Annotated in this window: 57 protein-coding genes and 1 tRNA gene (1 of these 58 running past the window's edge); 24 read left to right on the forward strand and 34 right to left on the reverse strand. The window is 64.2% G+C overall.

Features of this window, described 5'->3' with window-relative positions; genetic code table 11:
• Nucleotides 1-1,188 carry the 3' portion of a penicillin acylase family protein gene (locus GEV01_RS09810; protein ID WP_152803771.1) on the forward strand. Its footprint begins 1,227 nt before the window's first position, so the window shows 1,188 of its 2,415 coding nt (coding positions 1,228-2,415); its start codon lies off the left edge, out of view; the stop codon is at nt 1,186-1,188.
• Here the strand turns inward: GEV01_RS09810 and GEV01_RS09815 are convergent.
• From GEV01_RS09815 to GEV01_RS09835, 5 genes are all read right to left on the reverse strand, one after another.
• A complete protein-coding gene (locus tag GEV01_RS09815) occupies nt 1,124-2,344 on the reverse strand; it encodes an acyltransferase family protein (RefSeq protein WP_152803773.1) in 1,221 nt (406 codons plus the stop codon). The genes GEV01_RS09810 and GEV01_RS09815 overlap by 65 nt on opposite strands.
• 109 nt (nt 2,345-2,453) lie before the next feature.
• Complete coding sequence (locus tag GEV01_RS09820; RefSeq protein ID WP_152803774.1) at nt 2,454-2,954, reverse strand: VOC family protein; 501 nt, start codon at nt 2,952-2,954, stop codon at nt 2,454-2,456.
• Between the two features lie 70 nt (nt 2,955-3,024).
• Nucleotides 3,025-3,837, reverse strand: a complete 813-nt coding sequence (locus tag GEV01_RS09825) for a LytR/AlgR family response regulator transcription factor (protein WP_152803776.1) — start codon at nt 3,835-3,837, stop codon at nt 3,025-3,027.
• On the reverse strand, nt 3,825-4,838 hold the full coding sequence (locus GEV01_RS09830; RefSeq protein WP_235914293.1) for a sensor histidine kinase: 1,014 nt from the start codon (nt 4,836-4,838) through the stop codon (nt 3,825-3,827). Before GEV01_RS09830 ends, GEV01_RS09825 begins: the two co-directional genes overlap by 13 nt.
• A 155-nt stretch (nt 4,839-4,993) precedes the next feature.
• On the reverse strand, nt 4,994-6,628 hold the full coding sequence (locus GEV01_RS09835; protein WP_152803779.1) for a Na+/H+ antiporter: 1,635 nt from the start codon (nt 6,626-6,628) through the stop codon (nt 4,994-4,996).
• Between the two features lie 130 nt (nt 6,629-6,758).
• Here GEV01_RS09835 and GEV01_RS09840 point away from each other — a divergent pair.
• The 3 genes from GEV01_RS09840 (at nt 6,759) to GEV01_RS09850 (ending at nt 8,641) form a co-directional block, all read left to right on the forward strand.
• Nucleotides 6,759-6,834: transfer RNA gene (locus GEV01_RS09840), tRNA-Gly, on the forward strand.
• A 172-nt stretch (nt 6,835-7,006) separates the two neighbouring features.
• Nucleotides 7,007-7,969, forward strand: a complete 963-nt coding sequence (locus GEV01_RS09845) for a chemotaxis protein (RefSeq protein ID WP_008449653.1) — start codon at nt 7,007-7,009, stop codon at nt 7,967-7,969.
• A 90-nt stretch (nt 7,970-8,059) separates the two neighbouring features.
• Nucleotides 8,060-8,641 carry a DJ-1/PfpI family protein gene (locus GEV01_RS09850; protein ID WP_328595472.1) on the forward strand — a complete coding sequence of 194 codons (582 nt, stop codon included), beginning with the start codon at nt 8,060-8,062 and terminating at the stop codon, nt 8,639-8,641.
• A gap of 18 nt (nt 8,642-8,659) precedes the next feature.
• On the opposite strand, the gene fghA is transcribed toward GEV01_RS09850, so the two are convergent.
• On the reverse strand, nt 8,660-9,505 hold the full coding sequence (gene fghA, locus GEV01_RS09855; RefSeq protein ID WP_152803781.1) for an S-formylglutathione hydrolase: 846 nt from the start codon (nt 9,503-9,505) through the stop codon (nt 8,660-8,662).
• An 85-nt stretch (nt 9,506-9,590) separates the two neighbouring features.
• Here fghA and GEV01_RS09860 point away from each other — a divergent pair, with 85 nt between their 5' ends.
• A complete protein-coding gene (locus GEV01_RS09860; RefSeq protein ID WP_152803783.1) occupies nt 9,591-10,778 on the forward strand; it encodes a cation:proton antiporter in 1,188 nt (395 codons plus the stop codon).
• 1 nt (nt 10,779) lies between these two features.
• Nucleotides 10,780-11,898, forward strand: a complete 1,119-nt coding sequence (locus GEV01_RS09865) for a YbdK family carboxylate-amine ligase (RefSeq protein ID WP_152803785.1) — start codon at nt 10,780-10,782, stop codon at nt 11,896-11,898.
• Between the two features lie 16 nt (nt 11,899-11,914).
• Here GEV01_RS09865 and GEV01_RS09870 read toward each other — a convergent pair whose 3' ends face one another.
• The 4 genes from GEV01_RS09870 to GEV01_RS09885 form a co-directional block, all read right to left on the reverse strand.
• Nucleotides 11,915-12,505: an ORF6N domain-containing protein gene (locus GEV01_RS09870; protein WP_235914294.1), complete on the reverse strand. Its 591-nt coding sequence runs from the start codon at nt 12,503-12,505 to the stop codon at nt 11,915-11,917.
• 102 nt (nt 12,506-12,607) lie between these two features.
• On the reverse strand, nt 12,608-13,342 hold the full coding sequence (locus GEV01_RS09875; RefSeq protein WP_152803787.1) for a transporter substrate-binding domain-containing protein: 735 nt from the start codon (nt 13,340-13,342) through the stop codon (nt 12,608-12,610).
• A gap of 71 nt (nt 13,343-13,413) precedes the next feature.
• The gene (locus GEV01_RS09880; protein ID WP_152803789.1) at nt 13,414-14,391 is read right to left on the reverse strand and encodes a gamma-glutamyl-gamma-aminobutyrate hydrolase family protein; all 978 of its coding nucleotides are present in this window, start codon (nt 14,389-14,391) and stop codon (nt 13,414-13,416) included.
• Between the two features lie 63 nt (nt 14,392-14,454).
• Complete coding sequence (locus GEV01_RS09885) at nt 14,455-15,354, reverse strand: LysR family transcriptional regulator (RefSeq protein WP_328595473.1); 900 nt, start codon at nt 15,352-15,354, stop codon at nt 14,455-14,457.
• 223 nt (nt 15,355-15,577) lie between these two features.
• On the opposite strand from GEV01_RS09885, the gene GEV01_RS09890 reads away from it, so the two are divergent.
• The 4 genes from GEV01_RS09890 to GEV01_RS30745 all read left to right on the forward strand — a co-directional run bounded on the left by GEV01_RS09890 (nt 15,578) and on the right by GEV01_RS30745 (nt 17,880).
• Complete coding sequence (locus GEV01_RS09890; RefSeq protein ID WP_152803791.1) at nt 15,578-16,549, forward strand: Lnb N-terminal periplasmic domain-containing protein; 972 nt, start codon at nt 15,578-15,580, stop codon at nt 16,547-16,549.
• Between the two features lie 99 nt (nt 16,550-16,648).
• Nucleotides 16,649-17,005, forward strand: a complete 357-nt coding sequence (locus GEV01_RS09895) for a transcriptional repressor (RefSeq protein ID WP_152803793.1) — start codon at nt 16,649-16,651, stop codon at nt 17,003-17,005.
• Between the two features lie 186 nt (nt 17,006-17,191).
• Nucleotides 17,192-17,740, forward strand: a complete 549-nt coding sequence (locus GEV01_RS09900) for a TIGR01244 family sulfur transferase (RefSeq protein ID WP_152803795.1) — start codon at nt 17,192-17,194, stop codon at nt 17,738-17,740.
• Nucleotides 17,737-17,880 (forward strand): hypothetical protein, encoded by a 144-nt coding sequence (locus tag GEV01_RS30745; protein WP_175023001.1) that lies wholly within the window; start codon nt 17,737-17,739, stop codon nt 17,878-17,880. Before GEV01_RS09900 ends, GEV01_RS30745 begins: the two co-directional genes overlap by 4 nt.
• Nucleotides 17,881-17,899: 19 nt before the next feature.
• Here GEV01_RS30745 and GEV01_RS09905 read toward each other — a convergent pair whose 3' ends face one another.
• Genes GEV01_RS09905 through GEV01_RS09940 form a run of 8 tightly spaced genes read right to left on the reverse strand, consistent with a single transcriptional unit; the run spans nt 17,900 to nt 25,363 of the window.
• Complete coding sequence (locus tag GEV01_RS09905) at nt 17,900-18,601, reverse strand: ABC transporter ATP-binding protein (RefSeq protein WP_152803797.1); 702 nt, start codon at nt 18,599-18,601, stop codon at nt 17,900-17,902.
• Nucleotides 18,594-19,307, reverse strand: a complete 714-nt coding sequence (locus GEV01_RS09910) for an ABC transporter ATP-binding protein (RefSeq protein WP_152803799.1) — start codon at nt 19,305-19,307, stop codon at nt 18,594-18,596. Before GEV01_RS09910 ends, GEV01_RS09905 begins: the two co-directional genes overlap by 8 nt.
• Nucleotides 19,300-20,235, reverse strand: a complete 936-nt coding sequence (locus tag GEV01_RS09915) for a branched-chain amino acid ABC transporter permease (RefSeq protein WP_152803801.1) — start codon at nt 20,233-20,235, stop codon at nt 19,300-19,302. The genes GEV01_RS09910 and GEV01_RS09915 overlap by 8 nt, the downstream gene beginning before the upstream one ends.
• The gene (locus tag GEV01_RS09920; protein WP_328595474.1) at nt 20,232-21,104 is read right to left on the reverse strand and encodes a branched-chain amino acid ABC transporter permease; all 873 of its coding nucleotides are present in this window, start codon (nt 21,102-21,104) and stop codon (nt 20,232-20,234) included. Before GEV01_RS09920 ends, GEV01_RS09915 begins: the two co-directional genes overlap by 4 nt.
• Nucleotides 21,105-21,110: 6 nt before the next feature.
• Nucleotides 21,111-22,265, reverse strand: a complete 1,155-nt coding sequence (locus GEV01_RS09925; RefSeq protein ID WP_152803804.1) for an ABC transporter substrate-binding protein — start codon at nt 22,263-22,265, stop codon at nt 21,111-21,113.
• 21 nt (nt 22,266-22,286) lie between these two features.
• Nucleotides 22,287-23,834 carry a class I adenylate-forming enzyme family protein gene (locus tag GEV01_RS09930; RefSeq protein ID WP_152803805.1) on the reverse strand — a complete coding sequence of 516 codons (1,548 nt, stop codon included), beginning with the start codon at nt 23,832-23,834 and terminating at the stop codon, nt 22,287-22,289.
• Nucleotides 23,834-24,988 carry an acyl-CoA dehydrogenase family protein gene (locus GEV01_RS09935; RefSeq protein WP_152803807.1) on the reverse strand — a complete coding sequence of 385 codons (1,155 nt, stop codon included), beginning with the start codon at nt 24,986-24,988 and terminating at the stop codon, nt 23,834-23,836. Before GEV01_RS09935 ends, GEV01_RS09930 begins: the two co-directional genes overlap by 1 nt.
• A gap of 48 nt (nt 24,989-25,036) precedes the next feature.
• Entirely contained in the window at nt 25,037-25,363 is a 327-nt protein-coding gene (locus GEV01_RS09940; RefSeq protein WP_152803809.1) for a flagellar basal body rod C-terminal domain-containing protein, read from the reverse strand.
• Between the two features lie 139 nt (nt 25,364-25,502).
• Here GEV01_RS09940 and GEV01_RS09945 point away from each other — a divergent pair, with 139 nt between their 5' ends.
• The 7 genes from GEV01_RS09945 to trxC all read left to right on the forward strand — a co-directional run bounded on the left by GEV01_RS09945 (nt 25,503) and on the right by trxC (nt 31,994).
• Nucleotides 25,503-26,375, forward strand: coding sequence for a substrate-binding periplasmic protein (locus GEV01_RS09945; protein ID WP_152803811.1), 873 nt, complete (start codon nt 25,503-25,505; stop codon nt 26,373-26,375).
• Nucleotides 26,376-26,464: 89 nt separating this feature from the next.
• Nucleotides 26,465-28,099, forward strand: a complete 1,635-nt coding sequence (locus GEV01_RS09950; RefSeq protein ID WP_152803813.1) for an OFA family MFS transporter — start codon at nt 26,465-26,467, stop codon at nt 28,097-28,099.
• An 87-nt stretch (nt 28,100-28,186) separates the two neighbouring features.
• Nucleotides 28,187-29,056 (forward strand): ABC transporter ATP-binding protein, encoded by an 870-nt coding sequence (locus GEV01_RS09955; protein WP_152803815.1) that lies wholly within the window; start codon nt 28,187-28,189, stop codon nt 29,054-29,056.
• A complete protein-coding gene (locus GEV01_RS31100; RefSeq protein WP_235914295.1) occupies nt 29,053-29,316 on the forward strand; it encodes a hypothetical protein in 264 nt (87 codons plus the stop codon). Before GEV01_RS09955 ends, GEV01_RS31100 begins: the two co-directional genes overlap by 4 nt.
• A complete protein-coding gene (locus GEV01_RS09960; RefSeq protein WP_235914296.1) occupies nt 29,313-30,632 on the forward strand; it encodes a hypothetical protein in 1,320 nt (439 codons plus the stop codon). Before GEV01_RS31100 ends, GEV01_RS09960 begins: the two co-directional genes overlap by 4 nt.
• Nucleotides 30,633-30,818: 186 nt before the next feature.
• Nucleotides 30,819-31,412 carry a phasin family protein gene (locus GEV01_RS09965; protein WP_235914297.1) on the forward strand — a complete coding sequence of 198 codons (594 nt, stop codon included), beginning with the start codon at nt 30,819-30,821 and terminating at the stop codon, nt 31,410-31,412.
• Between the two features lie 120 nt (nt 31,413-31,532).
• A complete protein-coding gene (gene trxC, locus GEV01_RS09970; protein ID WP_152803818.1) occupies nt 31,533-31,994 on the forward strand; it encodes a thioredoxin TrxC in 462 nt (153 codons plus the stop codon).
• Between the two features lie 15 nt (nt 31,995-32,009).
• Here the strand turns inward: trxC and GEV01_RS09975 are convergent, their stop codons facing one another.
• From GEV01_RS09975 to GEV01_RS10020, 10 genes are read right to left on the reverse strand one after another with little or no spacing between them, the layout of a single operon-like run.
• Complete coding sequence (locus tag GEV01_RS09975) at nt 32,010-32,945, reverse strand: ACP S-malonyltransferase (RefSeq protein ID WP_152803820.1); 936 nt, start codon at nt 32,943-32,945, stop codon at nt 32,010-32,012.
• Nucleotides 32,942-33,895 carry a triphosphoribosyl-dephospho-CoA synthase MdcB gene (mdcB, locus tag GEV01_RS09980; protein WP_152803822.1) on the reverse strand — a complete coding sequence of 318 codons (954 nt, stop codon included), beginning with the start codon at nt 33,893-33,895 and terminating at the stop codon, nt 32,942-32,944. The genes GEV01_RS09975 and mdcB overlap by 4 nt, the downstream gene beginning before the upstream one ends.
• The gene (mdcG, locus tag GEV01_RS09985) at nt 33,892-34,599 is read right to left on the reverse strand and encodes a malonate decarboxylase holo-[acyl-carrier-protein] synthase (protein WP_235914298.1); all 708 of its coding nucleotides are present in this window, start codon (nt 34,597-34,599) and stop codon (nt 33,892-33,894) included. The genes mdcB and mdcG overlap by 4 nt, the downstream gene beginning before the upstream one ends.
• A complete protein-coding gene (gene mdcE, locus GEV01_RS09990; protein WP_152803824.1) occupies nt 34,583-35,299 on the reverse strand; it encodes a biotin-independent malonate decarboxylase subunit gamma in 717 nt (238 codons plus the stop codon). Before mdcE ends, mdcG begins: the two co-directional genes overlap by 17 nt.
• A gap of 16 nt (nt 35,300-35,315) precedes the next feature.
• Entirely contained in the window at nt 35,316-36,218 is a 903-nt protein-coding gene (locus tag GEV01_RS09995; RefSeq protein WP_152803826.1) for a biotin-independent malonate decarboxylase subunit beta, read from the reverse strand.
• Entirely contained in the window at nt 36,215-36,529 is a 315-nt protein-coding gene (gene mdcC, locus GEV01_RS10000) for a malonate decarboxylase acyl carrier protein (protein WP_070271277.1), read from the reverse strand. The genes GEV01_RS09995 and mdcC overlap by 4 nt, the downstream gene beginning before the upstream one ends.
• Before the next feature lie 10 nt (nt 36,530-36,539).
• The gene (mdcA, locus tag GEV01_RS10005) at nt 36,540-38,192 is read right to left on the reverse strand and encodes a malonate decarboxylase subunit alpha (protein WP_152803828.1); all 1,653 of its coding nucleotides are present in this window, start codon (nt 38,190-38,192) and stop codon (nt 36,540-36,542) included.
• Complete coding sequence (locus tag GEV01_RS10010; RefSeq protein WP_152803829.1) at nt 38,193-39,542, reverse strand: TRAP transporter large permease; 1,350 nt, start codon at nt 39,540-39,542, stop codon at nt 38,193-38,195.
• Complete coding sequence (locus tag GEV01_RS10015; protein WP_328595475.1) at nt 39,539-40,102, reverse strand: TRAP transporter small permease; 564 nt, start codon at nt 40,100-40,102, stop codon at nt 39,539-39,541. The genes GEV01_RS10010 and GEV01_RS10015 overlap by 4 nt, the downstream gene beginning before the upstream one ends.
• The gene (locus GEV01_RS10020; protein WP_152803831.1) at nt 40,099-41,115 is read right to left on the reverse strand and encodes a TRAP transporter substrate-binding protein; all 1,017 of its coding nucleotides are present in this window, start codon (nt 41,113-41,115) and stop codon (nt 40,099-40,101) included. Before GEV01_RS10020 ends, GEV01_RS10015 begins: the two co-directional genes overlap by 4 nt.
• Before the next feature lie 143 nt (nt 41,116-41,258).
• On the opposite strand from GEV01_RS10020, the gene GEV01_RS10025 reads away from it, so the two are divergent.
• Complete coding sequence (locus GEV01_RS10025) at nt 41,259-41,921, forward strand: GntR family transcriptional regulator (RefSeq protein ID WP_008449589.1); 663 nt, start codon at nt 41,259-41,261, stop codon at nt 41,919-41,921.
• Between the two features lie 10 nt (nt 41,922-41,931).
• Here the strand turns inward: GEV01_RS10025 and GEV01_RS10030 are convergent, their stop codons facing one another.
• Genes GEV01_RS10030 through GEV01_RS10040 form a run of 3 tightly spaced genes read right to left on the reverse strand, consistent with a single transcriptional unit; the run spans nt 41,932 to nt 45,089 of the window.
• The gene (locus GEV01_RS10030; protein ID WP_152803833.1) at nt 41,932-42,387 is read right to left on the reverse strand and encodes an RrF2 family transcriptional regulator; all 456 of its coding nucleotides are present in this window, start codon (nt 42,385-42,387) and stop codon (nt 41,932-41,934) included.
• 52 nt (nt 42,388-42,439) lie between these two features.
• Nucleotides 42,440-43,873, reverse strand: a complete 1,434-nt coding sequence (pdxR, locus tag GEV01_RS10035; RefSeq protein ID WP_152803835.1) for a MocR-like pyridoxine biosynthesis transcription factor PdxR — start codon at nt 43,871-43,873, stop codon at nt 42,440-42,442.
• Nucleotides 43,874-43,907: 34 nt separating this feature from the next.
• A complete protein-coding gene (locus GEV01_RS10040; protein WP_152803837.1) occupies nt 43,908-45,089 on the reverse strand; it encodes a multidrug effflux MFS transporter in 1,182 nt (393 codons plus the stop codon).
• A 151-nt stretch (nt 45,090-45,240) separates the two neighbouring features.
• Between GEV01_RS10040 and epsC the strand changes: the two genes are divergently transcribed.
• The 6 genes from epsC to GEV01_RS10070 all read left to right on the forward strand — a co-directional run bounded on the left by epsC (nt 45,241) and on the right by GEV01_RS10070 (nt 52,510).
• Complete coding sequence (epsC, locus tag GEV01_RS10045) at nt 45,241-46,164, forward strand: serine O-acetyltransferase EpsC (RefSeq protein WP_152803839.1); 924 nt, start codon at nt 45,241-45,243, stop codon at nt 46,162-46,164.
• A gap of 225 nt (nt 46,165-46,389) precedes the next feature.
• On the forward strand, nt 46,390-47,190 hold the full coding sequence (locus tag GEV01_RS10050; RefSeq protein WP_152803841.1) for a class I SAM-dependent methyltransferase: 801 nt from the start codon (nt 46,390-46,392) through the stop codon (nt 47,188-47,190).
• A gap of 82 nt (nt 47,191-47,272) precedes the next feature.
• Complete coding sequence (yghU, locus tag GEV01_RS10055; RefSeq protein ID WP_152803843.1) at nt 47,273-48,115, forward strand: glutathione-dependent disulfide-bond oxidoreductase; 843 nt, start codon at nt 47,273-47,275, stop codon at nt 48,113-48,115.
• Nucleotides 48,116-48,408: 293 nt separating this feature from the next.
• Nucleotides 48,409-49,980 (forward strand): hypothetical protein, encoded by a 1,572-nt coding sequence (locus GEV01_RS10060; RefSeq protein ID WP_152803845.1) that lies wholly within the window; start codon nt 48,409-48,411, stop codon nt 49,978-49,980.
• A 9-nt stretch (nt 49,981-49,989) separates the two neighbouring features.
• Nucleotides 49,990-50,544 carry a hypothetical protein gene (locus tag GEV01_RS10065; protein ID WP_152803847.1) on the forward strand — a complete coding sequence of 185 codons (555 nt, stop codon included), beginning with the start codon at nt 49,990-49,992 and terminating at the stop codon, nt 50,542-50,544.
• Entirely contained in the window at nt 50,537-52,510 is a 1,974-nt protein-coding gene (locus GEV01_RS10070) for a hypothetical protein (protein ID WP_152803849.1), read from the forward strand. Before GEV01_RS10065 ends, GEV01_RS10070 begins: the two co-directional genes overlap by 8 nt.
• Before the next feature lie 101 nt (nt 52,511-52,611).
• Here the strand turns inward: GEV01_RS10070 and GEV01_RS10075 are convergent, their stop codons facing one another.
• The 3 genes from GEV01_RS10075 to GEV01_RS10085 are packed head-to-tail and all read right to left on the reverse strand — an operon-like array spanning nt 52,612 to nt 54,969.
• Nucleotides 52,612-53,457 carry a MetQ/NlpA family ABC transporter substrate-binding protein gene (locus GEV01_RS10075; protein WP_152803851.1) on the reverse strand — a complete coding sequence of 282 codons (846 nt, stop codon included), beginning with the start codon at nt 53,455-53,457 and terminating at the stop codon, nt 52,612-52,614.
• A 14-nt stretch (nt 53,458-53,471) separates the two neighbouring features.
• Nucleotides 53,472-54,152, reverse strand: coding sequence for a methionine ABC transporter permease (locus GEV01_RS10080; RefSeq protein WP_008449578.1), 681 nt, complete (start codon nt 54,150-54,152; stop codon nt 53,472-53,474).
• Nucleotides 54,145-54,969, reverse strand: a complete 825-nt coding sequence (locus tag GEV01_RS10085) for a methionine ABC transporter ATP-binding protein (RefSeq protein ID WP_152803853.1) — start codon at nt 54,967-54,969, stop codon at nt 54,145-54,147. The genes GEV01_RS10080 and GEV01_RS10085 overlap by 8 nt, the downstream gene beginning before the upstream one ends.
• Nucleotides 54,970-54,998: the final 29 nt, after the last annotated feature.

Raw genomic sequence — 54,998 nt, forward strand, 5'->3', positions numbered from 1 at the left:
CACTGGGTTGCGCACACGGCGGCGGCGGTCAACGTCAACGCCAAAAACCTGGAGTTCGCCGACACGCTGGAGCAAGCGATGGCGATCGCGCCGACGATGGGCATCCCGGCGCAGAATTTTGTCGGCGGTGACGACAAGGGCAACATCGGCTGGACCATCGCCGGGGCGCTGCCGCGCCGCGCGCCGGCCGGCGTTGCGGCCACCTATCCGCTGGCGCCGGACGACCAGGCCGGCGTGTGGACCGGCTGGCTGAAGCCGGAGGAATATCCGAAAGTGGTCAACCCGGCGGGCGGCCAGCTGGCCACCGCCAACAGCCGCCAACTGGCCAACGCCGGCTCGGAGCTGCTGGGCGACGGCGGCTTCGACCTCGGCGCGCGTACGCATCAGGTGCGAGACGATCTGACCGCGCTGGGCGCGAAGACCGATGTGAAGAAAGTCTACGCCATCACGCTCGACGACCGCGCCGTGTTCCTGGCCCCATGGCGCGAGCGCGCCATCGCCGCGCTGGACGCCAAGGCGCTGGAAGGCCATCCGCAACGCGCCGAGGCGCTCAAGCTGCTGAAGGACAGCTGGACCGGCAAGGCCAGCGTGGACTCGGTGGGCTACCGCATCGCGCGCGCCTATATGTACGCGCTGTACGACATCCTCTTCGAAAGCGCCAACGAGGAGATGGCGAAGGTCGACTCCAAGGCCAATATGGCGGCCGTGACGTCGCGCTGGCCGGTGGTGGTGGCGCGCGTGCTGGATCAGCAGCCGGCCGGCTGGCTGCCGTCGCAGTACGCCAGCTGGCAGGCCTTGCAGCTGGCGGCGCTGGACCGCGTGGTCGCGGACCTGACCAAGGATGGCAAGCCGCTGGCCGCCGCCACCTGGGGCCAGCGCAACACGGCGGCCAGCGCGCATCCGTTTGCGTCCGTGATTCCGGTGCTGGGCAAGTACCTGAAAGTGGCGCCGGACATGCTGCCCGGCGACCAGCACATGCCGCGCGTGTCGGGACCGGGCTTCGGCCAGTCGGAACGCTTGACGGTGTCGCCGGGCCATGAGGAGCAGGGTGTCTTCAACATGCCGGGCGGGCAAAGCGGCCATCCCTTGTCGCCGTACTTCCTCGATGGCCGCAACGATTGGGTTACTGGGCGTGAGACGCCGCTGCTGCCTGGCGCTGCGGTACATACGCTGGCTTTTGTGAAGTAGCGCGACCGAGTCCGAACAGTGGGCGCAGCACGGCGACGCGGCGCACCACTTCAAAGATGCCGAAGCTGAGGGCGAAGGTCAGCACGACCAGCACCGCGCCTTCGGTACCCGGTGCCATCTTCACCGGCTTGAGCCAGTGCGCCATGCAGACGATCAGCGTCTGGTGCAGGATGTAGACCGGGAACACGGCCTCCGTCAGGTAGCGGCGCTTGGCGCTGTCGAAGTTCAGGTGGCGGTGGCCGAAGCCGCAGATGGCGGCGATGGGCGCCCATTGGCCGACGCAGAAGATCAGGCGCAGCAGCGGTTTCAGTTGCGTGATGACGGGCAGGTCGCCCATCGGCTCGGGCATCGTGTGCAGGCACACCATCACGGCCCAGCTGAACAGCCACAGTCCCAGGCTGGTCCAGCGCAGCTGGTCCACATTGGCCCAGAAGCCGCTTTGCAAAGCCAGCATCACGCCCAGGCCGAACAGGATCAGGTAGTGGGCGTGGTTGTACCAGTCGTTGACCAGCGCGTGGGTCTCGGGGAAGTATTCGACCAGCGCGTAGCGGGCAGCGTACAGCGCCAGCACCGGCAGCGCGATGATCTTCCAGCCGGTCAGGCGGCGGCCCAGCGCATCGGACCACGACTTCAAACGCGCGGCGCCGGCCAGTGCGGCGACGGCGCCGATCAGCAGCGTGTAGGCCCACAGGTAGACCACGAACCACAGATGGTTCCAGGTCGGCAGGTCGAGGCAGCTGCCTTCCTTGCAGAAGCCGTGGTAGCCGCTGACATACAGGCGCATGAAGTCTGCGTAGCTGCCGGCGTAGTTGAGCTTTTCGATCACTTCAAAATACGACTGCGGCGGCACGATCACCAGCATGCCGAACACCAGCGGCACCAGCAGGCGCCAGCTGCGCTGCTTGAGCAGGGCGCCGACGCGGATTTTCTTCAGCATGAAGGCGGTGGCGACGCCGGAGATCATGAACAGCAGGCCAAGGCGCCACGGCGACGACAGCAGCATCAGCGGCTCGATGGCGGTGCTGGCATCGGGACTCTTGACGTGCCAGCCCCAGCTCACGTAGTACATGCCGGTGTGGTAGAAGATCAGGACGAAGAAGGCGAAGATGCGTATCCAGTCGAGAAAGTACAGGCGCTGATGGTCGTTCTGTGGCATGGCTGGCTCCTTGTTTTAATGGAGCCAGTCTAGATTCGCCCCATGGCCCGCGTCCAGCGCGATGGGGCGAAACGGGATGCCGGAGGGGCGGGCCGGTTGGCCACACAAGCTATTGGCCGGCGTAGGCCTTTTTTAGCTCGCCGAGGTCGATCTTTTTCATGCCCATCAGGGCCGACATGACGCGGCCGGCCTTTTCGGCGTCGGCGTCCTGCAGCATCGTCGGCAGCGCCGTCGGCACGATTTGCCACGACAGGCCGAATTTGTCGGCCAGCCAGCCGCATTGCCGCGCCTCCGGCGCGCCGCCTGCGGACAGACGCTCCCAGAAGTAATCGATTTCTTCCTGGCTCTCGCAGTTGACCACGAAGGAGATCGCCGGCGTGAACTGGAAGATCGGCCCGCCGTTCAGCAGCGTGAAGTCCTGGCCGTCCAGTTTCAGGGCGACGGTCATGGCGCTGCCTGGCGGCTGCCGGTGCTGCTCCTGGCCTGCCTCGGTATAGCGTATGACCTGGCAGATGCGGGAGTTGCGGAAAATGCCGACGTAGTACTCGGCGGCCTCCTCGGCGCGGCCCGAGAACCACAGGAAGGGGGTGATCTTCTGGATGCTGTGCATGGTGGTCTCCTGATCTTGGTTGACGACGACGCCTGCTGTCCGGGCGCAGGCTGGCCCTTGCTGAAAGAGGCTAGCAGGATGGCGGCTGTTCCGGCGCACGGCTAGCCGTGGCTTGCAGGCGGTCCATCACTTCGGCGCGGTACTGGCGCGAGCAGGGCACGCGGGCGCCGCTGCGCAGCACCAGTTCGCCGTCGCCCTTGTCGAGGTGCTGCACGCTGGCGACCCAGTCCAGCTGCACGGCGGCGCGGCGGTGGCAGCGCTGGAAGCGTGGGCCCAGCTTGTCCACCAGGCCGGCCAGCGTCTGGCGCATCAGCGGCTGGCCGTCGTCGGTGTGCAGCACGACGTAGTTGTCGGCGGTTTCTATCCATTGGATCTGCTCGACCCGGACGATGCGGGTGCCGCCGCGTTCGGGGATCAGCAACTGGCGGATGGCGGGCAGCGCGGGCTGCGGAGCGGGTGGTGCGGAGATGGTTTCTTCGTTGAGGTTCAATGGCATGGATGGAACGGTCAGGGCGGCTGCGCGCTGCTGCGCGAGACGTTCGCGCACGCGCTGGAGGGCGCGTTGCAGACGCTGCTGGTCGTAAGGTTTAAGCAGGTAATCGATGGCGTTGGCGTCGAAGGCGCGGATCGCGTATTCGTCGTAGGCGGTGACGAACACCACCAGCGGCGCCGGCGCGGGCAGCGAGGCGGCGACGTCCAGGCCGGTGATCTCGGGCATCTGGATATCGAGCAGCAGCAGGTCGGGCGCGAAGGCGGGCAGGCGCTCCAGCGCGTCGATGCCGTCGCGAGCTTCGTCGATGGCGGTGATGTCGGCCTCCTGCTCCAGCAGGCGGCGCATCTTGTCGCGGGCAGGGCGCTCGTCGTCGACGATCAGGACGCGCATGGCAATCGCATTTCTGCCCGCACACCGGCGGGCGATAGCTGGATCAGGTCGAAGGAGGCGCCGGCGCCATACAGCGCCGCCAGCCGTTCGCGCAGATTGCGCACGCCGATGCCGTTGCCGCTTGTGGGGCTTGGTGTGGCGCTGTTTGTCAGCGTGCCGCCGTCGTCCTCCAGCCGCAGCAGCATGACGCCCCGGTCGCGGCTGACCGAGATGGTGATGGCGGTGGCCTGGCGGCGGCGTTCGACGGTGTGCTTGAAAATGTTCTCCAGCAGCGGCTGCATGCTCATCACCGGCACCTGGCAGTCGAGCAGGGCGTCGTCGATGTGCCAGTCGATGCGCACGCGGTCGGAGAAGCGTTCGCTCATCAGGGCTGCATAGCCGCGCAGCAGGCGCAGCTCCATCTCCAGCGTGACTTGGTGCTGCTCGCTGACGTCCAGCGTTGCGCGCAGCACGTCGGCCAGTTGGATCAGCATTGCGTCGGCGCGCGCGACGTCGCTGTGCATCAGCGAGGAGATGGTGTTCAGGGCGTTGAACAGGAAGTGTGGCTGCATCTGCTGGGTGAGCCGCAGCAGTTGCGCTTCGCGCAGCGAATTGTTCATGCGTTCGGCGCGCAGCTTCTCGTCCTGCATGGCGTGGTATGACAACACGCCGAAGGTGATGGCGGTGAAGATGCTAAAGAATACCGTGATCTTGATGTCTTCGTAGAGGAAGGTCTCGGGCCATGGCGTGTGGCGGTAGACCTGGCCGGCCATGGCGTAGACAGTGTGGCGGATGCCGAAGGCGACCGGCACGAACGCGGCCCAATACACCGGCAGGCATAACAGCTGAAGCCCGAACCAGCGCAGTGGTTGTACCACCAGGGCGTCGTACTTGCTGGTGAAGTAGCGCTGCGCCAGCAGCAGCAGCGTGGCCGTCACCGCGGACGATGTCTCCCACAGGATCGGCTTCCAGATGTCGTGATTCCCGTCATGCAGATGGTCCTGCACGGCGGTGATGTTCATCAGCAGCCAGAATAAAACCCAGGCAATGGCGAGCGCGATGTGTGAGCGTTTTTTAAACATGGCCCAGATGATTGCTGATTCTTATTGATACGTCAACTCATCGCGCTCACCCTTACCACAATGACTGTGCCGCTGCCTACCGACACCCTGCTCAATTACCGATAGCGCGCTTCCATCAGGTCGATCTCCCGCACCAGCTTGCGCGAGATGTCGTCGGAGATGCGGTCGTGCCGCGCCAGGTCGTAGATGGTGGTGCGCTCGGCGTCCAGCGCCGCCAGCCGCAGTTCCTTCTCGGCGTGGTCGGTCTTGCGCCAGGCCGCGTCGTTCTCGGGATCGACTTCTTTCAGCTTGTGCTCGTAGAAGGCGATCACCCGCGCCGCCGCCTGCGGATACGCCTCCGGATCGACGCACGATTCCGCCTCCATCAGCACCACCTGCGTGTGCTCGATGGCGACGATGGCGGCGTTGGCCGCCGCGCGCCGCGCCAGGTCTTCTTCGCGCTGCTCTTCCGGCTCGGGCGGGAAGGTCATGCCCGCCAGCAGGCGCGGCAGGCCCAGGCTGGCGACCAGCAGCGATACCAGGATCACCGAGCAAGCCAGGAAGATGGTCAGCGAGCGCGCAGGGAAGGGCGAGCCGTCCGGCATCGCCAGCGGCAGCGTCAGCACGCCGGCCAGCGTGATGGCGCCGCGCGCGCCGGCCAGCGTGGTCGCCAGCAGCAGGCGCGGATTGATCTTCATGCGCGGCTGATGGCGTATCTTCTGCTTGAAGATGGTCAGCCGCAGCGACGCCCATACCCACAGCATGCGCAGCATCAGCAGGCCGACGTTGATCGCCACCGCATACACCGCCAGCCACCACGGATTCAGGTGGCCGCTCTCTTCGATGGTGGCGCTGGCGCCGCGGAAGATGTCGGGCAACTGTTCGCCCAACAGCACGAACATGATGCCGTTCAGCGCGAACTGCACCGTGTCCCACACGGCCGAACGCTGGATGCGGGTGTTGGCCAGCGCATGGCCGTTCAGCTCCACGTAGCTCATGGTGATGCCGGCCGCCACCGCCGCCAGAATGCCGGAGGCGTGCATGCGCTCAGCCACCAGGTAGGCGCCGAACGGCAGCAGCAGGTTGACCAGGATGGGCGAGCCGACCGGTTCGCCGAAGCGGCAGGTCAGCCAGCGCTGCGCCCACGTCACCAGCATCGTCACGCCGACGCCGGCGCCTATGCCGGCCACCACCAGCCAGACGAAGGTGAGGCCGGCGGTGCTGACGGAGAAGGCGCCGGTCATCGCGGCGGCCACGGCGAAGCGGAAGCACACCAGGCCGGATGCGTCGTTCAGCAGCGATTCGCCTTCCAGGATGTGCATCAGCCGTTTCGGAATCGGCGTGGTGGCGGCGATGGAGCTGACGGCGATCGGATCGGTCGGCGAGATGATGGCAGCCAGCGCGAAGGCCACCGGCAATGGCATGGCCGGAATCAGCCAGTGGATCAGCAGGCCGGCGCCCAGCACGGTGAACACCACCAGGCCCAGGGCCAGCTCCAGGATGGTGCCCTTGTCGCGCAGCAGGCCGCTCTTGGGGATGCGCCAGCCGTCGAGGAACAGCAGCGGCGGCAGGAACACGAGGAAGAACAGGTCCGGCTCCAGGTCCACGCCGCGCGTGGACTTGGCGGCGATCAGCGCACCGAGCGCGATCTGCACCAGCGGCAGCGGCACCGCGCGCGGCAGCAGGCGGGTGAGGTAGGCGCTGGCCACCACCGCCAGCAGCATCACCAGCACGACTTCGATTGAATCCATTCCCTATCCCTTATTATCGATACGATACTCATTGCAAAACGCTACCAAGCTTACACCATCGATGGTTTTCTAAAAAGTTGAGTCAGGGCACTAGTAAAGTTGAAATCTTTCTGTCATAATTTCGTCTTCTGCGGGAGTAGCTCAGTTGGTAGAGCGCAACCTTGCCAAGGTTGAGGTCGAGAGTTCGAGACTCTTCTCCCGCTCCAGAATTCAGTAGCACATTAAAAGGAAGCCTGAGGGCTTCCTTTTTTTACGTCCGTCCCCGCGCCAACCGTTGTATATCGTGCTGCAAATCAATATCTCTTCTTTCAAAATGTGACGAGGGCAGTTGCAAACGTTATACTTCCTACGGAGCTAACACCGACGGAGACGAAATCTATGAAATCAGTTCAACAGGAAGTTGATGAGCGCAGCAATCTGACCAACTCCAATAAATTCGAACTGCTACTGTTCCGCCTTGGCGCAGACGCCAACGGTGAACATTCCGAGTTGTTCGGTATTAACGTCTTCAAAATCCGCGAAATTGTCGCGATGCCGGAAGTAACCGCAGTGGCCGGATCCCCGCCACATATGCTGGGCGTCGTCAATCTGCGCGGACAAATCATCACGGTGCTGGATTTGCCAGGCATCGTCGGTGTGACCCCAAAAACCGGTCTGAATATCATGTTGGTGACGGAGTTCGCCCGCACCACCCAAGCCTTCGCCGTGGAATCGGTGGATGAAATCGTGCGCCTGGACTGGAGCCAGGTGCTGACCGCCGAAGGCACCGCCGGCGGCAAAGTCACCAGTATCGCCCGCGTCGACGGCGACGTGCAGAACACCCGCCTGGCCCAGGTGCTGGACGTGGAAACCATCCTGCGCGAGCTGGTGCCGTCCGAAGGCAAGGACGTCGATCCTGAAACCATCGGCCCGAAAGTCATCCTCAAGCCGGGCGCGGTCATCCTGGCGGCGGACGATTCCGTGGTCGCGCGCAACCTGATCGAGAAGGGCCTGGAAGCGATGGGGGCGCACTTCATCATGACCAAGTCCGGCAAGGAAGCGTGGGATCGCCTGCAGCACATTTCCGACGGCGCCAAGGCCGAAGGCGTGCCGATCACCGATCGCGTCGCCATGATCCTGACCGACCTGGAAATGCCGGAGATGGACGGCTTCACGCTGACCCGCCTGGTCAAGCAGGATGCACGCTTCTCCAAGATTCCTGTCGTGATCCATTCCTCGTTGTCGGGCAAGACCAACGAAGATCACGTCAAGGGCGTGGGCGCGGATGCTTACGTGGCCAAGTTCTCGGCCGAGGATCTGGCGGGCACCATTCGTACCGTGCTGGGCAAGGCCGGCGTGTAAGCACGACAAGCCAAACAAGGGTAGTATCGAAGGGCCGCGACGACAACGTCGCGGCCCTTTTTTTGTTTTCATTTCTCGAAAGGATATACCGTGGCAGCTAAGAAAATTCTGTTTCTGACGGGCGACTTTGCAGAGGATTACGAAACCATGGTGCCGTTCCAGGCGCTGCAGATGGTGGGCCACACGGTGCACGCGGTGTGCCCCGACAAGCGTGCCGGCGAGACCATCAAGACCGCCATTCATGATTTCGAAGGCGACCAGACCTACACGGAAAAGCCAGGCCACCTGTTCGCGCTGAACGCCAACTTCGACGACGTCGACGTGGCCAAGTACGATGCGCTGATGATCGCCGGCGGCCGCGCACCGGAATACCTGCGGCTCAATCCGCGCGTGATTGAAATCGTGCAGCAGTTCGCCGCCGCGTCGAAACCTATCGCCGCCGTTTGCCACGGCGCGCAACTGCTGGCGGCCGCCGACGTCATCCGCGGCAAGACCATCTCGGCCTATCCGGCCTGCTCGCCGGAAGTCAAGCTGGCCGGCGCCAGCTATGCCGACATTCCCGTTGACCAGGCTGTCACCGACGGCAACTTCGTCACCGCGCCAGCCTGGCCCGCACACCCTGCGTGGCTGGGCCAGTTCCTTCAGCGGCTGGGCACGGAAATCAAGCTCTAGATCAAATGACGGCGCAAGTTACAGCGCCGCCAGGCAGCGCGCATGGAAGCGGATGTGGTCTTCCATGAAGGTGCTGATGAAGTAGTAGCCGTGGTCGTAGCGCGCATGCCGCCGCAGTTCCAGCGGCTGCGCCGCGCTGCGGCAGGCCGCTTCGAACACCTCGGGATACAGCTGCTCGGCCAGGAATTTATCGCCCAGGCCCTGGTCGATCAGGATGCCGGCCGGGAAGGGCGTCTGCAGGCGCGCCATTAGCAGGCTGGCGTCGTACTGTTCCCAGCTGCTGGTGTCGTCGCCGAGGTAGCCGCTGAAGGCCTTCTTACCCCAAGGGCACATCGACGGCGCCGCGATGGGTGCGAAGGCGGACACGGAGCGGAACACGTCCGGCCGCTTCAGCGCCATCGTCAGTGCGCCGTGGCCGCCCATCGAGTGGCCGAAGATGCCGATGCGTTCGGCGTCCACCGGCAGTTCCTTGACCACCAGCTCGCGCAGTTCGTGGATGTAGCTGTACATGCGGTAGTGCCTGGCCCAGGGTTCTTGCGTCGCGTCGAGATAGAAGCCGGCGCCGACGCCGAAATCCCAGCTGTCCGCTTCGCCTGCGATGTTGGCGCCGCGCGGGCTGGTGTCCGGCGCGATCAGCATCAGGCCCGCTTCGGCGGCGGCGCGCTGGGCGCCGGCCTTGATCATGAAAGTCTCTTCATTGCAGGTGAGGCCGGCGAGGTAGAACAGCGCCGGCACGGGGCCGTCGGCGGCCTGCACCGGGATGAAAACGGAAAAGCGCATCGGCAGGCCGATCTCGCGCGCATCGTGGCGATAAAAGCGCTGTACGCCGCCGTAGCAGGCATGTTCACTGATTAATTCAAGCATGTTGATCCTATATGTTCCTTAGCGCACGGTGAGAATTGCCGTAAGTGTTCAGAATTGTACAAGTATCTTTAAAAAGGAGAAGTACATGCCGGATATTCAGGTCATCATGACCGAACTAGGCTGGCCCTTGGCAATTGCATTGGCCTGGCTGTCGGGAGAACTCATGCACCGCTGGACCCGTTTGCCGCGCATCAGCGTCTACGGTCTGGTAGGTTTTTTTATGGCGCAGGCCTTGCCGGCCGCGCTGAGCAGTGGCGCATCGAGCAATGTGACCATGTTGGCCAATCTGGCCTTCGGACTGATACTGTTTGAATTTGGTTATCGCATCAACCTGAACTGGTTGCGCATCAATCCCTGGATCGCCGTCAGCGGCCTGGCCGAATCGGCCGCCACCTTCGGCGTGGTCTACCTGATTTCCCATCTGACCGGCATGCCGTCCTTGACCTCGCTGCTGCTGGCCTCGCTGGCCATGTCGACCTCGCCGGCCGGCGTGCTGCGCGTGATCAACGAGGAAGACAGCTCGGGCCAAGTGACCGAGCGCGTGCTGCATCTGGTCGCCATCAACTGCGTGCTGGCGGTGTTTGTGTTCAAGGTGGTGGTCGGCTTCTGGGTGTTCCAGACTTCCGGCAGCCTGACGCAGGCGATATCGCACAGCCTGATCGAGTTGCTGGTGTCGGCCGCCATGGGCGCCGTGCTGGGCTTCATCGTGCCGGCCGTGCTGCGGCGCCTGGGCGCGATCGGGCAGGACGGCACCATCGCCTTTGCGCTGGGCGTGATCCTGCTGGTGGCGATGGCGCGCGCCTTCGACGTCTCGCCGGTGCTGGCGACGCTGACCTTCGGCCTGGCCGCGCGCCACAGCCGCGTCGCCTTCAGCCGCACCGAGCGCAACTTCGGCGGCATCGGCGAACTGCTGACGGTGCTGCTGTTCGTGTTCGCCGTGTCCACGCTGGAATGGGAGCGCGTGGTGGCTGGACTGGGCCTGGGCGTGGTGCTGCTGCTGGCGCGCTTCGTCGTCAAGGCCGCCACCGTCGCCGCGTTCTCGCACGCCGGCGGCATCTCGTGGCGCAAGGGTTTGCTGACCGGGATCGCGCTGTCGCCGATGTCGGTGTTCGTCACGCTGCTGCTGGAACAGACTAAATACATGGGTATCGTGCTGGTCGATGAACTGGCCGCGCTGGCGGCGATGACGTTGTTGTTGGAAGTGGTGGGCCCCATCGTCACCCAGCGGGCGCTGATCTGGGCCAACGAAACCCCGGCTAAAGAGGAGCACTAACATGCCATTGGAACCATTCAAATCATCGCAGCCGCTCACCATGGGCGTGGAGCTGGAGCTGCAACTGGTCAGCCTGTCGGACTTCGACCTGACGGCCTCCAGTCCGGACCTGCTGCACCTGTTGAGCCGCAAGCCTTTCCCCGGCAACGTCACGCCGGAAATCACCGAGAGCATGATCGAGATTAACAGCGATGTGCACACCAACCACAGCGAGCTGGTGTCGCAGCTGCAGGTGATACGCGACACGCTGGTGCAGGCCGGCGAGCAGCTCAACATCGGCATCTGCGGCGGCGGCACGCATCCGTTCCAGAAGTGGTCGGACCGCCGCATCTTTTCCAAGCCGCGCTTCAAGGAAGTGTCGGAGCTGTATGGATATCTGGCTAAACAGTTTACGATTTTCGGCCAGCACGTGCACATCGGCTGCGCCTCGGGCGACGATGCGCTGTTCCTGCTGCATTCGCTGAGCCGCTACGTGCCGCACTTTATCGCGCTGTCGTCCTCGTCGCCGTATGTGCAGGGGAATGACACGCTGTTCAACTCGGCGCGCTTGAACTCCGTGTTTGCTTTCCCGATGAGCGGACGGGCGCCGTTCATGCAGCGTTGGTCGACCTTCGAGCACGAGTATTTCTCGAAGATGGAGCACACCGGCGTCATCAAGAGCATGAAGGACTTTTACTGGGATATCCGGCCGAAGCCGGAGTTCGGCACCATCGAACTGCGCGTGTGCGACACGCCGCTGACGGTGGAGCGGGCGGCGGCGCTGGCCGTGTATCTGCAGGCGCTGTGCCGCTACCTGCTGGAGCGGCGCGAAGAGGCGCCGGCCGAGGATGACTATCTGGTCTACAACTACAACCGCTTCCAGGCCTGCCGCTTCGGCCTGGATGGCACGCTGGTGCATCCGAAGACCTACGAGAGCCTGTCGCTGCGCGAGGACATCCTGACCACGCTGCGCAAGATGGAGCCGCACGGCGCGGCGCTGGGCGGCACGGCGGGCTTGCAGCATCTGATGCAGGTCACGCACGAGGGCAGCGACGCCCACTACCTGCGCCAGCAGTTCGACCGCAGCGGCAGCGCGGAAGGCATGGTGGATGCGGCGATTCAGCGTTTCCGGGGGCAGTGATCGGTGATGGGAGGATCTATTTCTTCCCCTTTGCCGGCCTGTCGTCGGGCGTTACGAAGCCGATGGGGCGCTTGGGCACCGTCGGCGGAGGCGTCATCAGTTCGCGCAGCGTGTCGATGATCTGCTTGAGTTGAACGCGGGTGTTGTGTTCAAAGGCGTCCTGCTTGAGCGACATCAGGTCGGTCTTGTTCTCCAGTTCATCCAGTCGAAGCGCCAGTTCCTTATTCGACGTCACCAGCTCACGCAGATGTACGAAGACCCGCACCACGTAGACGCCCGTTTCGATTGCCTGCGGCGATGCGAGCACATTGGCTGCCTGGATGGCTCCATGTTCGGTGAAGGCATACGGTAACGACTTTGAAAATTTCAATTTGGCGAGGTGGTCGCAATTTGCGACCACCTCCTGCTTTTCGGTAGCCGTGAGCTGGAACATGAAGTCGGCAGGAAAGCGCTCCTGGTTGCGCTTGACCTGTTCGTTGAGACGCTTAGTTGGCACACCATACAGCTCGGCCAAGTCAATGTCGATCATGACTTTCTGACCGCGGATGAGCAGGATGCGGCTTTCGATGCGGGCCAGCGGCATGGTGAGTTGGTCAGGGAGGGGCATGAGTAAAAACCATGGTATGGCAAGCCTTACACTGTACCCCCTGTTTTTAGCGGGTATTAGATCTTCTGCAAACGGCTTCACGTTTTAAACGATTGATAGAAACTATTTAAGCGTGATCGCCTTGTTGAGGCGGTTGATGACATCGTCCGGCACGGCCTTGCTGCACATGATGTGGCGTTCGGGGCCGTGCGGCATGTCCTTGAAGTGCAGCAGGCGCAGGTTGCGGGTCTGCTCGCTGGGATGGTGGGCCATGATGTAATGGCCTTCATCTTCGGAGACGAACATCATGTCCACCACGCCCTTGGCGATCGACTGCACCATCTTGCCTGAGGCGGCGGTGGAGATTGCCAGGCTGGCCCTGCGCGGCGCCAGCAGCTTGTCCAGCTCGGTGCCGTAGGAGTAGTTATCCTTGACCAGGATGCGGGTTTCCGGCCGCTGCAACAACGCGCGCAACGTCGTATCGCCGCGCGCCGCCAGGGCCGCGTTGGCCAGCACCATCCAGTCCTTGTCGCGATAGATTGGCTTGGTGAACTTGGCGAACCCATCGCGCTCCGCCGTCCAGAACCAGCCGACCGCGCAGTTCAGCGCAGTGGCGTCGTGAATCATGATCAGCTGGCGGTTGGTCGGCACGTTGTGCCAGACCACGGGGATGCCGGCGGTCTTGAAGGCTTTGGCGGTGGGCGTGCCGGTCAGGCCGCTTGGGGCGCCGTCCGGCATCGGGATCATGTAGGGCGGACGTTCGCTATAGCCGACATTGATAGCGTTTTCAGCGGCGCAGCCCAAAGGCAGCAGCAGGCAGCTGACAGCGATCATGGTGGCGCAACGCGGACCCGTCATGGAAGACCTCATCGGTGTAAGCCATGAGTTTACACCCGGCAAGCATCTCCGGCCAATAATTTTGCGGCGGCCTAGAACCGTGTCTCGCGCGCGACGCGCAGGAAATTGTCGAGGATGGCGGTGCAGTCCAGCAATTCGACGCCGCCGGCCTGGTGGAATTCCGGGTGCCACTGCAGGCCCATCACAAACGGCGCCTTGCGGTAGCGGATGGCCTCGACCATATTGTCCGGCACGGACAAGGCTTCCACCGCCATATCGCGCCCCAGCGTCTTGACGGCCTGGTGGTGGATGGAGTTGACCAGCCCGGCGCTCTTGCCCCTGAACAGCTTGGACAGCGATGAGCCGGCCGGGAAGCTGACTTCGTGGCGGTTGCGGTCGTAGTCGTCGTTGACGTGGGCCAGCGAATCGGGCACGTCGGAGGCGATGTCCTGGTACAGCGTGCCGCCGAAAGCCACGTTGATCAGCTGGCAGCCACGGCAGATGCCCAGCACCGGCTTGCCGGCCTCGACAAACTCGTGCAGCAGCTCCAGCTCATACATGTCGCGCGCGCGGTCGCCGCCCCATTCAGGACGGGTTGGCGTTTCCGAATAGCTTTGCGGCGACACATCGGCGCCGCCTTGCAGCACCAGGCCGTCCAGATGCTTGGCATAGTCGCGCAGGCGGATGTTGGACGGGTGGAGCAGGCCGTCGATGTTGACGGTGGGGATCATGAACACCAGCACGTCGCGCGACATCACCCACTGCGCGATGGATTCTTCGAGATATTGCAGGTTCTTGCTGCGCAGGCCGGTGGCGCCAGGCTCGGGATGGAAGATACGGGCCGATACGCCGATGTGCAGCGGCCGTTGAATGATATGGCGCGTGGCGGCGGCCGCGATGCGGCGGTAGCGCGCCATCAGCACGCGGCCCCACAAAGTGAAGACGGTGTCGCCCGGATCCAGGTAGCGCGGCGTGCCGACATCCTGGCGCGGCGCGCGGCGGTCCTGGTCGGTGCTGCGCCGGTGTTGCGACGGTGGTGGTTGATCCTGGTCTTCCGGTCCCGCGCTCATGCCATCCTCGTTGACTATCTACAGGCGTCCAGTGTGCCACATGCCAGCGCCATCAGTCGCCCGCTACGATGCCGGATTGAGTTCGCGGACGAGGGCGTCGGCGAAGGCGGACACCAGCGGCTCCGCCTGGCGCCGGCTGGCCAGGCCCACCTTGGTCAACAGGCCGCCGCCCGACAACGGAATGAAGCGCACGCCGGCCGGCGCCATCAGCCGCATGCACTCGGGCACGATGGCGATGCCGAGGTTGGCCTCGATCAGGCTCAACTGCGAAGACTTGCGCGACAGCACCCGCGCCTGCTTCGGAAAGAAACCCTGGTCCAGGCACAGATTGGCCACCAGATAGCTCAGGCCGCCCCGGCTCTTGTGCGGGATCGAGATGAAGGCTTCGTCGTGCAGGTCGGCCAGCTCGATATTGTCCAGCGCCGCCAGCGGCGAGTGCTGCGACACCGCCACCACCAGCCGCTCCGTCGCCAGCTCGCGCACCTGGATGTGCGGATACTTGCGCAAGGTCGGCATGCGGATCAGGCCGATGTCGGCGCGGCCTTCCTCGATGTCCATGGTCTGGTCTTCCGACGGCGCCATCGAGATTTCAAGCGTCGCGCCGGGGAACTCCGTCAGCAGGCGGCTCAGCGCGCCCGTCAGCGCGGGCGTCAGGATCACCGAGCTGGAATGCTGCAAGCGGATCAGGCCTTGCGCGCCCAGTCCCACCTGGCGGGCTTGGACCACCGTGTGGTCGATGTCGTCGAGGATGCGTTTGCTGCGTTCGAAGAACAGCTGGCCGGCCGGCGTCAGCTCGATATGGCGCGAATCGCGCGTGAGCAGCTGGGTTTGCAGCTCGTCCTCCAGCTCCTTGATCTGCCGGCTCAGTGCAGATTGCGCGATGTACAGCTTCTCCGCCGCGCGCGAGTAGCTGCCGGCCTCCACGATCTCTACAAAATATTTAAACTGTTTAAGTGAAATCACCGTTATGCCGTTTCGAGATAGATGGCCGCCGTATTTGATATTGGCTTGATAAGCGCGGCGCCGTTAAAGTGAAGCGTCTCTTCTACCTTTACGGGAACCGCCATGTTGGTACTTATCGGAATAATTGGCGTGGTCGTGAGTATTGCATTAAAAGTAATATGCGTCCAGATCGGCTGCGGGAGCAGTGTCGACGATAAAGAGGATTAAGCCCCTATAATCGGGGATGATAAAAAAATACCTGACTCTCGCCGGCAAGCTGTGCGCCGCGTTCGTGGTGCTGTGCCTGTCGTTTTGGGGCGTGGGTGCGTTGTGGTTCCAGGCTGCGCCTGCTGTGGCGTTGATCTGGGCCACAGCCAGCATGGTAACGCTGGTGCTGTGGTGGTGGCGCCGGAATGCGCGCATGCTGCTGCCATGGCTGGCGGCGATCGTGTTGATGATGGGATGGTGGAGCACCATCAAGCCCAGTCATGACCGCGTGTGGGCCGACGACGTGGCGCGCATGGTCACGGGGCGGGTGCAGGGCAGCGTGGTCACGCTGGATCAGGTGCGCAATTTCGACTGGCGCAGCGATACCGACTACACGCAGCGCTGGGAGCAGCGGCAGTATGATCTGAGCCTGCTGCAGTCTGTCGATGTGGCGCTGTCGTATTGGATGGGGCCGGCCATCGCGCATACGCTGGTGTCGTTCGGCTTTGCTGATGGGCGCTATCTGACGTTCTCCATCGAGATACGCAAGGAGCGCGGCGAGAGCTTCGACGCCATCGCCGGTTTCTTCAAACGTTTCGAGACGGTGCTGATCGCCGCCGACGAGCGCGACATCCTGCGCGTGCGCACCAACGTGCGCGGCGAGGACATGTATCTGTACCGGCTGAAGATGCCGCCGGAGGCGATGCGTTCCTTGTTCCTGTCCTATCTGGACGAAGGCGCGCTGCTCAAACGCGAGCCGCGCTTCTACAACACGCTGATCGCCAACTGCACCACCATCGTCTTCGAGATGGCGCGTCGCATCGATCCCGGCTTGCCGCTCGATTGGCGGCTGCTGGCGTCGGGCTATCTGGACCGCTACCTGTTCGATATCGGTGCGCTTGCCGGGCAGGGTAGCTTCGACTCGCTGCGGCGGCAAGCCCACATCACCGACAAGGCGAGGGCGCTTGATAAAGAAATAGACTTCTCTGACCGTATCAGGCTTCGCTGATTAGCCCGAGCCAGAATGCTAGTATTAGGGCTTGGCCGAGTTTGGCCAGAAGCGTTCAACGCATCGCTTTTTCTTGGTATATAAAACGTAAAAACTCCAATGTATCTTAACGCAACCTTCTCTGCCTCGCCGTTTGACGATCATTACCAAATGGCGTTGATTTATTGTTTCGACCAAGATCAGAACTATTGCTTTTCACTTTCCAGGTTTCCAGATGAAGATGAAATTGAAGTGATGGTGCTTGATCAAGTCAATCGTAAGGTCAGCGATCTTTCCGTCGTACTGGGAGGTTCGACTTTGAGCATTTCATTGGATGACAAGCTTGCGGCGCAACTGGATGGTCATAGCAGTTACACAATTCGTTTGATTGGTATTGACGACTGTAAGATGGAAACTCTTCGGGGCGCCCTTCGTAAAATTTTTGAGGGTAAGAATGGGCTCAGGATTGAAGGTTGACCCCATCATGGTTCTTCCCGCAGGCGAAAGGTTTCGTGAAAACCGTCATGGAATCACGACTGCCGGATGGCAGCTTGTTTCTCAAGCTGACGAACGAATTAATACCGACGAAGGTTGATCCCCAGCTGGCTAAGAACCCCTAAGTTGGAGGCAGTTCCTGCGGTTTCGTATTAGAGGATTAAATTGATGAGAACTTTTTTCTTTTCCATCTTGGCCGGCATTGGAATTGTATTGTGCCTGGCAGGCTATTTTCATTTGAAAAATCCACGGCTTGCGCCGGTTAATAAACTTACGCAAGACATCTCCGTGACGGAGCAGATCAAACAGGAGGCAATAGGCCAGCTCAAGGAGCGAGGCTTTGCCACGATCATTGATTTGCGCCCCGACGGGGAAGCGGTTGACCAGCCTACGTCGACGGCGATGTCGGTCGCGGCAAAGGCGAACAACGTAAAATTTTACTACGTGCCCGTGCCACACGGCGAGATTCCGCAACAGTCCGTTGCACAGCTTGCAGAAGCGCTGAGAAACGCTCCGAAGCCCATTTTGATGTACTGCAGAAGTGGAAAAAGAGCGGTAAGAACCTGGAGCCTGGTCGAGGCATCAAGAGCAGGTGGGATGGACGTACATTCCATCATGGCTGCCGTTAAGCAGGGCGGTCAGTCGGCAGACGACCTTGAACAAGACATCATGCGGCGGATTTCTGAGCGCGCATTTATATCGGGTGAAAAACGATGAATGACACTGCACAAGTTCCTGCTGCGTCGATTGGCAATATTCTTTTCAAGAGTGTCCTCGTCATCGCTGGGGTGGGGATTGGAGGAATCATCGGCCTGATCGTTGCGTTGTTCATGGGTTTAATTGAAATCACGTGCTAGCCTTTAAGTGGCCTGCATTTCAGCGCGCAAAGTAAAGGTCGTGGAGGTGCTGGAGCTGGACCTCGGATGCCGATTGGGACAGGGCTACGCGTCCGCTTTGCATCAGGTAGACATGATCTGCTACGGCCACCGCACGCTCGGTATTTTGTTCGACCAGCACGATGGTGCGGCCGCCAGCTTTGAGGCGTTCCAGTATCTCGAATAGTTCATTGACGATCAACGGCGCCAAGCCTAGCGAGGGCTCGTCGATAATCAGCAGTCGCGGATCGGACATCAGGCCGCGTGCCATCGCCAGCATTTGTGCTTCGCCGCCGGACAACGAACCGGCCAGTTGCGTGCGCCGCTCGCGCAGGCGTGGGAACATCTCGTAGGCTTCTTCCAATCGCCGCTTCACATGCTGGCGGTGCGATTTGTGGAAGGCGCCCATGATCAGGTTCTCTTCCACGCTCATGTCGCGGAAGACCATGCGGCCTTCGGGGATCATGGCGATGCCGTGGTCCGCCATTTCCCATGTCGGCGTTCCGTTCAGGCGCTCTCCGTTCAAACGGATCTCGCCGGCGGTCACTGGCACCAGTCCCATGATCGCGCGCAGCAGCGTGGTCTTGCCTGCGCCATTGGGGCCGATGATCGTCGTGAGCTTGCCCGCTTCCGCCTTCAGCGATACATCCCACAACACGTTGATCGCGCCGTAGCCTGCGCGTACCTGGTCCAGTTCAAGCATGCGCCGCTCCGGTATAGCTTCGAATAACTTCCGGATCGTTGAACACCGCATCAGGCGTACCGTCCGCGATCAACTGGCCGAAGTTGAGCACCACCACCCGCTGGCACAAAGAGTTGATGGTCTCGATATCGTGCTCGATGATGACGATGCCCACGCCGAAGCGCTCGTGCATCTCCTTCAGCATGCCCATGAAGCGCCGCTTGCCGCTGGTCTCCAGGCCTGCCAGTACTTCGTCCAGCAACAGCAGCCTGGGCGTGGTGGCCAGCGCCTTCGCCACTTCCAGCGCCTTCAACTCGGTCAGCGCCAGTTCGGTGGCGGCGTCGCGATGCGCCTTGTCGGCCAGGCTGGTGAACTCCAGTATCTCGTCGATCTTGTCGTCGTCGATCCTGCCGGTGCCGAAGCGCTGCGCCACCACCAGGTTCTCGCGCACCGTCAGCTCGTGCATGGGCTGCGGGATCTGGAAGGTGCGGCCTATGCCCAGCCGCGCGCGCCGGTAGATCGGCGTGCGGATCACGTCCTGTCGGTCGAAGCGTATCGTGCCGCCGGTCGGCCGCACCAGGCCGGAGATGGCGTTGAACAGCGTGGTCTTGCCGGCGCCGTTAGGGCCGACCAGGCCGACCACGTCGTGCGTGCCGACCGTCAGGGTGACGGCGTTGACCGCCGTCAGGCCGCCAAAGCGGACCGAGAGATTGTTCAGCTCAAGCATGGTCTTTCCTCCGCAGCAGGGCGAGCAGGCCGGTGGGACTGAAGATGATCATCGCTACCAGCAGCCCACCCAGCACCAGTTGATGCCCGGTCGGGATCAGGGTCTTGAACACCAGCTGGTCCAGCAGGTAGACCACCAGTGCGCCGACCACCGGCCCGGCGATGGTGCGGTAGCCGCCGAAGATGGCGGCGACGATGGGCAGCGTCACCCACAGGCCGTTGAAGGCGTAGTCCGGTTCGAGGAAGTTGATGTAGTGGGCGTTGAACGCGCCAGCCACGCCGGCCATGAAGGCGGAGACCATCAGCATCAGCCCCTTGAGCAGTGTGCTGTTAACGCCGACCACGCGGGTGGCGTCTTCGCTGTCGTGCATGGCGCGCAGGGCGGTGCCGTAATGGCTGGCGCGGATGGCGCGGTAGGCCAGCGCGAATGCCAGTACGATGGTCAGTATCGTCAGGTAGGCGCCGGTTTTGCCGCTCATGTCGTAGCCGAGGATGGTCGGCAGGCCGGGGATGTTGGCGATGCCGCCGGAGCCGCCGGTGAGCGAGGTCCATTCGGTGGCGAGGATGCGGAATATGTGGGCGTAGGCCAGGATGGCGAGCGCGAAGTAGGGGCCGCGCAGCCGCAGCACCGGCAGCATCACCACGGAGGCGAGCAGCGCGCCGATGCCGCCCAGCGCAAGCCCGGCCAGCACCGGCACGCCCAGCTTGACGGTCACGATGGCCGATACGTAGGCGCCCACGCCGAAGAAGGCGCTGTGGCCGAAGCTGACCATGCCGCCCAAGTTGCCCAGCAGCGCCCAGGACAAGGCTACGCAGCCGATCACCATGGCGGCGACGATCAGGCTCATGATGTAGTTGTCGGCGCCAAGCAGCAAGGGCACGGCGCCATATGCTGCGGCCAGGGCGGCGAGCCACCACACGCGCTTCATCCGCGCCTCCGGGCCGCGCCCATCAGGCCATTCGGCATCACGAACAGCACCAGCAGGAACAAGGTCATGCCGGCCAATTCCTGCAGTGCCGAACTGGCAAGCGTGACGGTCAGCGCTTCGGCCACGCCAAGCAGCACTGCGCCTATCAGCACGCCGGGGATGGACCCCACGCCCGCCAGCACGGTGATGATGAAGGCCTTGACCGTCAGCGCGCCGCCATACGCGGGCTGGATCACGCCGTAGCTGTACAGCGCCACGCCCGCAAACCCGGCCAGCATGCCGGCCACGATGAACGACACCAGCTCCGTGCGGCCCGGCGCGATGCCCATCAATTTGGCGGCGTCGCGGTTGCTGGACACGGCCCGCAGCGCGCGCCCATACCAGCTGCGCGATAGCCACCACCACAAGCCGCCCATCAGCAGCAGGCTGACCACGAAGAAGATCAATTCACTGCGCATGCTGTACAGCGGCCCGACCACGAAGGCCTCCTGTAACCAGCTGGAACTGGTCGAGCGCACGTCGGCCTTCCAGATCAGCAGTATCAGGTTGGTCAGGATCACGCCGATGCCGAAGGTGAGTATCAGCGAGTTGATCTCGCGATCCTGTTTGATGCGGCTGACGATCCAGTACACGCCGGCCGACGTCGCGCTGACCACCAGCAGCGCTATCGGTATCGCCCATGCCGGATTGAGCCCCAGCCCCGATTCCACCGAGTAGGCGATGTAAGCCGCCAGCAGCACCAGCTCGCCGTGGGCGAGGTTAATCACCCGCATGGTGCCGAACACCAGCGCCAGGCCCAGTGCGATCAGGGCGTAAGAGCCGCCTTGCAGCAGGCCGGAATACAACGCCTGGAGTATCAGTTCCGTCACGACGGCTTACCAGGGCAGGCCGGGATACACCATGCTGCCGGTCGCCGTCTCCTTGGGCCAGACGATGACGATGTTCTTGCCCTGGTGCTGGCCCATGCGGTGCACGAAGTTGGGATTGTCTCCATTGGCGCCGAACTGCACCCGGCCGATCAGCGTGTCGCGGTCGGTCTTGCGCAGCTCTTCGGCCACGCCGCCTTTCTTTACCGTGCCTTTGTCGGCGGCGCGCGCGATGGCTTCGAACAGCAGCATCGATTGCACATAGCCGAACTGGCCGAGATAGTCCGGCTCCTTCTTGTACAACGCCTTGTAGGCCTCGGCGAAGGCCTTGCCGTCCGCCGTGTCGAAGTGCGCGGGGAAGGGCAGCAGCGCGGTGCCGTACACATTGGGCATCAGGTCCGGGAATTCGGACGCCATCTTCGGCGTCGCCAGCGACCACACGCCTATCATCGCCTTGACGGGCGGCTTGAGTACGCGCGCGGCACGCAGGATGCCGACGTAATCGTTCTCGTAGCCGACCATCAGTATCGCTTCCGATTTGTCCTGCAGCTTGATCTTGTTGATGATCGGCTTGAAGTCGGTGATGGCCGGGTCGAAGGAATGGGTGACGGCCTTGACGCCCTTGGTGGCCAACACCTTCTGCACCGAGTTGGCCAGGTCGGACGTGGCTTCCTTGGTCGAGAACACGATGGACACCGATTTCACGCCCATGTCCGCCAGCAGTCCCTGCACGGCTTTTTCATAGCCTGCGGTGTTATTGATGCGGAAGAAGTTCTTGCGGCCGCTGTTGACCAGGCTATCGTCCACGCCGCCGGAGGTGATGTAGACCAGCCCCAGTTTGTTGGCCGCGTCGGATGCGGGGGAGATGTTGTTGGAGCCGTAGCCGCCGGTGATCGCCACCGCGCCTTGGCTGGCCAGCTTCTCGACAGCGGCTACCGCCTTGGCCGGCGCCGATTCGTCGTCGATGGTGACGATCTTGATCTTGTGTTTGCCGTTGGTCTTGTTGAACACTTCGGCGGCGACCATCACGCCTTCCTGCATGCCGGAGCCGACGCGGGCCAGCGTGCCTGTCAGCGGCAGTTCCGCGCCGACCGTGAATTCCTCGGCACGTGCGCCGCCTGCCATTGCCATCGCGATCAGTGCCGCGATTGTGATGTTTTTCATGCCGGTCTCCCCTTGGTGTGGTTATCTTTGTGCCAGTTGCCGCAGCTGCCCTTTTAATATTTTTCCGGTGGCCGCTGCGGGCAGGGCCTGCATGGCGATAATCTCTGATGGACATTTGTACGGCGACAGCAGGCCCGCCAAGTACTGCTGCAATTCCTCAGGCGTGACCTGGCGGCGCGGATCGATTTCGACGAAGGCCACTACTTCCTCATTGCCGTCGGCGGCGACGCGGCCCACCACGGCCGATTGCGCTACCGCCGGATGCGCGTTCAGCACCGTCTCCACTTCCAGCGGGTAGACGTTGAAGCCGGAGCGGATGATCAACTCTTTCGTGCGGCCGACGATGAACAGCGCGCCGTCGGCATCGCGCCGGGCGACGTCGCCGGTGTTGAGCCAACCGCCGTCGCGCATCGCTGCCGCTGTCAGTTCCGGCTCGCGGTAATAGCCGGCCATGATGTTGGGGCCGCGCACCCATAGCTCGCCGTCCGCAGCGTTCGTGACGTCGGCGCCGCCGGCATCGACCAGGCGCACTTCCACGCCGGGGATGGCCTGGCCGACCGAGTCGTCGCCGCGCGGTTGGTCCAGGCGGGTCTGGCTGATGGTGGGGGAGGTTTCGGTCATGCCGTAGCCGTTGTGCAGCGTCAGGCCGAACAGCCGTTCCACCTGCGCTTTCAGGCTGGGTGCAAGCGGAGAACCGCCGGCGTAGATGAAGCGCAGTCGCGACGTCAGTGGCGCGCTGGTGTCGCCCAGCGTCTCCAGCAGGCGCGCGTACATGGCGGGCACGCCTTGCAGTATCGTCAGGCCGTCGTCGCGGATTGCCTTCAACACGGCGTCCGGCGCGAAGCGCGGGCACAGGTACAGGCAGGCGCCCGCGTACAAAGTGCCCAGCATGACCGAGGCCAGGCCGTAGACGTGGGTGATGGGCAGCACGCCGTAGGCCCGGTCGCTAGTCGTCAGGCCGCGCAAGGTGCTGGAGACTGCGGCGATGAACAGCAGATTGCGGTGCGTGAGCATCACGCCTTTCGGCTGGCCGGTGGTGCCGGTGGTGTAGATCAGCGCAGCCACCTGTTGTGCCGACGAGGCATGCACCGGCTCCGGCGCGCAGTCGGGATTGAGGTCGCCGATCATCCACTGACCGAACGGCGAGGGCGCGCTCACGGCGCCATGGCGCAGGCCATGCGCCGCGGTCTCCGATGCGGCGTCTGGTGCCGACGTGTAGATCACGCGTCGCGCGCCGCTGTGATCGCGGATCTGGTCCACCTCGCGAGCGGACAGGCGGCCGTTGACGTTGACGATCCACGCATCCACCTCGGCGGCGGCGAAGATCAGCGCCACTTGCGCCGCGCAGTTCTCGCCGACCACCATCAATCGGTCGCCGGGCCGTATCTGCAAGGCCCGCAGCTGCGCCACGGTGGCGTCGATGGCGGCCGCCAGCTCGGTATAGGTCCAATGGCGCGCGCCATCGTGCAGCGCCCAGGCTTGCGGTGCACGCTCCGCCCAACGGCGCGGGATGCCGCTCAGGCGTTGTGGCAGCGTCGCCAGTATCTGGGTGGTGTCGATGGCGTCCATCAGCCCTCGGCCGCCTTGATCATGTTGCGGGCGATGACCAGTTGCTGGATCTGCGAGGTGCCTTCGTAGATGCGGAACAGCCGCACGTCGCGGTAGAAGCGCTCGGCCGCGTAGTCGGACATATAGCCCGCGCCGCCGTGGATCTGCACCGAGCGGTCGGCCACGCGGCCGCACATCTCGGAGGCGAACAGCTTGCAGCACGAGGCTTCGGTGGAGATGTCCTCGTGGTTGTCGCGGCGGCGGGCTGCATCCAGCACCATGCTGCGGGCGGCGTAGATTTCGGCCTTGCTGTCGGCCAGCATGGCCTGGATCAGCTGGAACTCGGCGATTGGCTGGCCGAACTGCTGGCGTTCCATCGCATAGCGCAGCGCATCGTCCAGCATGCGCTCGGCCACGCCGACGCAGATCGCCGAGATGTGCAGACGGCCCTTGTCCAGCACCTTCATGGCGGTCTTGAAGCCCTGGCCTTCCTTGCCGCCGATGATGCTGGCGGCGGGCACGCGGCAGTTTTCGAAGATCACGTCGCAGGTGTGGGCGCCGCGCTGGCCCATCTTCTTGTCCGTCTTGCCGAGCGAGATGCCGGGCGTGTCGCGTTCGACGATGAAGGCCGATACGCCGCTCGGGCCTTTGCGGCTGCTGTCGGTGCGCGCCATCACGGTGAACACGCCGGCTTCCGGCGCGTTGGTGATGTAGCGCTTGGTGCCGTTGATGATGTAGTGGTCGCCGTCGCGCACGGCGGAGGTGTCGAGAGCGCCGGCGTCCGAGCCGTGGCCGGGCTCCGTCAGCGCGAAGGCGCCGACGATCTCGCCGGAAGCCATGCGCGGCAGCCATGCGTTCTTTTGCTCTTCGGTGCCGTCGATCAGGATGCCCTGCGAGCCGATGCCGTTGTTGGTGCCGAACAGCGAGCGGAAGGCGGGCGAGGTGCGGGCGATTTCAAATGCGGCCAGCACTTCCTCTTCCATGGTCAGGCCAAGGCCGCCGTAGGCTTCGGGGATGGAGAGGCCGAACAGGCCCAGTTCGCGCATCTGCGCCACCAGCGTTGGAGGGATTTGGTCGGTGTCGGCCACGAGCTGCTCGTGCGGCACCAGTTGTTCGCGCACGAAGCGGCGGATGCTATCCAGCAGGATGTTCAGCGTTTCCTGGTCTCTTATCATGGTCTCCCTCTTCGGAAGACTTCAATGTGCCGACTCGGCCAGACCCTGTCAAGCTTTGGTGTTGATTAGCGTGCCGATATTCTGGTCGGCGGCCTGGATCACCTTGGCCGACAGGTCGAACTGCGCCTTGTAGACCAGCGAGTTGGTGGTTTCGGTGGCGAGGTCGGTACCGCTGGGCGCGTCCGCCGCTTGCAGTTGCTGCGCCTGGAAAGAGATCGAGACGCCGCTGCCGGCCGGGGCGTTTTCCTTGAACACGGCCTGCGTCGGCTGGAAGCCCTGGGTGCCGATGTTGGCGATCGCGTGCGCGCTGTTGCCCAGCGCGCGTTCCGAGGCGTTGAGTCCGGTGATTCCTGAGCTGAGTGCGGCGATGGCCATGATATTTCCCTTCGGCAAGTAGCGAAAGTGTACACCGTTCTGCGGCCATGTGCACAGGTTTGACTAAAATTTCAGCAGGCTTGACGCCGCCGGGCAACTGGGCGAGTATTGAAAAACAGATACTTTCTGGATGAAATCCATGTCTATTCTGCGTCGTCTGCTGTGCGTCTGCCTGCTCTCGGCTGCGGCCGTCGCCGCCCTGGCCGAACCCATCGTGGTCCGCTATCCGCGCGCCGAAAGCATCGATGACGAGCGTGGCGAGTACGGCCAGGCGCTGCTGGAGCTGGCGCTGGCCAAGTCCGGCGGCGTTTATCGCGTCGAGCTGTCGCCGACGCGCATGCAGCAGAACCGGGCGCTGGTGGAGTTGCAGTCCGGCTCGGGCCGCATCGACATCGTCGGCACCATGACCTCGGCCGAGCGCGAGGAAGCGCTGCTGCCGGTGCGGATACCGATGACGCGTGGCCTGATCGGCTGGCGCATCGGCCTGGTGCGGGCCGACCACAAGGACTTGCTGCGCGACGTGCGCACGGTCGACGACCTGAAGCGCTACACCACCGCCCAGGGCCACGACTGGCCGGACGTGCAGATCCTGCGCCACAGCGGGCTGAAAGTGCATCCGGTGGCGGTCTACAGCGGCCTGTTCGGCATGCTGAACGCCGGCCGCATCGACTGGGCGCCGCGTTCGGCCAACGAGATCTGGGCCGAGGCCGCGCGCCATCCCGAGCTGGCGATCGATCCCTACATCGTGATCCACTATCCGACCGCCGACTATTTCTTCGTCAACCGCAACAATCCGGCGCTGGCCGAGGCCGTGCGGACGGGGCTGGAAGCGGCGCTGGCCGACGGCAGCTTCGAACAGTTGTTTTACTTGCACTACGGCCGCCTGCTGCGCAATGCCCGCTTCGAGCATCGGCTGGTGATCAACCTGCCCAACCCGCTGCTGACGCCGCAAACCCCGCTGAACCGCAAGGAATTGTGGTTCACGTTGGACGATTTGAAACGATATCCGTAAGACAAACTCACTTGCTTTGTGCTACCCTCCGCCCCTAGTTGTTCTGGGGAAACATGTACTCTAGTTACATGAATTTAAAGGAGTTGTGCATGGCAATTTTTGATTTTCTGGATAAGGAGCGGACGGTAGCCGGCTCCGGTTTCAATCGTTGGCTGGTGCCGCCTGCGGCGCTGGCTATCCACCTGTGTATCGGCATGGCCTACGGCTTTTCCGTGTTCTGGCTGCCGCTGTCGCGCGCGCTGGGCATCAAGGAGTCGCTGGCCTGTCCGGCCGACATGGACTTGATCGCCAAGATCCTGTCGTCGAGCTGCGATTGGCAGATCTCCATGCTGGGCTGGATGTACACGATGTTCTTCGTCTTCCTCGGCCTGGCCGCGTGGCTGTTCGGCGGCTGGCTGGAACATGCGGGCCCGCGCAAGGCCGGCGTGGTGTCGGCTGTGTGCTGGTGCGGCGGCCTGGTGATCTCGGCGCTGGGCGTGTACCAGCACCAGATCTGGTTGATGTGGCTGGGCTCCGGCGTGATCGGCGGCATCGGCCTGGGACTCGGCTACATCTCGCCGGTGTCGACGCTGATCAAGTGGTTCCCGGACCGCCGCGGCATGGCGACCGGCATGGCCATCATGGGCTTCGGCGGCGGCGCGATGATCGGCGCACCATTGGCCGACAAGCTGATGAAGTTCTTCGCCACGCCGGATTCGGTCGGCGTGTGGCAGACCTTCCTGGTGATGGCGGCGATCTACTTCGTCTTCATGATGGCAGGCGCGCTGTCGTACCGCGTGCCGCCCACCGGCTGGAAACCGGCCGGCTGGACGCCGCCGGCCAAGGCCAGCGCCAACACCATGATCACCAGCCGCCATGTCCACGCCAGCAAGGTGTGGGGCATACCGCAATTCTGGTTGGTATGGCTGGTGCTGTGCCTGAACGTGACGGCCGGTATCGGCATCCTGGGCATGGCCTCGCCGCTGCTGCAGGAGATCTTCGCCGGCCAGCTGCTGGGCGTGAACGTCGCGTTCAACGATCTGACGCTGGCGCAGAAAGGGCAGATCGCCGCGATCGCCGCCGGCTTCACCGGCCTGCTGTCGCTGTTTAACATCGGCGGCCGTTTCGTCTGGGCTTCGTGCTCGGACTTCCTGGGCCGCAAAGCTACCTACGGCATCTTCTTCGTGCTGGGCATCGCGCTGTACGGCCTGATTCCATCGATGGCGCATGGCGCGCAGCTGGCGCTGTTCGTCGGCTCCTTCTGCATCATCCTGTCGATGTACGGCGGCGGCTTCGCCACCGTGCCGGCCTACCTGGCCGACTTGTTCGGCACCCAGATGGTGGGCGCGATCCATGGCCGTCTGCTGACCGCGTGGTCGGTGGCCGGCGTGTTCGGTCCTCTGCTGGTGACGTACATCCGCGAGTACCAGATCGCCCAGGGCGTGCCGAAGGCGCAGGCCTACGACATCACCATGTATCTGCTGGCGGGCCTGCTGGTGATTGGCCTGCTGTGCAATCTGATGGTGCGCCCGGTAGCCGACAAGCACTTCATGAGCGAGGCCGAACTGGCCGCCGAGAAGAAGCTGGCGCACGAGCGCGACGCGGCCGCATCGACCGGCAACGCCGTCGCTTCGAACGGCGTCACCAGCCCGGTGGCGGTGGCTTTCGGCTGGCTGGCGGTCGGCATTCCGCTGGCGATCGGCGTGTGGCTGACGGTGCAAAAAGCTGCCGTGTTATTTAAATAACACAGTAGAATAGGGCGTCCGTCTGCGGGGCCGGCTCCAGCATTGTGCTGGGCCGGCCCCGCTTTCATTTCCAGGAGCCCTTTGTACATGCTTGAATTGCGCAATGTCGTTAAAAGTTATACGAAGAACGTGCGGGCAGTCGACGACGTTAGTTTGAATCTGCCGGCCGGCGTGGTCGGCCTGATCGGCCACAATGGCGCGGGCAAGACCTCGCTGATGCAGATGATCGCCACGCTGACCAAACCGACCAGCGGCCAGATCCTGTTCGACGGCGCCGACATCGTCAAGCAGCCGGACGCGATACGCGGGCGGCTCGGCTTCCTGCCGCAGGACTTCGGCGTGTATCCGAACCTGACGGCGCTGGAGTTCCTGCAGTACTTCGCGGCGCTGAAGGGCGTGCGCGATCCGGCGCGCTTGCGCATGCTGCTGGAGATGGTCAACCTGCACGAGCATGCGAACCGGCAGGCGGCAGGCTTCTCGGGCGGCATGCAGCGGCGCCTCGGCATCGCCCAGGCGCTGCTCAACGATCCCGATGTGCTGATCGTCGACGAGCCGACCGCCGGCCTCGATCCCGAAGAACGGCTGCGCTTCCGCCATCTGCTGTCGGAGATCGGCTTCCGCAAGCTGGTGATCGTGTCGACCCACATCGTGTCCGACATCGAGAACATGGCCAGCCACCTGGCCATCATGAACAAAGGGAAGCTGGTGGCCTATGACACGCCGGACAGCTTCGTGCAGACCGCGCGCAGCCAGGTGTGGTCGGTGACGGTGGAGGCGCAGCACTACGACGCCTTGCGCGCCGAGGTGCAGGTGCTGCAGGCGCAGCGCAACGAGCATGGCATCCACCTGCGCATCGCCCATTCCTCGTCGCCGTGCGCTGGCGCGGTGCCTGCAGAACCGACTCTTGAAGAAGCGCTGATGACGCGGCGCTACGCCGTGCAGGAAGCGGTGGTATGAACGCGCTGGCATTGAAGCTGTTGCTGCTGACCGAGGTACGGCTGCGCATGCGCCGCACCGGCACGCTGGTGGCCGTGCTGGCGCTGATCGTCCTGACCTGGCTGATGGTCGGCGATCCGGCCGGCAGCCAGGTGATGCTGGTGGTCGACAACGTACGCGTAGCCTACACCAGCAGCTGCCTGGCCTTGGGCAGCGCGGGGCTGGGCGGCCTGTTCTTCGGCCTCGCGGGCTTGGCTTTTACCTCGCGCGCGGCCGCATGAGCGAGGACGTGCGCAGCGGCGCCGGCTCGGTGCTGGCGGCCACGCCGGTGAGCAGCGCCGTGTTCCTGTTCGGCCGCTGGCTGGGCAGCGTGGCTTATCTGGGCGGCCTGCTGGTGATCTTCATGCTGACCATGCTGGTGCTGCACGTCGTGCGCGGCGAGGGGCCGATACAGCTGCTGGTCTACGGCCAGATGTTCGCGTTGATGATGCTGCCGCTGGTGTTCTTCACCGCCGCGATGGCGCTGCTGTGCGACTCCTGGGCGCCGCTGATGGGCAAGCGCGGCGACGTGCTGTATTTTCTCTTGTACCTGACGCAGATGGCGCTGCCCGCCGCAGTCTCGGTCGAAGGCAGCTTTGGCTGGACGCCGTTGCTGCTGCTCGATTTTTCCGGCCTGGCCGCCACGGTGCTGATGATCAAGGAGACCATACACAGTACCAGTTTCGCGCTCGGCGGCGGCACCTTCGATGCCGCGCTGCCGCCGGTGTTCCTGCCTACCTGGTTATGGTCGGCGCAACTGGTGTTCACGCGCCTGGGCTGCGCGCTGCTGGCCATGCTGCCGCTGCTGCCGGCCTTCTGGCTGTTCCACCGCTTCTCGCCGGACCGCGTCAAGGTGCGGGCAGCGGGCAGCGGCCGCTGGTCGCCGCTGGCGCTGGTTAACCGCTTAATGCGGCCGTTGACACGGCTGGTGCGCCCGCTGTTTGCGCTGGCGGCCCGCGTGCCCGGCCTGGCCGGCCAGGCGCTGGCCGTGCTGGCACTGACGCTGATGTCCAATCCTGCGGCCATCCTTGCGGCGCTGGTGCTGCTGGTCGTGGGCAGTGTCGTGCCGGCCGTCGCGCTGGGCGGCGTGACGATTGCCGCCGTCGCCATCTGGGGCATCCTGGTCAGCGACATCAGCGTGCGCGACCACCAGCACGACGTGGCGGCGATGAGCGGCACGGTACCGGGCGGTAGCGGACGGCGCTACGCCGCGCAGTTGCTGGCTTCCTGCCTGCTGGCGCTGTTGTTCGCGGCGCCGGTGCTGCTGCGCTGGTCGATGACGGAACCGCTGCGCGCTGCCGCGTTGCTGACCGGCGTGCTGACGCTGGCCGGCGCGGCCAGCATGTTGGGCAACCTGAGCCGCACAGCGCGCGCCTTCCTGGCCTTGTTCCTGTTCGGCCTGTATGTGGCCACGCAGGCCACCAAGGTGCCTGCGCTGGATGTGGTCGGTTTCAACGGCGTGGCCAGCGTGCAAACGGTGAGCGTGCAGTTGCTGCTTGGCTTGCTGCTGACCATAGGCGGCCTCGGCTATCAACGATGGCGGAGCGCGCGGGACTGAAGAGAAGAGGGATGGCACACCTTTGATCTAGATCAGAGGTCGCGGGACTGTCTAACGTAGCCTTGGCATTCGCGCTGCAGACGCGTCGTCGAAACCGGTTCGACACCCCCAGGCCATCCTTACTTTCTTTTCGAGGCATTTATGTATCCATTTTCCCAAATTGTTACCCCAGCAGCCAAAAACCATATGGAAGCCCAATTGTCGTTCTTCAACGACATGTCGAAATCCCTGTTCCGTACCGTTCAGCAGTACAGCGATCTGAACATTCAACTGGCTCAAACCATGCTGGAAGAAAGCACGACGGCGGGCCAGCACGTCATCACCGCGCATCGTCCGACGGAAGCGTTCGCCGCTGTCGCCGCCCATGCCCAGCCTGCGGCGGAAAAGCTGCGCGCCTATCAGCAGCATCTGTCGCGCATCGCTGCGGACACCCAGGTCGACCTGTCCAAAGTGGCGGAAGAGCATGTGCAGGAAACCAGCCGCACCGCTAAGGCCCTGGCCGATGAAGTGGCCCGCGTGACGTCGGAAGAAACGGAAAAAACCCTGCGCAGCCATCAGGATGCGGTGGAACGCTTCACCGATCCGTTTGCCGGCCATGCGGACGGAGTGCGTCAATCGCGCGGCAACGAAATGCGCGGCAGTTCGACCATGCAAAGCGCCGGCTCCAACGGCACCGAAAGCCGCGAAGGCAGCATGCAGGGCGGACAAGCCTCCCAGTCGCAGGCTGCCGCCCAGGCAGCGCAAGCCGGCAAGCAAACCGGCGCACGCAAAGAAACCTGAAGCGGGCATCGAAGCCGATAGCATGTGATCTTCGCCGCCGCCGCGATTCGACTCGCGGTGGGCGGCATTTTTTTTGTCCTTGCTTTATCATGGGCGGCTTGATGCTGTCTGGAGATAAAGATGACGAATACCACCGCCGCGCAGCCTGAGTCGCTGCACATTGTTTGCCCCCATTGCGACGCCGTGAACCGCGTGCCTGCAGCCAAGCTGGCGCAACAGCCTGTGTGTGGCAAGTGCCAGAAGGAGCTGTTCACCGGACAGCCGCTGGAGTTGTCGGCCGCGCGCTTCCTCAAGCATATCGAACGCAGCGACATTCCTGTGCTGGTGGATTTCTGGGCGCCATGGTGCGGGCCGTGCAGGACGATGGCGCCGTTCTATGCGCAGGCGACGCAGCGGCTGGAGCCGCAGTTCCGTGTGGTGAAGTTGAATACGGAGGAGGCGCAGGAGCTGGCGGCGCGCTATGCGATCCGCAGCATTCCGACGCTGGCGTTGTTCAAGGGCGGGCGCGAGGTGGCGCGGCAGCCGGGCGCGATGGATGCGTCCAATATCGTCGCCTGGGCGATGCAGAATAATCGCGGTTGAGTTTTACACCGCCCGTTATTCGGCGGCGCGCTCCAGCCATTTGCGGATGCCGTCCAGCGTGCGGAAGTCGGCCACGGAGCGGGTGTTGATATGCGGGTGGCGGCTTTGCAGCATGCGCGATAACGCGGCGCCGGGGCCTAGTTCCAACGCGTAGGTGACGCCGGCTTCGGCGGCGGCGTCCATGCAGGCGGACCAGTGGATGGTTTCGGCCAGCTGGTGCGAGAGCTGGTCTACCGCTTGCGTTTTGGTGTTGACGGTTATCGCGGCTATCCCTGCCAGTACGGGCGCGCTCATGGTTTGGAATTCTGTGCGCTGCAAGGCTGCGGCGAAGGGCGCGACGGCGGCCTGCATGTAGCGCGTGTGCGAGGCTACTTCCACCGGCAGGCGCGTGCTGCGGCCGCCGGCTGCGTGCACGGCTGCCTCCAGCTCAGCGGCGCTTGCCGCCGGGCCGCCGGCGATGCACGCGTCGTCGGCGTTTTCTATGCTCATGTAAAAAGCGTGTTCGGCAAGCAGGGATGCGACGCGGGATAGCGCGAGGCCGGAGATCGCCATCAGTGTTTGGCCGGGCAGGGCAAGGGCGCATTCGTCCATCAGCTGCGCGCGTTCTGCGGCCAAACGGACCGCGGTCTCCGGCTGCAAGGCGTCTGCGATGCCGTAGGCGGACAGCTCGCCGATGCTGTAGCCGGCCACCAGCGCCGGCGTCGGCGCGAACTCGCGTATCGCCGCCCACATCGACAACGTGGCGGCCACGATCAGCGGCTGGGCGGTGCGGTTGGCGTAGATGTCCGTGTCGCCGGTCAGCGTCAGGCCAGTCAATGCGAGGTCGGTCAGCAGCGCGCTGGCGTCCTGGCCTGCTGGGCTGCTGCGGGCCAGGTCGAACATCGTGGCGTGCTGTCCGCCCTGGCCGGGGCAGAGCAGCAGCAGGCGGGATTGGGCGCCGTAGGACGTCATCGCAGACTGCAGTCCATGGCGGCGATGGCTTGTACCAGGCAGCTGGCGGCCAGCAGGTCGGCCGCGCCGCCTGGCGACAGGCGTTGTTCGATGAATACCTGATGGCTGGCCAGCGCTTCAGCGTGCCAGCCGGCGTTGGCCGTGCCGCCAAGGTCGATGAACCGCTGGGCGTGGGCGCGCACGGTCTGCGCGCCCTGCGGGCCGGCGCGGTGATAGACGTTGCTGTCGTTGATGCGCGCCATCAGTGTGAACAGCGTATCGATGCGGGCGTGCGTCATGCTGGCGCCGCGTGCGCGTGAGGCCAGCAGCGCCGGGACGCCGATTTCAAACACCGAGGGCAAGCCAAGCGCACCTTCTTCCCGCGCACCGCTGACGGCGTAGCGCGCCGCGACCCGCAGGCCGTTGCTGAGGCCCGCCGCTGGCGCATCGGCCAGCGCATCGGTTGGCGCGGCATGCATGGCTAGTTCCTCGCCCCAGCGTATCAGCATCGCGGCGCGCAGGGCGGCTGGCGTCATCGGCGTGCCTTGCGCTCGGGCGCGGCCGGCGGTGGCGCACAGCATGCCCAGGCTGAAGATCGCGCCGCGATGCGTGTTGATGCCGCGTGTCGCCATCAGCATCTTGGCCTCCGCTTCGATGCCCAACTGTTTAAGCCGCGAGAACGGCGCATCGTGCCATCCTGCCAGGCAGATTTTCTTGAAGTAGTGCCGCAGCGAGAACAGGCTGCGCATGAAGGTCAGCGCGTTCATGTCGTCGTGGCTGCCGGTGTCCACCAGCGACACCAGCCCAGGCTTGGGATACAGGCAAAGCTCCGCATGCAGGCTGCGTAACGCCAGCCGCGCCACCTCGCCCGCAAAACCAAGTTGCACCGCGCGCCCCATGGGGACTGGAACGCTGGCCCGCGTGCGCAGTGCGGTGGGGGCGGCGGCTTGGCGGGGCGTGGCGCGCATCATGCATGCTCCAGCGTCGCCAGCAGCGAAGCGGTATCCATCAGGCGCACCGCATGCAGCTCCTTGACGATCACACGCGCCGGATTGGTCATCGCCATCTGCCACTCCTTCCATGACACAGCCAAACCGCCGGGGAACACGATCTCGCCATCAAGCGGCAGATGCCCTGCATGCCGCGACAGCAGCGCCACGCCGTCCTCCAGCTGCTTGCGGCTGCGCGGATGGAACAGGATGTCGATATCGGAAGCGGGCGTCAGATAAAGCAGCCCAGTCAGCACCTGCATCGCCAACGATCCGTAGATGCGCAGATGAAGATGCTTGGCCTCCTTCTCCAGCGCCGTCAGCGCCTCGCGCCACGGTCCGGCGTAGCGCAATGCCGAGCGCAGTTCCACCGCAGCCGATGTCCGGCTGATCTCCAGCGCCGGCACGGACAGGGAAATACGCACTTTTCCGCCGGTATGTTCGTCCGGCGGCAGCGGCAGGCCGAGGCAAACGTCGCCCGGCTGCGCGCCGACATCGAAGCGCCGCACCACAGCCGGCCAATCCTGCCCCTGCCACAGCGTCAGCGCGGCCCGATGCTGCGGCTGCGCCGCGCGCAGCACTGCCAGCCAGCCCTGCTCGGAAAGCCAGGCCAGCATATGCCGCTCAAGACCGCGCGCGGCGATCCCTGGCTGCTGCATCTGCGCCGATTTAGTCGACGCGGACATGACCATCCGTCATCACGGCCTCGATCACCGGCTGCGCCCAGCGCCGCCCGCCGCGCTGCAAGCCCAACGCGCTGCGCTGGTCGCCGTCTGGCACGGCAGCGAGCGCGGTACGCAGATGCGCCGTCAGATCGCCTTCCCAGATCGCCTCCAGCCCGCCCATGCGCAGATAGTTCTCCGGCCCCGGCGCAAACACCGGATTACTCTGCGCCAGCTCCGTCAAACGCTCCTCCGACACCTTGGTGATGCGCGCCATTGCCGGCAACCCCATCACGCGGATGGTCGCATCGGGCAGGGCGTAGCTGGCGTCCGCCATCAGGCCGCTGGTGATAAAGCCGCCCGACAGCGCCTGGTCGTACACTAGGCCGATAATCTTGTGGCCCTTGCGCCGCGCAAGGTCCACGCATTTACCCAGGTGCGCCATGTAGCTGTTAATGCCTAACATCTCATCGCGATGGCGCAGACGCTGGCCCTGCGTATCGATCAACATCAGGATAGGCATGCCGGGGAATTCGCGCACCGTGCGCAGGATCGCCTTGGCCTGCGCCAGCGCGATCTCCACGCCGATCGGCGTATGGCCCGTGGTGCCGATCACCGCCAGCGCCTGTCCGTCCACCTGCGCGCTACCGCACAGGAAGTCGTTCTGCTCGACGATGGCATGCCCTTGCGGGAACAGCGTGTCCGCCAGTTTTTTCCAGTCCATGTTTTGACGCTCCACCTCAGGCTCCCATGCGGTGCTTGGCGGCGGCCGCGATAAAACTGTCCACATCCAGCATCGGAATATTGGCCGCGTCGGCAATCTGCATCGCACTCCAGATGTCGACCGGATCGTGCAGCGCGCCGAAGCGGGCGATGCGCTCGTCCAGCATCTGCTGCTCGGTTTCCAGCGCCTCCAGCGTCAGCTCCACCTGCTTGCCGGTCAACGCGGCCACCGCATCGCGCGCGGCTGCGCGGAAGGCGGCGATATCGTCCACCACGATGCGCTGGCAATCGCCCATCAGATAACGGTGCTTGCCGCCGCTGGTGCGCCAGACCAGCGCCCGGTCGCGCGAATCGAATTCCTCGACGCCGCTGGCGGTTTCGATCACCTCAGGGCCGGACATCGCCAGCCGTCCTTCTTCCGACATCACCACCACGTTGGCGCAGCGCGAGACGATGCCCATGCCGCCAAAGGCGCCGTTCGAGCCGCCCACCAGCACGATCGCCGGTATGCCGGCGGCGCGCGCATCGAGCAGGGCGCGCATCACTTCCGACACGGCGATCAAGCCCGCATTGGCTTCGTGCAGACGCACGCCGCCCGATTCGACCAGCAGCACCACGGCCGTGGCCTGGTCGCGCACCGCGCGCCGCAGCAGGCCGACCAGCTTGGCGCCGTGCACCTCGCCGACCGCGCCTCCCATGAATCCACCTTCCTGCGCCGCCGCGTAGACGGTGACGCCGCCCAGCTTTGCCCGGCCGACGGCGACGCCGTCATCGAAGGCCACCGGCGCGTTCAACTGCCCCAGGTGCGGGCTGATGACGCGCTCCGACGGCGGCAGGAATTCTTCAAAGCTGTCGGGATCGAACAGTTGTTGCAGGCGCTCGCGCGCGGTCGCTTCCTGGTAGCTTGCGGGACGGCTCATCGCGGCTCTCCCAGCATGGTCTGCACCGCCTGGTCCATGCGCAGGCTGACCACGGCGGGCGTCGCGCCCATGTCGTTGATCGAGATGCGGGTATCGGCCAGCAGCCAGCGCTGGTGGAAGTCGCGCATCACCGCTTCCCAGATCGGCCCGAAGCCGACGGCGGCGGTGGTGATCTCGATGGCGCAGGCGCCGGCCAGGTCGGCCGCTTCGATCAGCACTTCCAGGTTGCCGGAACCGACCACGCCCACCACTTGCGGCGAGGCCTTCAGCCTCTGCGTGCCTTGTTCGAATCGGTAGTTCAGTGTTTCCATCTTGAGCTCCTTACCAGTTGCGGAAACGCTTGGGGGGCTGGTACAAGCCACCCGATGCGCGCACCAGGTCTTTCATATTGCGGGCGGCCAGCAGGTCGCGCGTGGCCATGCGCTTGTCGATGCCGAGATCCTCGGCGCGCTGGATGATACCGCGATCCCGCAGGTTCTCGACCATCCGCCGGTCGCGCGCCAGCCCGACCGGCGTGTAGCCTGCCACGCCGCGTATGGCCTGCTCGCGTTCCTCGTCGGTGCGGCACAGCAGCAGGTTGGCGATGCCTTCCTCGGTCAGGATGTGGCTGACGTCGTCGCCGTAGATCATCACCGGCGGGATCGCCATCTTCGCCTGTTCCATCAGCTCCCACGCGTCGAGCTTCTCGACGAAGGCTGGCTGCATATGCTCGCGGAAGGTCTCCACCATCTGCACCACCAGCTTCTGGCCACGCGGGATGGTGTTGCGTCCTTCGCGTGCCTGCTTGCCCGCCTTCAGCCACGCCGGACTGGCGTGGCGCCGTCCCCGCGCATCCGCGCCCATGTTGGATGCGCCGCCGAAGCCGGAGATGCGGCCGGCGGTGGCGGTCGACGAATTCCCCTGCAAATCGATTTGCAGCGTCGAGCCGATGAACATGTCGCAGGCGTAGTGGCCGGCGGCCTGGCACATGGCGCGGTTGCTGCGCATGGTGCCGTCCGGGCCGATGGCGAAGACGTCCGGCCGCGCATGGATGTAGTCCTCCATGCCCAGCTCCGAACCGAAGGAGTGCACCGACTGCACGAAGCCCGCTTCGATCGCCGGTATCAGCGCCGGATGCGGATTGAGCGCCCAGTGCTTGCCGATCTTGCCGCGCAGGCCTAGTGATTCGGCGTAGGTCGGCAGCAGCAGTTCGATGGCGGCGGTGTCGAAGCCGATGCCGTGGTTCAGCCGCTGCACTTCGTATTCGGCGTAGATGCCCTTGATCGCCATCATCGCCATCAGCACCTGGATCTCCGAGATCTGCGCCGGATCGCGCGTGAACAGCGGCTCGATGTAATAGGGGCGCGGCGACTGCACGACGAAATCGACCCAGTCGCCCGGCACGTCCACACGCGGCACGGTGTCGACGATGCGGTTGACCTGCACGATGACGATGCCCTGCTTGAATGCCGTGGCTTCGACGATGGCCGGCGTGTCCTCGGTGTTCGGGCCGGTGTACAGGTTGCCGTGGCGGTCGGCCGCCTCCGCAGCGATCAGGCAGACGCGCGGCGGCAGGTCGATGAAGTAGCGGCTGAAGAGCTCAAGGTAGGTGTGGATGGCGCCGATATTGAGCTTGCCTGCGGAAGCCAGCCGCGCCACCCGCACCGCCTGCGGGCCGGAAAACGAGAAGTCCAGCTTGGAGGCGACGCCGCGCTCGAACACGTCCAGGTGCTCGGGCAGCGCCAGTACCGATTGCAGCATGTGCAGGTTGTTGACGCGCTCCGGGTTCAGGTGGGCCAGCGCATGGCCGAGGAAGTCGGCCTGCTTCTGGTTGTTCCCTTCGAGGCAGACGCGGTCGCCGCACTCTAGCACCGCATGCAGCAGGTCCGCGATGCGCGCAGCCGGCAGGCTTTTGCCGTCCAGCTGATTGCCCAATGCGGCGCTGGCCCGCTGCAAGCGCGCGGCGCGGTTCTGCTGCAGGGTATTCCAGTTCATTTATTTTGCTCCCATGATCATGTCCGGCAGGCCGGTGGAAATAGACGGGAAGACGCACAACAACAGCACCGCCACGAACATCAGGATCAGGAACGGGAACACGCCCCACACCACATCCTTGAGCGGAATGTCGGGCGCGATGTTCTTGATGACGAAGATGTTCAGCCCCACCGGCGGATGGATCAGGCCCATCTCCATCACCACCGTCATGACGATGCCGAACCAGATCAAGTCGAAACCGGCGGCCTTCAGCGGCGGCAGGATGATGGGCGCGGTCATCAGGATAATCGAAACCGGCGGCAGGAAGAAGCCGAACACGATCACCATCAGCAGGATCACCGCCAGCAGCAGCCATTTCGACAGGTGCAGGCTGACCACCCACGCGGCGGCCGACTGGCTGATGTGCAGGTAGCTCATCACGTAGGAATAGAACAGCGACATCCCGATAATCAGCAGCAGCATCGTCGATTCCTTGATCGAGGAGCTGAGGATGGGCGACAGATCCTTGGGCTTCCACACGCCGTAGATCACGGCCAGCAGCACCAGCGCCAGCAGCGCGCCCAGGCCCGCCGTTTCGGACGGGGTGGCGAAGCCGCCGTACAGCGCGACCATCACACCGATCAGCAGGACCAGGAAGGGCAGCACGCGCGGCAGCATCTCGACCTTTTGCGCCAGCGTGAAGTGCTCGTCCTCCAGATAGGCCGACTTGGCGCCGCCCTGTTCGTAGATGACCAGCGCAGCCTTGTATTCCTTGTGGGCGCGGTAGACGGCGTAGCCTGCAAACAGCAGCACCAGCAGCACGCCCGGGCCTATGCCGGCCAGGAACAGGCGGCCCAGGGACTGCTCGGCGGCGACCGCGTACAGGATCATGGTGATCGACGGCGGCAGCAAAATGCCCAGCGTGCCGCCGGCGGCGATAATGCCGGCCGCGAAGCCTGGCGAGTAACCACGGCGGCGCATCTCGGGAATGCCGGCCGAGCCGATGGCCGAGCAGGTGGCAGGCGAGGAACCGGCCATCGCCGCGAATAGCGCGCAGGCGAATACGTTGGCGATCCCCAGGCCGCCCGGTATCTTGTGCATCCAGGTGTGGATGGCGGAGTACAGGTCTTTGCCGGCCGGTGATTTGCCGATGGCCGCGCCCTTCAGGATGAACAGGGGAATGGACAGCAGCGTGATCGAGGCCATCTCTTCGTACACGTTCTGCGTGATGGTGTCGAGCGAGGAGGGCGGCATGCAGAAGTACATGAAGCCGGTGGCCACCACGCCCAGCGCGAAGGCGATCGGCATCCCGGAGAACATCACCACCAGGGTGACGGCGCCGTACAGGGCGCCCAGAGTCAGGTCGCTCATGCTGCGCGCTCCGATGAAGATTTGTTGGTCATGCGTGCCAGCGTTTGCAGCACGATTTGCAGCGTGAGGATGCTCATCCCGGCGGCCATCATGGCGTAGGGTATCCACAGCGGCGGCGCGAAGGTCGACGAGGTGGTCTGGCCGTCGACCCAGGCTTCATAGAACAGCGTCCACGATTTCCATGAGAAGAAGGCGCAGAACAGCGCCGACACCAGGTCCACCATGAACAGCCGCGCCGCATTCACGCGCGGCGGCAGCAGCGTCGCCAGCGCCTCGATGCCGATATGGCCGCGATGCGACTGCACGTAGGCGGTGCAGAAAAACGTCACGCCGACCAGCATGAATACCGAGGCTTCGTCCTGCCAGTCGGTGGGCGCGTGGAAGAAGTAGCGCGACACCACGGAGTAGGTCAGCACGAAGGCCGTCAGCACCAGCGCCACCATGGACACCACCATCAGCCCGTGATTGAGCTTGTTCAGCAGCGCGGTGGCCGCCGCGACGAAGGCGTTGTCCGGCGGGGCGGCCGCGCGCGGCGGCTCCAGCTCTATGCCGTGGCTCACAGCGTCTTCTCCGCCAGTTTCAGCAGCTTGGCGCAGTTTTCATTGCGTTCGCCATAGTCCTTCCAGGCGGTGGTGCGGGCGATGGCCTGCCATTTCTTCAGCGCGGCCGGATTCAGGTCCACCACCTTGGCCTTGGCTTTGGCGTAGACATCGGCCACGGCCTGGTCGTCGGCCTTGGCGGAGCTCAGCGCGAAGGCTTCCATCTCGGCGCCGACGGCCATGATGGTGGCTTGCTGGTCCTTGCTCAGGCGGACGAACACGGCTTTGGACATCATCAGCGGCTCAAACATGAACCAGTAGGCGCCGGCGCGGCCGGTGGTCAGCGCCTTCGACACTTCCTCCAGCCGGAACGAGATCAGCGAGGTGGAGGAGGTCAGCGCCGCTTCCATCGCGCCGGTCTGCATGGCGGCGTAGATCTCGTTGGACGGCAGCGAGACCACGGCGGCGCCGGCGGCCTTGAGGATCAGGTCCATCTCGCGCGAGCCGCCGCGTATCTTCATGCCCTTGGCGTCGTCCGGATCGATCACCGGCTTGGTGCGCGAGGCCACGCCGCCGGCCTGCCAGATCCAGCTAATCAGCACGATGCCTTTTTCATTGAGGATGCGGCTCAACTCCTTGCCCACTTCGGCGTTCTTCCAGCCGTAGGCCTGTTCGTAGGACGTCACCAGGCCGGGCATCAGGCCGATGTTTACTTCCGGGACTTCGCCGCCCGCGTACGACAGCGGCACCAGCGACATGTCCAGCGCGCCCTTGCGCATGGCGGAGAACTGGGCGTTGGTCTTCATCAGCGAGGAGCCGGGATAGATCTCGAATTTGAGGCTGCCCTTGCTGCGCTTTTCCACCTCGGCGGCGAACATGCGGGTCAGGCGGTCGCGGAAATCGCCTTCGGCGACGGTCCCACCGGGGAATTGGTGCGAAATCTTGAGGGTGGTGTTCTGCGCCCACGCCGGTTGCAGCAGCAAAGGGCTGGCGGCCAGGGCGGCCAGGACGGTCCTGCGGGTGATAACGCTCATAATTCCTCCAAGGTGGGTAAAATATGCAACGATCTTTCTTGTGTATACAAGAATATCTTGTTGGAATACATTGTCAAGCTATATTCACTGCTTATAATGAAGCTTGTTATACACGAGCTGTAAACCACAAGGCTACAAACACCATGACCACCCACTCCGCCACCCTGCGCGAAGAAATAGAAGAGATGATTGCCGTCGGCGAGCTCAAACCCGGCCAGCATCTGGACGAGACCGAACTGGCCGCCCGCTTCGGCGTCTCCCGCACCCCGGTGCGCGAGACGCTGATACAGCTGGCGTCCATGGGGCTGGTGGTGATACGGCCGCGGCGCGGCGCCATCGTCGCCGAGCTGGGGCCGCAGCAGCTGGTGGAAATGTTCGAGGTGATGTCGGAGCTGGAGGCGACCTGCGGCCGGCTGGCGGCGCGGCGCATGACGCGTGAGGAGCAGCAGTCGCTATTGGCGGCGCACCAGGCCTGCCTGGATGCGCGCGATGCGCAGGAGCCGGACGTCTACTACTACAAGAACGAGCTATTCCACGAGGCGATCTACGCCGGCAGCCATAACCAGTTCCTGATCGAGCAGACGCGCAATCTGTACCGGCGCCTGCGGCCTTACCGCCGCCTGCAGTTGCGGGTGCGCGACCGTCTGCATAATTCCTACCATGAGCATGACGGCGTGGTGCAGGCCATCGTCAGCGGCGATGGCGAGCTGGCCGCGCATCTGCTGCGCGAGCACGTGATGATACAGGGGCAGCGTTTCTCGGATTTGATGGCGTCGCTGCCGCAGCTGCGGCAAGGCGCGGCATAGCGCCAGGCGGCTAGGCGGCCGCGCCGCGGACGATGCGTACCGGCTTGGCGGCGCCGGCTTCGGCCTGCTGCGGCAGCATGTCTTGCAGCGTTTGCTGATCCAGCACGGCCAGGAAGGCGCGCGTGGCGTCGTTCAGCGTGTGCTTCAGGGCGCAGTTGGGCGTCAGCGGGCAGGTGTCGTGCTCGCGGTCGAAGCATTCGGCCATGAAGAAATCGGTCTCCGTCATCCGCACCAGGGCGCCGATGTTGATGTCCTTGGGATCCTTGGCCAGCCGCAGGCCGCCGTTGCGGCCCCGCACCGTCTCCACCAGGCCGGATTGCCCCAGCTGGTACACCACCTTCATCAGGTGGTTTTTCGAGATCGAGTGCATATCGGCGATGTCCTGGATCGTCACCAGCTGGTCCCGGTGCGCGCACAGGTAGAGCAGGGTACGCAGGGAGTAATCGGTAAATGAGGTGAGGCGCATGGCTGGAGGTCGTCGTTACGGTTCGTCCACTATTCTACATGCTGATCAGGCTTTACTCCATTTGCTGCAGGATGTCGCGCACGCGCAGCAGGGCCACATCGATATCCAGCGTCTCGATGCCGCCGTAGCCGAGGAACAGGCCGGCCTTGGGCGGCGTGGAGGCGTAGAAGTTCGACAGCGGGTAGAGGCCGACGTCGGCACGCCGCGCCAGCCGCAGCAGCAGGTCCAGGTCGAGCGGCTTTTTGCACAGCGCCGCCAGGTGGAAGCCGGCGCTGGCCGGCACCAGCTCGAACCAAGGCGACAGCGCATCGGCAAACAGCGCTTGCAGGCGCTGGCGCCGCGTCGCGTAGGTGGCGGCGCAGCGGCGGATATGGCGCGACAGGTAGCCGTCGCCGATGAACTTGGCCAGCGCGTGCTGGCTGGCGGTGGCGGTGTGCCAGTCGTTCAGGTGCTTGACGGTGAGGACGGCGTTCAGCACCGCCTCCGGCAGCACCGCGTAGCCCAGCCGCAGTTCCGGCAGCATCACCTTGGAGAAGCTGCCGACGAAGGCCACCACGCCGTGCCGGTCCATGCTTTGCAGCGAATCGGTGGGGCGGCCTTCGTAGCGGAACTCGCTGTCGTAGTCGTCCTCGATGATGATGGCGCCGATCTCCAGCGCCCGCGCCAGCAGCGCCTCGCGGCGGGCCACGCTCATCGGCATCCCCAGCGGGAACTGGTGGGCCGGCGTGGTGTAGATCAGCCGCGTGCCTTGCGGGATCTGGTCGACCAGCATGCCCTCGTGGTCGACGCCGATGCCGACGATGTGCGCGCCCTGGCTGGCGAACAGCATGCGCGCCGCCGGATAGCCCGGCTCCTCGACCGCCACCACGCAGCCCGGCTCCAGCAGCACGCGGCCCAGCAGGTCCAGCGCCTGTTGGGCGCCGTTCGTCACCACCACATTGTTGGCGGTGCAGACCACGCCGCGCGCAAAGGCCGCATGGTGGGCGATGGCGGCGCGCAGCTCGGCGATGCCTTCCGCCTGGCGGTACATGCCGCTACCCTTGACTTCCTGGCGCAGGCCGTGCATCACGCAGCGGCGCCATTCGTCGACCGGGAACAGGCTGGGGGTGATGCAGCCGCCGATGAACTCATAGCGCGAGCGGCCTTCCGGGAACGGGTTGCGCAGCGGCGTGTGCATGGCGTCCCAGCGGGCGACGATGGCGGCGCTGGCCAGGTTGTTGGCGGCCTGCCGGCGCGGCTTGGCCTCGGCCGGCGCGCTGACAAAGCTGCCCTTGCCGACCTGGCCCAGCACCAGCCGTTCCTGCGTCAGGCGGGTGTAGACATCGGAGACGGTCTTGCGGGAGAGGCCCAGTTGCTCCGCCAGCAGGCGGGTAGGGGGCAGCTGCTGGCCGTCGGCCAGCCTTCCGCTGCGGATCGAGTCGCTCAGTTGGCGGTATAGCTGCCCGCCCAGATCCTTCCTGCCTTCGATGACGATGTGGAGTTCCATGGGTGAGCAGTGTGCCACAAAGCGGCGCGTTGGATTAGTGGGTGACGGGTTTTCCGGTCAGGGCCAGCAGCCATGCGAGCAGGCTGACGACCAGGCTGGCCAGCACGCCCCAGGCCAGTTTCAGCGCGCTGTCGAACAGCAGCGGCGCCACCAGGCCGGACACCAGCGCGAACAGCAGCATCTGGATGAAGGACTGCATCGACGACGCCAGCCCGCTGTTGTTCGGGAAGTACTCCAGCGCGATCAGCGACAACGGCGTCATCGCCAGCGCCAGGCCGAAGGAGTAGATAAACAGCGGCATCACGGCGTAAGGCACGGCGGCGACGAAGACGCTGTTGTAGGCGACGTTGATGATGCCGGCCGCGATCATGACCGCAAAGCCCATCCACACCTGCGTCTTGCGCGCGAACTTGTGGGCGAACTTGCCTGACAGCGCCGAGCCGACCACCATGCCGCTGATCAGCGGCACGAACATCCATGCGAACGCGGTCTCCGGCAGATGCAGGATGTTCATCACGAAGTAGGCGGCCGAGCCGATATACAGCGCCACGCCCGCGAAGCTCATGCCGACCGCGATCGACAGCAGCAGGAAGTGGTGGTGGCACAGCACCTTCCAGTAGTTGGCGGCGATGGCGCCGAGGTGGAAGGGATGGCGGTCCTTGACGGCCAGGCTTTCCGGCAGCGCGCGCTGCACGGCGATGAACATCAGGATGCCGAAGCCGCTCAGGAACCAGAAGATCGAACGCCAGCCGAAGCTCACCTGCAGCCAGCCGCCCAGCACGGGCGCGATGGCCGGCGCCAGGCCGAACACCATCATGATGTGCGACAGGATCTTCTGCGCGGCGGCGCCGGAGAAGCGGTCCTGCACGATGGCGCGGCCGACCACCGAACCCGCGCCGGCCGCCAGGCCCTGCACGATGCGGCAGGCCAGCAGCACGCCGATGGACGGCGCCATCGCGCCGACGATGGAGGCGGCGATGTAGGCCACCAGCGAGATCAGGATCACCGGACGGCGGCCGAAGGAGTCCGACAGCGTGCCGTAGAACAGCATCATGAAGGCGAAGCAGAACAGGAACATGCTCAGCGTCTGCTGGATCAGCATCGGACTGGCGTCGAAGGTCTGGGCGATCGCCGGAAACGACGGCAGGTAGGTGTCGATCGCCAGCGGCCCGACCATGGTCAGGCCGGCCAGCAGCAGTGTCAGCAAAATATTCATGAAAGGCGTATTGTTCGGTGGAGCCGGCATTTTACGCGATATGCGGTCATCGCATATCCAAGGGCGAAATCATTCCTTCGCCCGCTGCCGACGGACGATTAAGCTGCGAGGATGGGCGATGCTGCCCGCGTTTTTAATTATTCGAGACATTATGACTATCGATACCTATGACGGAACCGGCGTCAAGCCGTCGCACTGGAACCTGGGCAGCGTGATCGAGCAGCTGCGCGTGTCGCGCGAGGCCACGCACAATATCCGCCATCACGGCAAGGTGCGCGAGCTGCCGTCGCGCGAGGCGCTGACGATCATCGTCAACGGCCTGTCGGCGGCGCTGTTCCCCACCCACTACGGCCGTCCCAACCTGACCGACGAGAGCATCGACTACTTCGTCGGCGACACACTCAACACCACCTTGAACCGGCTGACGGAGCAGGTGCGGCGCGGCCTGCAGTTCTCGCTGGAAGACGCCGTGCCGGACGACGAGGAGCTGACGCGCCAGGCCAACGCCATCACGCGCGAGTTCGCAGCCGGCCTGCCGGGCATACGCGGCCTGCTGGTATCCGACGTGCAGGCCGCGTTCTCCGGCGATCCGGCGGCGACCTCGGTGGCCGAGATCATGCTGTGCTATCCGGGCACCATCGCCATCCTGTACTACCGGCTGGCGCACAGCCTGCACCGCCTGGGCTCTCCGTTCCTGGCGCGGCTGATATCGGACATCGGCCATTCGCTGACCGGGATCGACATCCACCCCGGCGCGCAGATCGGCGGCAGCTTCTTCATCGACCACGGCACCGGCGTGGTGATCGGCGAGACGGCCATCCTCGGCCAGCGCGTGCGCCTGTACCAGCACGTGACGCTGGGCGCCAAGCGCTTCCCGGCGGACGAGAAGGGCAGCTTGATCAAGGGCGTGCCGCGCCATCCGGTGGTGGAGGACGACGTGGTGATCTACGCCGGCGCCACCATCCTGGGGCGCATCACCATCGGCGCCGGCTCCACCATCGGCGGCAATGTCTGGCTGACGCAGAGCGTGCCGGCGGGGAGCAATGTGTCGCAGGCTCAGATGCGCAACGACTAGCCATGCTAGAATCGGCGCTCTTCCATTCCACCGGAGCGCGCCGACATGAACAAGTAATGCCTACTGACTTATCGCTGCCTACACGCGATCTGCCTGCCGCATACTGTACGTTCATTTCCAGCGTTGCTTCCGCGCGCGCCTGTTCCATCGGGCCGCGCCAGTTCGTTACGCCATCCTGCGGTCGCAGTATCGAGGGCAGTTTCTCCATCTATTCAAGGAAAACTCATGCCTCATACGGATAACAATTCTATCGATGTATTCAACCATAACCGCGCTTCGTGGGACCGCCAGGCGGCGCAGCATTGCGAGTGGTCGCAGCCCGTGGGGGCGGACGAAATCTCCGCCGCCCGCAACGGCAACTGGCAAGTCAGGCTGACGCCGGGGGCTTTGCCCGCCGGCTGGCTGGGCGATGTGCGCGGCCTGCGCATATTGTGCCTGGCCTCGGGCGGCGGGCAGCAGGCGCCGGTGCTGGCGGCGGCCGGCGCCATCGTCACCGTATTCGACGCCTCGGATCTGCAATTGCAGCAGGATCGCATGGTGGCGCAGCGCGACGGCCTGGAACTGAAGGTGGTGCAGGGCGATATGCGCGATCTGTCGGTGTTTGCCGATGCGTCCTTCGATCTGGTTTTTCATCCGATCTCCAACCTGTATGTGCCGGACATCCGGCCCGTCTGGCGCGAGTGCTTCCGCGTGCTGCGTAGCGGCGGCAGTTTGCTGAGCAGTTTCTATAACCCGGTGGTGTTTGTCGGCGACCGCGCCCCGCATTATGCAGAACAGGGGGTGATATGTCCGCGCTTCACGTTGCCGTATTCCGATGTCGATCATTTGAGTGCGGAGGCGCTGGCGGAGAAGCGTCAGCGCGGCGATGCACTGGTGTTCGGCCATAGCCTGAGCGAGCAAATCGGCGGCCAGATGGACGCAGGCTTTGTGCTGACCGGCTTCCATGAAGACCATCAACCGCAGCCGCGCTTTGTGATCGACCGCTATCTGCCAACCTTCCTGGCGACGCGCGCCAGCAAGCCCTGATTGCAGCGGAGGGGCGGGCAACGCGTTTGCGTTGCCCGTGATATTCTGAATGACGTTTTACTGAATATGCATGGAGTATTGAATGACGGATCAATCGAAGTACGTACCACCCAAAGTCTGGACTGCCGCAAGCCCTTCGGGCGGCACGTTCGCAAGCATCAACCGTCCGGTGGCAGGCGCCACGCACGACAAGGAACTCCCGGTCGGCAAGCACCCGTTGCAGCTGTATTCGCTGGGAACGCCGAACGGCGTCAAGGTGACGATCCTGCTGGAAGAGTTGCTGGCGCTCGGCCATGCCGGCGCCGAATACGATGCGTGGCTCATCCGCATCAACGACGGCGACCAGTTCTCCAGCGGCTTTGTCGACATCAATCCGAATTCGAAGATCCCGGCGCTGGTCGACCGCAGCAGCGAGAAGCCGCTGCGCGTGTTCGAATCCGGTTCCATCCTGGTGTACCTGGCGGAGAAGTTCGGCGCCTTCCTGCCGAAGGACCTGGCTGCGCGCACCGAGACCTTGAACTGGCTGTTCTGGCAGATGGGTTCCGCGCCATTCCTTGGCGGAGGGTTCGGCCATTTCTACGCCTATGCGCCGGAAAAAATCGAATACGCGATCAACCGCTATGCGATGGAAGCCAAGCGCCAGCTCGACGTGCTCGATCGCCAGCTGGCCGAGCACCGCTACATCGCCGGCGATGAGTACACCATCGCCGACATGGCGATCTGGCCTTGGTACGGCGTGCTGGTACTCGGGAAGATTTACGGCGCCGGCGAGTTCCTGTCGGTGCACGAGTATAAAAACGTCAAGCGCTGGGCCGACGACATCGCCGCGCGGCCGGCGGTGATCCGCGGCCGCAAGGTCAATCGCACCTTCGGCGAGCCGGAAGAGCAGGTGCCTGAGCGGCACAGCGCCTCGGATCTGGATTGATACTATGGGTTGTAAGAAGCAACTCATTTGACCGCCTCCAGTGGGGCTACGGCTGAATGTTGTTAAAAAAGGATAATTTTTTATTATTTAACCAGAGGTGACAGTTGGCGTATATTTCTGCTTCTTTTCTAGTATTTAATGCTTAACGTATTAACCACTAGGGAAGGATAATAATGACTACGCAACTTTGTCTTGACCGGATTGCACAGCAGCCGCCCCCACTCAATCACCAGTGCCCGAGCATCTGCGGCACTGCGGACTTTATCAATAACACCCATTGCTCGGCGTTGGGCATGCCGGTCGACACCCCCTTTCTTACCCTGGACCCCAATGGTGGAGGGCAGGGGGTGCCTGCCTATTGCTATTGCTGCTGTTCTTGTTTTACCGCCGGTACGCCGATCGAGAAAGACCATGGCACCTGGGCCATGGTGCAGGACCTGGAGGCGGGCCAAACCATCCTGGCCGCCGGCGCCGACCTGAAGTGGCAAGCCACGGAGATTAAATTCCGCAGCGGCCCGACGTCCAGCGCCGACATCCACGGCTTGATACTGATTTTCTATCAGATGCAAGGCGAGGCCGCGCCGCGTCAAATCCTGGTAACGCCGGGCCACCTCTTTCTGCTGGCCTCAAATGGCCGCTTGAAGGCATCGCAGTATCTGGCGCCGGGCGATCTGCTGGCGCAAGCGGACGGCGGCTCGGCCAAGGTGATCCTCGGCATCCTGAATGATCAGCCGGTTCCCACCTCGATACACTCGCTGGCGCTGGTCGGCGACTACGACGGCAGCAACCTGGCCGGCCATCTGGTCAACTCGAACGGCATCGTCACCGCGGACTACGAGGTACAGGTCCATTTCGAAGCCGATGGCGCGACGGCGCTTGGCGCGGAGCAGGAGCTGCCGCCGGAAATCGGCACTCCCGAGTATGCGGCCCTGCACCACGGGCCGGCCGCCATGGCGCTGGTAACGACGGCGTTGCCGTCGGTCTTTGGCGGCGTCAACCACAACCTGGTGACGGTGCCGCAAAGCGCCAAGCGCTGGCTCACGGCGGACCAGGCGCAGTACCTGGCATCGACGGTCAAGTTCCGCTCGCTCGGCGATCCTTCGCCCCGCATCGCGGCGCAGCGCGTAATCGGCTGGGCCAGGACGGTCTATCCCAATCTGGTGTTCCTGGTCGATTGGCGTAGCACCGAGCCTAACGTTTCAGCGTTTGTCTCCGACGGCCAATCCTTTGTCGTGATCAGCGGCGCGTTCCTGCGGCTGCCCGGCGTGTTCTCCGAACTGGCGCTGATCGCCCTGACCAGCATGGCTGAGCGTCTCGGCGGCCGGAACTGCGTCTGCGACGCCGACTATCAGGCGGTGGCCTACGTTCTGCGCCGCATGGTCACGGATACCGTGTATGTGGGCGTGGTGTCGCGCGGCCTGGAGCAGTTCGGGGCGTTGTGCAAGCTGTTCGGCGTAGAGTCGGCGGCGGATCTCGATCCTTGCGCCAACCCCGGCATCGCCTGCCGGCAGCAAACCATGACGAACGCCTTGAGCTTCTTCGGCGTTCCCGCGTGCGGCGTGCCGCCGCCGACCGGCTTGCGGTTGGAGAAAGCGGTGCTGTCGGCCGCGCGCGACGTGTTGAGTGTCACCTTCAGTCTTCCGGTCGAGAAGACTTCCGGCCAGAATGTCGCGAATTACTCGCTGCTGCCCGCCATGGCCATTGCCAGCGCGACGATCGACCCGGCCAATGCTGCGCTGGTGCGCCTGAGCGTCAGCGGCGCGGTGGGCAGCGGCAGCATGGTGTTGCTGGCCGAGCGTGTGGTGTCGCAAGATAATCAGCCGCTGGCTGCGGACGGCAATCACTTGCTCGTCCAGCTGGCCTAGGAGGGCGCGATGATTGCCCCCTTCAAGGCTGTCGCCGCCGCCGGTGACTGGAGTGCTCAGCTCCACGCGTTGGCTGAGTTGTTGCAGATGGATGTGCTGCCGCCGGGCCAGGTTTTGCGCAGGGCGCTGGCCGATGATCGCTACGCGTCGAACTTGTTCATGAGCCGGGGCCAGCCGACGCTGTTGCGCAAGCTGCTGGCATCGCCCGGCAATGCCGCCTTTGCCGAGGCCGCAGTCGCCGCCGATAGCGCCGATATCGCCGCCGTCCCGGCCTTGGCTACCGTCGGCCATGCGGTCGCCGCGATGGGGCGCTGGGCCGCCAGCGGCTTTGCGACGCTCAGCGTGGATCAGGCCGAGGCGCGGATGGCGGTGTGCCGGCCGTGCGCGCACTATACGGCGGCGCCGAAAAATCTCCTCTATGGACTCACCTTCGATGCCGCAGTCGACATGAATATCTGCTCGGCCTGTGGATGCGTCGCGCGCCGCAAGGCTAAATTGGCGAGCGAGGATTGTCCCAAGGGCTACTGGCCGATAACGCAAAGCAAGGAGACTCACCATGCATAGCATCTCTGTCAAGCTGGCCGCGCTCGCTGTGCTCGGTTGCATCGCGTGCTCTCCGGCCGATGCCGGCATGCCGGACCAGCGCAACGCCGTGCTGCCGCCGGCGGCCGCGGGCCCGGTGATCGACACTTCGCAGTTCAATGCGGGTGTGGATCCGGTCGTCAGTTCAGCAACGGTGACACAGATCGAAGTCACTCAAGGCATCCAGGATATCGACCATAGCGTTGGCATCATTTCGTCGCGGCGCACGCTGGTCCGGGTGTTCCTGGATGTGAACACCCCGGCGGGCTATGGGCTGGTCAGCGGCAAGTTGCAAGTCAACGCGCCCAACGGCCAGGTATTGACGCTCGATCCCATTTCATCGGTGTCGGTGCTGTCGCAATGGAACGGTAAGCTGGAACTGCAGCGCAGCTGGGCGGATCTGGCGCTGACTTTTGACGTCCCCATCGCCAATATGGTGCCGGGGGCCTTTAGCGCCAAGCTGGTCTCGTTGCGCGACATGTTCAACCAGGGCCGGGATATTCCTTGCGCTAATTGCGCGGCCACCACGCGCGCGGTGAATGTGGTCGCCGGTGTTCCCTTCCGTTTGACTGTCATCGGCTTGCAATACGTTGACGGCAATGGCGTTCAGCGCAACCCCAAGCAAGTGGATTACGACCGCATCAATTCCTGGTTTCAGCGCGGCTACCCGATCACCAACCTGGTGTACAACACCCGGAGCGTGGCTGCGACCAATCCGTGGCCGTTCGACTGCGGGCAGGCGAATGCCCAGGTCGCGCAGATCCGGGCGCTGGACGTGAATAACGGGACCGATCGCCGGACCCATTATTTCGGCCTGGTCGATGACGGCGGCGGCTTCATGCGAGGGTGTGCCGCGGTTCCGGGAGTGCCGACGCCAAGCGCGATCGGTTCCGGCCCCACCGGTGCGAGCAATTGGGGTTGGGATTTCGACGGTTCCTACGGGGATTGGTATACCGGCCACGAAGTTGGACACACTCTGGGCCGCTCGCACGTCGGCGGTTTCTGCGGCGAGTCCGGCACCGATCCCAACTATCCGTTCGCCAACGGCCAGATTGCCGACGCGACGCATCCGTTTGTCGGATATGACGGGGGCCAGGCCGATCTGGCGGTGTTGCCCCGGCGTGCCCAGCCTGGCAGGGTGTCGCCATATGCCGCCACCCCGGTCTCGATCTGGAATGATGTGATGAGTTATTGCCCCCGGCAGTGGCTCAGTTCCTATACTTACGAGGCCATCCGTACGCGCATCACTGCGGAAAATGCGCTGCCCGCAGGCCCGGCGCCCGCTGCCGCGCTGGAGTCCGGCCTTGCCCTGACGAGCGGCAAACAGCTGTTCATCGTGGCGCGGCTGGACGATGGCTGGTCGAGTGGCGCCATCGCCAGCATTTCGCCGGTAACGCTGGCGGAGGCCAACGTCGGCGCCGTGGCCGGTGGGCCGGAAGTTGTCACGCTGGACGCCAAGGGTACTGTGATCGGCCGCACGCCTGTGCAGGTGTTTTATCTTGAGGATGGCGGCGGCGCAGGACCACGCCGTCCCGGCTTGATCAGCGCTGCCGTGCCGGCATCGCCTGCGGTAAAAGGGGTGCGTATCGAAGTGGATGGTAAGGCGATCGCTACGATACAGGCCAGGCAGCAGGGGCCGCAGCTCAAGCTGGCCGCGCCCTCGCTGGGGCCGGCCGCTGCGGCGCTGAACAACAATGTGCCCGGTTCAGTGCTGTTGCGCTGGTCCGGCGCCCATCCCCAGGGGCAGGCGCTGTCCTACTCGGTGCTGCTGAGCGGCGACAACGGACGTACCTGGCGCACGTATGCGGTGGGTCTGACCAAGCCCGAACTGCGCTTGCCTGCCAATGTCGCGGCCGACCTGGGCAGCAAGGCGCAGCCCGTTCGTTACCGCGTCATCGCCAGTGACGGGTTCAACACCGCGCAGGTGGATGGAACGTTGAAGAACTGAAGTCCATGCCGCTCCTGGCCGCCGGCGGTGGCGTGGCAGGAGCGGGGTAGTGTCGGGAATCGCCGGACGCAGAAAGAAGCAGCACGGCCTATCCGGCAAGCTTACTTGCCCGGCTTGGCCGCGCCGGCCGCTTCCAGCGCCAGCTGGTCTTCGGTCTTCGAGTAGTCCGGGAAGTATTTGTTGGTCACGGCCAGGAACTCGCGCGAACGATAAGCGGCCGCGAGATCCTTGGCGAACTGCTTGTCCTTGTCCGCGCTGCGGATCGCCACCAGGTTGATGTAGTTGGCCGAGATCTTCTCAGTCAGCAGCGCATCTTTCAGCTTCATGCCCGCCGCCAGCGCGTAGTTGCCGTTGACGAAGGAGTAGTCGGTATCCTGCAGGGAGCGCGGCAACTGCGCGGCTTCCAGCGAGATCAGCTTGATCTTTTTGACGTTGACGGCGATGTCGCGCTCCGACGCTTTGATCGGATCGAACTTGTCGCGCAGCTTGATCCAGCCCAGCTGGTCCAGCAGCACCAGCGCGCGCGCCTGGTTGGTCGGGTCGTTCGGCATGGCGACGGTGGCGCCTTCCTTCACTTCGGTCAAGGCCTTGTGCTTCTTGCTGTAGATGGCGATAGGCGCGGTCGGGATCTTCACCAGGTCGGCCAGCGGCAGCTTGTTCTTGGCCGCGAACTCATTCAGATAAACGATATGCTGGAACACGTTGGCGTCCAGCGAACCTTCGGCCAGCGCGAAGTTCGGCTGGATGTAGTCGTTGAACTCCACCAGCTTGATCTTGTAACCCTGCTTTTCCAGGATAGGCTTGATGCCCAGCTTGATCTGGTCCGCGTACGGGCCGGCGCTGGTGCCGATCACCAGTTCTTTCGGATCCTTGGCGTAGCTCGGGGCGGCGATGCCCAGGGAGAGGGCCAGTGCGGCCAGCAGCAGGTTGCGGCGAGGTGCTTGCATGAGTAGTCCTTTAGTTAGCGTTTGTCGAGGCGTTTGGCGATGCGGTTGCCGGTGAACTGGATCAGTTGCACCATGGCGATCAGGATGGCGACGGTGGCGACCATGATGTCGGTCTCGAAGCGGTAGTAGCCGTAGCGGATGGCGAGGTCGCCGATGCCGCCGCCGCCCACCACGCCGGCCACGGCGGAATAGGACAGGAAGCTGATCGACAGCACCGTCAGCGCCAGCACCAGGCCGGAGCGGGCTTCCACCAGCAGCACGCGCAGCACGATCTGCAGTTCCGATGCGCCGATGGCGTGGGCGGCTTCGATCACGCCGCGCGGCACTTCACGCAGGTTCTGTTCGACCATGCGGGCGAAGTAGGGCACGGCCGCGAACGACAGCGGCACGGCGGCGGCCAGCGGGCCGATCGAGGTGCCGGCGATGATGCGCGTGAACGGCACCAGCGCCACCAGCAGGATGATGAACGGGAAGGAGCGCACCGTGTTCACCAGCCAGCCCAGCACCAGCGCGGCGGGACGGTTTTGCAGCGACTGGCCGTCGGCCACCAGGAACAGCAGGATGCCCAGCGGGCCGCCGAGCACCACGGCGGCGGTCAGGCCTATGCCGAGCATGGTCAGGGTTTGGCCGAGCGCGGTCCACATTTCCGGCAGCATGGCCAGGATGGCGTCGAGAGAGGCGAGGTATTCAGACATAGGCGGCCTCCGTGTCGGCGTTGTTTGGGGTGGAGCGGGCGGCCAGGATGCTGGCGGCGCCGTGCTGTGCCAGCTCGCGGCCCAGCGCGGTCTTGCGCGGTTCGGCCAGGCTGGCGGCGTCGTCGAGCGCGAACTGTTCGGCGATGGCGCCGTCTTCGATCACGGCCACGCGGTTGCAGATCTCGCCCAGCACCGACAGCTCATGGCTGACGATGACGATGGTGACGTTGAGGCGGCGGTTGATGTCGCGCAGCGTGGCCAGCAGCGCGCGCGTGGTTTCCGCGTCCAGCGCGGAGGTCGGTTCGTCGCACAGCAGCACGGCCGGGCCGCTGGCCAGTGCGCGGGCGATGGCGACGCGCTGCTTCTGGCCTCCCGACAGCTGGGCAGGATAGCTGGCCGTCTTGCCGCTCAACTCCACCAGTTCCAGGCATTCGTTGACGCGCGCGGTGATCTGCGCTGCCGTCAGGCCGCCGTGTATGCGCAGCGGGAAGGCCACGTTGTCGAACACGGTGGCGTTTTGCAGCAGGTTGAACTGCTGGAAGATCATGCCGATATTGCGGCGCGCATCGCGCAGGTCGCGTTTCGACAGCGCGGTCAGTTCGCGGCCGTCGACGAAGACGGCGCCGCTGTCGGGCTGTTCCAGCAGGTTAAACAGGCGCAGCAGCGTGGATTTGCCGGCGCCGCTTTTGCCGATCAGGCCAAAGATATCGCCTTTGTTGACTTCCAACGATACGTCGCGCACCGCGTGGAAGTGGCCGCCGTCCGGCAGCGCAAAGGTTTTGCTCGCATGGGTAATGCGAATCAGGGGTGTAGTCATGGGGAATAAGCTTGGGAGATGCAGTAGTG

This window comes from Rugamonas rivuli, assembly GCF_009380165.1.
GTDB classification, from domain to species: Bacteria; Pseudomonadota; Gammaproteobacteria; order Burkholderiales; family Burkholderiaceae_D; genus Rugamonas; species Rugamonas rivuli.

Coding starts and splice junctions, on each gene's coding strand:
- GEV01_RS09815 (WP_152803773.1), bottom strand. CDS start 2,344: ATGCCACAGAACGACCATCAGCGCCTGTACTTTCTCGACTGGATACGC.
- GEV01_RS09820 (WP_152803774.1), bottom strand. CDS start 2,954: ATGCACAGCATCCAGAAGATCACCCCCTTCCTGTGGTTCTCGGGCCGC.
- GEV01_RS09825 (WP_152803776.1), bottom strand. CDS start 3,837: ATGCGCGTCCTGATCGTCGACGACGAGCGCCCTGCCCGCGACAAGATG.
- GEV01_RS09830 (WP_235914293.1), bottom strand. CDS start 4,838: ATGAACATCACCGCCGTGCAGGACCATCTGCATGACGGGAATCACGAC.
- GEV01_RS09835 (WP_152803779.1), bottom strand. CDS start 6,628: ATGGATTCAATCGAAGTCGTGCTGGTGATGCTGCTGGCGGTGGTGGCC.
- GEV01_RS09845 (WP_008449653.1), top strand. CDS start 7,007: ATGAAATCAGTTCAACAGGAAGTTGATGAGCGCAGCAATCTGACCAAC.
- fghA (WP_152803781.1), bottom strand. CDS start 9,505: ATGCTTGAATTAATCAGTGAACATGCCTGCTACGGCGGCGTACAGCGC.
- GEV01_RS09860 (WP_152803783.1), top strand. CDS start 9,591: ATGCCGGATATTCAGGTCATCATGACCGAACTAGGCTGGCCCTTGGCA.
- GEV01_RS09865 (WP_152803785.1), top strand. CDS start 10,780: ATGCCATTGGAACCATTCAAATCATCGCAGCCGCTCACCATGGGCGTG.
- GEV01_RS09870 (WP_235914294.1), bottom strand. CDS start 12,505: ATGCCCCTCCCTGACCAACTCACCATGCCGCTGGCCCGCATCGAAAGC.
- GEV01_RS09875 (WP_152803787.1), bottom strand. CDS start 13,342: ATGACGGGTCCGCGTTGCGCCACCATGATCGCTGTCAGCTGCCTGCTG.
- GEV01_RS09880 (WP_152803789.1), bottom strand. CDS start 14,391: ATGAGCGCGGGACCGGAAGACCAGGATCAACCACCACCGTCGCAACAC.
- GEV01_RS09890 (WP_152803791.1), top strand. CDS start 15,578: ATGATAAAAAAATACCTGACTCTCGCCGGCAAGCTGTGCGCCGCGTTC.
- GEV01_RS09895 (WP_152803793.1), top strand. CDS start 16,649: ATGTATCTTAACGCAACCTTCTCTGCCTCGCCGTTTGACGATCATTAC.
- GEV01_RS09900 (WP_152803795.1), top strand. CDS start 17,192: ATGAGAACTTTTTTCTTTTCCATCTTGGCCGGCATTGGAATTGTATTG.
- GEV01_RS30745 (WP_175023001.1), top strand. CDS start 17,737: ATGAATGACACTGCACAAGTTCCTGCTGCGTCGATTGGCAATATTCTT.
- GEV01_RS09905 (WP_152803797.1), bottom strand. CDS start 18,601: ATGCTTGAACTGGACCAGGTACGCGCAGGCTACGGCGCGATCAACGTG.
- GEV01_RS09910 (WP_152803799.1), bottom strand. CDS start 19,307: ATGCTTGAGCTGAACAATCTCTCGGTCCGCTTTGGCGGCCTGACGGCG.
- GEV01_RS09915 (WP_152803801.1), bottom strand. CDS start 20,235: ATGAAGCGCGTGTGGTGGCTCGCCGCCCTGGCCGCAGCATATGGCGCC.
- GEV01_RS09925 (WP_152803804.1), bottom strand. CDS start 22,265: ATGAAAAACATCACAATCGCGGCACTGATCGCGATGGCAATGGCAGGC.
- GEV01_RS09930 (WP_152803805.1), bottom strand. CDS start 23,834: ATGGACGCCATCGACACCACCCAGATACTGGCGACGCTGCCACAACGC.
- GEV01_RS09935 (WP_152803807.1), bottom strand. CDS start 24,988: ATGATAAGAGACCAGGAAACGCTGAACATCCTGCTGGATAGCATCCGC.
- GEV01_RS09940 (WP_152803809.1), bottom strand. CDS start 25,363: ATGGCCATCGCCGCACTCAGCTCAGGAATCACCGGACTCAACGCCTCG.
- GEV01_RS09945 (WP_152803811.1), top strand. CDS start 25,503: ATGTCTATTCTGCGTCGTCTGCTGTGCGTCTGCCTGCTCTCGGCTGCG.
- GEV01_RS09950 (WP_152803813.1), top strand. CDS start 26,465: ATGGCAATTTTTGATTTTCTGGATAAGGAGCGGACGGTAGCCGGCTCC.
- GEV01_RS09955 (WP_152803815.1), top strand. CDS start 28,187: ATGCTTGAATTGCGCAATGTCGTTAAAAGTTATACGAAGAACGTGCGG.
- GEV01_RS31100 (WP_235914295.1), top strand. CDS start 29,053: ATGAACGCGCTGGCATTGAAGCTGTTGCTGCTGACCGAGGTACGGCTG.
- GEV01_RS09960 (WP_235914296.1), top strand. CDS start 29,313: ATGAGCGAGGACGTGCGCAGCGGCGCCGGCTCGGTGCTGGCGGCCACG.
- GEV01_RS09965 (WP_235914297.1), top strand. CDS start 30,819: ATGGAAGCCCAATTGTCGTTCTTCAACGACATGTCGAAATCCCTGTTC.
- trxC (WP_152803818.1), top strand. CDS start 31,533: ATGACGAATACCACCGCCGCGCAGCCTGAGTCGCTGCACATTGTTTGC.
- GEV01_RS09975 (WP_152803820.1), bottom strand. CDS start 32,945: ATGACGTCCTACGGCGCCCAATCCCGCCTGCTGCTGCTCTGCCCCGGC.
- mdcB (WP_152803822.1), bottom strand. CDS start 33,895: ATGATGCGCGCCACGCCCCGCCAAGCCGCCGCCCCCACCGCACTGCGC.
- mdcG (WP_235914298.1), bottom strand. CDS start 34,599: ATGTCCGCGTCGACTAAATCGGCGCAGATGCAGCAGCCAGGGATCGCC.
- mdcE (WP_152803824.1), bottom strand. CDS start 35,299: ATGGACTGGAAAAAACTGGCGGACACGCTGTTCCCGCAAGGGCATGCC.
- GEV01_RS09995 (WP_152803826.1), bottom strand. CDS start 36,218: ATGAGCCGTCCCGCAAGCTACCAGGAAGCGACCGCGCGCGAGCGCCTG.
- mdcC (WP_070271277.1), bottom strand. CDS start 36,529: ATGGAAACACTGAACTACCGATTCGAACAAGGCACGCAGAGGCTGAAG.
- mdcA (WP_152803828.1), bottom strand. CDS start 38,192: ATGAACTGGAATACCCTGCAGCAGAACCGCGCCGCGCGCTTGCAGCGG.
- GEV01_RS10010 (WP_152803829.1), bottom strand. CDS start 39,542: ATGAGCGACCTGACTCTGGGCGCCCTGTACGGCGCCGTCACCCTGGTG.
- GEV01_RS10020 (WP_152803831.1), bottom strand. CDS start 41,115: ATGAGCGTTATCACCCGCAGGACCGTCCTGGCCGCCCTGGCCGCCAGC.
- GEV01_RS10025 (WP_008449589.1), top strand. CDS start 41,259: ATGACCACCCACTCCGCCACCCTGCGCGAAGAAATAGAAGAGATGATT.
- GEV01_RS10030 (WP_152803833.1), bottom strand. CDS start 42,387: ATGCGCCTCACCTCATTTACCGATTACTCCCTGCGTACCCTGCTCTAC.
- pdxR (WP_152803835.1), bottom strand. CDS start 43,873: ATGGAACTCCACATCGTCATCGAAGGCAGGAAGGATCTGGGCGGGCAG.
- GEV01_RS10040 (WP_152803837.1), bottom strand. CDS start 45,089: ATGAATATTTTGCTGACACTGCTGCTGGCCGGCCTGACCATGGTCGGG.
- epsC (WP_152803839.1), top strand. CDS start 45,241: ATGACTATCGATACCTATGACGGAACCGGCGTCAAGCCGTCGCACTGG.
- GEV01_RS10050 (WP_152803841.1), top strand. CDS start 46,390: ATGCCTCATACGGATAACAATTCTATCGATGTATTCAACCATAACCGC.
- yghU (WP_152803843.1), top strand. CDS start 47,273: ATGACGGATCAATCGAAGTACGTACCACCCAAAGTCTGGACTGCCGCA.
- GEV01_RS10060 (WP_152803845.1), top strand. CDS start 48,409: ATGCCGGTCGACACCCCCTTTCTTACCCTGGACCCCAATGGTGGAGGG.
- GEV01_RS10065 (WP_152803847.1), top strand. CDS start 49,990: ATGATTGCCCCCTTCAAGGCTGTCGCCGCCGCCGGTGACTGGAGTGCT.
- GEV01_RS10070 (WP_152803849.1), top strand. CDS start 50,537: ATGCATAGCATCTCTGTCAAGCTGGCCGCGCTCGCTGTGCTCGGTTGC.
- GEV01_RS10075 (WP_152803851.1), bottom strand. CDS start 53,457: ATGCAAGCACCTCGCCGCAACCTGCTGCTGGCCGCACTGGCCCTCTCC.
- GEV01_RS10080 (WP_008449578.1), bottom strand. CDS start 54,152: ATGTCTGAATACCTCGCCTCTCTCGACGCCATCCTGGCCATGCTGCCG.
- GEV01_RS10085 (WP_152803853.1), bottom strand. CDS start 54,969: ATGACTACACCCCTGATTCGCATTACCCATGCGAGCAAAACCTTTGCG.